Below are 56,085 nucleotides of genomic sequence, written 5' to 3'. Positions count from 1 at the left end.
TTCGGTAGGGGTCAACCAACGGCTGTCAGAGAAAGAGAATTCCATCTTGTTGCGGTAGAAGTACTGCTTTTCTGAGCCGAGAATGGGCTCTACCTCGGGTAGTTCCAGGTGACCGATTCTCACCAGGTTCTCAGTAACTTCATTCTGCTTGAATTCCAGTTGATGTTCATACCCCATATGCTGCCATTTGCAACCCCCGCATACTCCGAAATGCTTACACTCCGGGGTAGTTCGCCGTTCAGAGAGCGTATGAAAGTTGGTAGCTACCCCTTCGTAATAGGATTTTCGTTTCTTTGTGGTCTGGATATCGGCCACATCACCGGGTACGGCATTGGAAATGAAAATGACTTTCCCATCGGGAGCTTTAGCAATCGCCTTGCCTTTTGAACCTGCACGATCCACGTGAAGTTTCTCAAAGGTTTTCCTTACATTCTTTTTTCGCATGCCGCAAAAATACTAATCCCAACGCACATTATAAGGACAGTTTTTATCGAAAATGAATCAGAATAACTAATACCCGGATACCCCGAAATCGTTGAAGTTTTCGTAATTTAGCGACACTCCGATGGATGATTTCTCTCCTTAAGAAGGAATTGCCAAAGTTTTACTTAAAAATTATTACATCATGTCAGTTTTGGAAAAAATGACCTCTGCCGACGCAATCGCATTAGAGGATAAATACGGTGCTCATAACTATCATCCCTTACCTGCTGTATTAAGCAGGGGAGAAGGTGTCTTTGTCTGGGATGTTGAAGGAAGGAGATATTACGATTTCCTCTCGGCTTATTCTGCGGTGAACCAGGGGCATTGTCATCCGGACATCGTAGGAGCAATGACGGAACAAGCTAAAACACTAACGCTTACTTCAAGGGCATTTTACAACGATATGCTCGGGAAGTTCGAAAAATACGTCTCTGAAACTTTTCATTACGACAAGTTCTTACCTATGAATACCGGGGCTGAAGCCGTGGAGACTGCCCTTAAGATCTGCCGCCGGTGGGCTTATGAGAAAAAGGGAATATCCCCCAATGAAGCACAGATCGTCGTTTGTGAAAATAACTTCCATGGACGAACCACCACGATCATCTCTTTTTCCAACGATCCTGTGGCGACCAAGAATTTTGGTCCTTACACCCAGGGCTTTATTAAAGTAGAATATGATAACCTGGAAGCACTGGAAAAAGCATTTAAATCTAACGACAAAATTGCCGGTTTCCTGGTAGAACCTATACAGGGCGAGGCTGGTGTCTATGTGCCAAGTGAAGGTTACCTCGCTTCAGCCAAAGCTTTGTGTGAGAAATACAACGTCCTGTTTATTGCGGATGAAGTTCAGACTGGAATTGCCCGGACCGGTAAGTTACTGGCTACCTGTGGTAATTGCTCGTGTCCTGATCGCCACTGCAGTGGTGAACCTGAAATCAAGGCTGATATTGTAATTCTCGGGAAAGCCCTTTCGGGGGGAGCTTACCCGGTTTCCGGTGTAATGGCCAATGATGATATCATGGATGTTATTATTCCCGGAAGCCACGGGAGTACTTTTGGTGGTAACCCGGTAGCAGCAGCAGTTGGTATGGCTGCCCTGAACGTGGTCAAAGAAGAGCGACTTGCAGAAAACGCCCATGTGCTGGGCGAACTGTTCCGTTCAGAAATGCAGAAATTCATTGATAATTCAACTATCGTAAATGCGGTAAGAGGAAAAGGATTACTGAACGCTATCCTTATTAATGACTCCGAGGATAGTACTACCGCATGGGATATTTGCATGGCATTTAAAGAAAAGGGATTGCTGGCAAAACCAACGCACGGAAATATTATCCGTTTTGCCCCTCCATTGGTTATGACAGAAGATCAGCTTATGGAGTGTGTGGAGATTATCACTTCTGTCCTGAAGACATTTGAGAAATAAAGAAATATACAGCAACAAAAAAGCCCCGTTTTACAACGGGGCTTTTTTAGTTTTAATTCTCTTCGGTTATTTACGAACTTCTTTAATTCTCGCTTTTTTACCGGTAAGGCCTCTGAAGTAGAAGATACGTGCTCTACGTACTTTACCTTTCTTGTTGACCTCAATTTTCTGAAGGGCTGGCATGTTGATAGGGAAAATTCTTTCCACACCTACAGTCCCGGACATTTTACGGATAGTAAAAGTCTCGGTAGCCCCGGTACCTCTTCGTTGAATGACTACACCCCTGAAAAACTGGGTACGTGTTTTTTCACCTTCCTTGATCTCGTAGTATACTGTAATAGTGTCACCAGCTGAAAAAGAAGGAAATTCTTTTTTGGATACAAATTCGTCCTCAACGTATTTTAGTAAGGCTTCCATGATAATATTTTGTTAGAGTTTATCAAAACCAACATTCACGTACCTCGTCAGAGGTTGATTTTAACCGTGTGCAAAATTAATGATTAATTGGATACTCGCAAGTATTTCAAAAGCTTTTTTACCCTGACGGGAAATTCGTGTTTCCCCTTATTTTAAGAGGTCCGGACGTAATTGTTCTGTTCTTTCCATAGCCCTGTCTTCCCGCCATTGTTCAATCTTCGGAAAATCCCCGCTTAATAATATCTCAGGTACTGTATGTCCTTTGTAGTCTCTCGGCCTGGTATAAACCGGGGGGGCAAGCAGGTTATCCTGGAAGGTGTCTGTAAGTGCAGAAGTTTCATCATTCAGGACTCCGGGCAGTAATCGGATTACGGAATCGCACAGAACGGCTGCTCCTAATTCACCGCCAGACAAGACATAATCCCCAATAGAGATCTCCCGGGTGATCATGGTATCCCTCACTCTCTGGTCTACCCCTTTATAATGTCCGCAAAGGATTATTATATTCCCTATTAATGATAATTGGTTCGCAATTTTCTGGTTGAGTGTTTCCCCATCAGGCGTCATATAGATAACCTCGTCATAATCTCTCTCTGCCTTAAGTTTACTGATGCATTTATCTATGGGCTCTATCATTAATACCATTCCTGCACCGCCACCAAACTGGTAGTCATCAACCTGTTTGTATTTATTGGTCGAATAATCCCGAAGGTTGTGAAAATGCACCTCGACAAGTCCTTTTTCCTGGGCACGTTTCAGGATAGAGGCCTCGAACGGGCTTTTCATTAATTCTGGTAAAACGGTGATAATATCTATACGCATGATGTCCTCTTATGGTGCAAAATTACAGCTTCCAAAAGTAATGAAAACAATGGGAATCCTTTTCCCATCCCAATCGTTCATACAGCTGTTGTGCTGGATTATCCGTCGCAGTCTCCAGGGCCACCCCTTTATATTCCATTTCCCTGCATAAATCCTGCGCTTTCAGTAGGAGTGCAGCCCCGATACCCACTTTCCTGTGATCTTTATGTACATACAGGTCGTGCAGGATAAAAAGGGGTTGCAGGCTTACCGAAGAGAAACTGGTGTACAATTGAGTGAAACCGACAGGAATATCTTTATAATAGGCCAGGAAAATCACTGATTCCTGCCTGTTTATCCTGGCTTGGAGAAATTTCCTGGCTGCTACAGCGTCTGGTGCTTGCTTGTAAAAAACACGGTAGGCGTCCATCAGCGGAACCAGGTCATCCAGTTCCGCAATGCCGGCCTTGACAATTCGCAGACTTTCCATAATTAAAAAACCCCCGGTGACGGGGGTTGATATTATTTAGATTTTTTATACTTATTGATCTCATCCTGCAGTTGCCTGCTGATCCGCTGCTCCCTTTCCAGGGCTCTTCTGCGGTGATCCTCATATTCTGTTTCCAGTTCTGCCAGGTTGGCCTTGGCTTCCTGTGTCAGGTAATTGCTGCGACGGAACCTGTAGATAAATAATAACAGCATTAGTAGCAGTGCCAGTATAATTGTCCAGAGGATAAAGTTATAGGTGCCCTTGGAAACCTGTATACCTATAAAAGACATACTGTCTTTTTCTTCGGTAACAGAAGCAAGGCTTTTGGTGGTTTCTTCTAATTTTTGGTTGAGGGAAGTGATGGTAGACTCGTGGCCAGCAATGGTGGCATTCAACTGAGCAGCTTTCGTCCTGGCTGCGTTCATTGAATCCTTAACATTGTTCCTTAACTTCTCCAGGTTATTCGCGCGAACAACTTCATAGCGTTTTCCATCAGCCCTGTAATTCCCGGCATTCTTAAAGATGAACTCAAACTGGCTGTCAATGGTTCCTTGTTCCAGTGAAAGTTCCGGTTCACTGTCTTGTCCAAAGCTTATTTGGAAGGCTAACAAACCTGTGAGTAATAATAATCGGCTTAACCCTTTCATTGCAATCTAGATTAGTTTATTATACGATTCAGAGAGGCCCCTAAAGTACTTCAATTAAATTAATTAATAAAAAAAAACGCCACTAAGGTTCTAACCGCAGAACCCTTCGATTTACGGTTAGAACGCATAAAGTGGCGAAATCTTATATTAATAATAGGTATACCTGCGAACTTTGGCGATATACTTGGACAATCGGATCACCTGGTGGGCATATCCATACTCGTTATCATACCATACATACAGCACAATGTTCTTTCCGTCAGGGGATACTATGGTTGCAGTACTATCATATATAGAAGGTGCAGAAGTCCCGATAATGTCGGTAGAAACAAGTTCATTGCTGAGTGAATATTTGATCTGTTCTACCAGGTCCCCCTCTAAGGCATATTTCTTCACTATGGTATTCAGGCTCTCCTTGGTAGTCTTATTCTTTACTTCCAGGTTCAGGATAGCCAGGGAGCCATTGGGTACAGGAACCCTGATCGCATTTGAGGTCAATTTTCCTTCCAATGCCGGTAATGCCTTGGCTACTGCCTTCCCGGCCCCAGTCTCCGTAATTACCATGTTCAATGCTGCTGCACGTCCCCTGCGGTACTTACTGTGCATGTTGTCTACCAGGTTCTGGTCGTTGGTATAAGCGTGAATCGTTTCCAGGTGGCCCTTCTTGATACCAAGCGAATCGTCTACTACCTTCAGGATTGGTGTGATGGCATTGGTGGTACAGGAAGCCGCGGAATATATCTGGGTCTTATCAGGATCAAATTCCAGTTGGTTCACCCCGTGCACGATATTAGGAACATTCTTGCCTGGTGCTGTCAGCAGCACCTGTGCAGCTCCTTTACTCTTAAGATGCCTGGCCAGGGATATATCATCGCGAAATGCCCCGCTGTTATCAATGATCAATGCATCTTTGATCCCGTACTTGGTATAATCTATGGTGTCCGGATCCTGGGATGAGATCATGTGAACGGTAGTACCATTAATAAGTAAGGCATGGTTCTTAAAATCGGTATCCACAGTTCCGGAAAATTGTCCGTGCACCGAATCTGTTCTGAGTAAGGTGGCTCTTTTTTCAAGTATTTCTTCTGTAAGTGCCCCCCTGGTAACCACTGCTCTCAACCGCAGTTGATTGCCCTTCCCGGTTTTGGCCATCAGCTCGCGGGCCAGCAAACGTCCTATCCGTCCAAATCCGTACAGAACCACATCCTTAGGCTTGATCTCCTCAGTTTCATTTGCCCCTTGTAATTTATCAAGAACAAAGGATTTTACATTGTGATACTGGTTGTTATCATTGGTATGGTACTCGTAAGTGAGTTTACCGATATCCAGTTTGGAAGGAGGGAGGTTGATATCGTTGATCGCCCTCAGTAGCTCGACCGAGTCAAAGATCGAAATCGGTTTTTGAACAAATTCACCGGCATATTCATGCAGGTTAATGATCTCACTGACGTTTTTATCAATGATCTGGTTTTTGAATAACACTACTTCGATAGACCGGTCATACCATAGGTCGCTGATGATCTTAATGAATTCTGTGGTGGCTTTTCGGCGGTCAGCCTGGAAGGCCAGTTCCTTTTCATAGGATTTTGCGGTATTCATTGATGAGGTTTAAAATTTTTCAGTGCAAAAGTAGTTATTTCAAACGTTTTCGTACAAGGAATAGGCAACAAAAAAAGCACCCTGTTCAGAGTGCTTTTATTTCTGTATGAAGTCCTTATTGAAAGATCAGACGTTCCCGTTCTCCCTTTTCGTTGATCATGGTAATAACGGTCTTTCCATAGCGGGAGATGGCTCCGAACAGGGTCCGTGCATCCTGTATATCTCTTACCTCTTCATCACCAATAGCCATGATTACTTTTCCTTCGAGGTCATACCCCCGGTAGGTTTCCGGTACGCCCGTGATCTTCACCCCGTATTTGGTCTTGTACTTCTTCTTATCTTCCTCGTTCAGGTTCTTTACCTTTAATCCCATTTGGGGTACTACCAGGGATTGCCGTTCCTTGAGTTCCACTTCTACTTCCAATTCATCCCCGTTACGGTCTATAGCCAGTAAAACCTTATCTCCGGGACGTTTGGTAGCTACATACCCCGTCAGGTCAGCGAACCTTCTCACCCGGATATCGTCTACCATTTTAATAACGTCCCCGGACTTTAACTCAGCCTCTTCAGCACCGGAATCTTCTTCAATACCATCTATATATACACCTTCTATCTCATCGATACCATTTTCTACTGCGTATGGCGTATTCAATCTCGGAGAACTTATCCCCAGTATTCCCTTCTGTACATTCCCGTATTCCATAATATCCTCAACCACCTTCTTCGCTATATTACTTGGAACGGCAAAGGAATAGCCCACATAAGAACCGGTTTGCGAGGTAATGGCCGTATTGATCCCGATAAGGTCTCCATTGGTATTGACCAGTGCACCTCCACTATTTCCCGGGTTTACCGCGGCGTCTGTCTGCAGGAAGGATTGATCGGTCCTGCCCAAATCACGGGCTTTTGCACTAATGATTCCTGCTGTTACAGTAGAGGTCAGGTTAAATGGGTTTCCAACGGCAAGTACCCATTCCCCGATCCTCGTATTATCAGAATCACCAAAGGCCAGGTAAGGCAGGTTTCGGTCTGCATCAATCTTGATCAGGGCAATATCCGAATTCGGATCAGTACCAATGATCTCGGCTTTATAACTCTTATTATTATTCAGGGTCACGCTCAGCGCATCCGCTTTTGCGATCACGTGGTTGTTGGTCACTATATACCCATCCGGCGAAATAATCACCCCGGACCCGGTGCCCACCTGGGGGCGTTGGCTGCCCTGGGAACCATAGAAATATTCCCAGAAATTGTTGGGAACCTCGTTCACCGTAACATTTTTCACGTGAACCACCGCATTCACAGTCTTCTCTGCAGCTACCGTAAAGTCTACTTCGTTTATCCCCGCACCTCTCACAGAGGCGTCCAGATTACTGGTGGTGAAATATGGGGCTCCCTGGTCTTCTGTTACCACGGCGAATTTAGAGTTCTCAAAAAATAGCTTGTAAGCCCCGAGAGTGATTGCCCCCCCAAGGATGGAAACCATTAGAAGATGTGTTAATCGTTTCATAAATACTTAAAATTTTAATCGACTTCTTCGTAAAATTAATTGAAAATGGTACTGCGATTAAGGGTTTAACCCTTTTTTAACCGTTCATTTCTCCATAAATAAAGTCATATCTTTGACCCCTATATTCACTATGGACATCAATTTCTACAAATACCAGGGTACGGGAAACGACTTTATCATGATCGATAATCGTCAATCTCTTTTTAGCAAAAACGATACCAAACTCATTGCCCGGCTTTGTGACCGTCGATTTGGCATAGGAGCAGACGGATTAATATTGTTAGAATCCGATCCTGAGTATGACTTCCGGATGGTGTATTTCAATTCCGATGGGGGTGAAGGCAGTATGTGTGGTAATGGCGGAAGGTGTATAGTGGCATTTGCCAGGGACCTGGGAATCATCCGGGATAAAACCCGCTTTATTGCCGTAGACGGACCCCATGAAGCAAGTATCGAAGGAGATCTGATCAGCCTGAAAATGCAGGATGTCAACAATATAGACCGCAACTCCGGTTCTTTTTTCCTGGATACGGGTTCTCCTCACCATGTTCAGGAAATTACTGAACTTGAATCATACCCGGTAAAAGAAGAAGGTGCCAGGATCAGGTACGATCTGTATGGAGAAAAAGGGAGTAATGTGAATTTTGTCAAACCGGAAGGGGAAAACCAGTTTTTTGTGCGAACCTATGAGAGGGGAGTGGAAGATGAAACTTATTCCTGCGGCACCGGGGTAACAGCTGTTGCCTTGGCCATGCACGGAAAACGGAACGACCACCCGGAGGAATATGTGATCAGGACCCTGGGCGGAGAGCTTAAGGTGCGATTTAGATGGACAGGCGATCACTATGCTGAAATTTACCTGGTAGGCCCGGCAGACCAGGTTTTCAAAGGAAAGTTAGTATGCTGAAACTGAGGGGAAATCATATCATCCTGAGGGCTTTGGAACCCGAAGACCTGGATTTCCTATATGATTTGGAGAACGCTCATGAGGTATGGGAAGTGAGTGGTACCACTACGCCATATGCCAGGCATGTCCTGAAATTATACCTGGAAAACGCTCACCGGGATATTTACGATGTTAAACAATTACGTTTGTGTATCACTTCGGTGATGGGTGAACGCTTAGGGTTGATAGACCTGTTTGATTTTGACCCTAAACACAGGCGGGCTGGCTTAGGAATCCTTATTGCCGAAGAGAAACACCGCAATAAAGGTATTGGCAAGGAAGCAGTAGAGTTATTATGCAATTACGCCTTTGATACTTTAGACCTTCACCAGCTGTTTGCGAATGTGGGGGCGGACAATAAAAGAAGTATACACCTGTTTAAAAAATTAGGCTTTGTGCAGGCTGGCCTGAAAGAAGACTGGAACTATATCAACGGCCGTTACCAGGACGAATTATTATTTCAAAAGATCAATAAGTAAATGTATATCAAAAAGATATTATGGATTGTCGCCATCCTAGGTTTGGTGGTGATGGGTTGGTTCTCTTATCGCATTTATGATGCCTTATTCACACCAAATACACGGTTTTCTGAGGAACAGGTCTATGTTCATATTCCCACAGGAGCAGATTTCAGCCAGGTATACGAGCAAATTTCACCTTTGCTCGAAGATCCGGAGTCCTTTGCTGCAGTTGCAAGGCAAAAGAAATATAGTGTAAATATAAAACCCGGGCGGTATGCCATAGAGCGGGGTATGAATAACAATACGCTCGTGAATGTACTGAGGAGTCGCAACGCTCCTTTAATGGTTTCCTTTAACAACCAGGAGACCCTGCCTGAACTTGCGGGAAGGATAGCTGCCCAGATCGAAGCTGACAGCCTTGAACTTCTTGCCGCATTCAGAGATACTGAGTTCCTGGAGGCTCAGAACCTGGATTTGCGTAACGCCATCGTCCTGTACCTCCCCAATTCCTATGAATTCTTCTGGAATACATCTGCCGAGGAGTTCAGGGATCGTATGAAGCGGGAATACGAGAGATTCTGGACAGAAGAACGTGTAAAACAAGCGGAGTCACAAGGCTTGACACCCACAGAAGCAACTACTTTGGCTTCTATAGTTCATAAAGAGACCGCGAAAGTTGATGAAAGACCGCGTGTAGCTGGGGTTTACCTGAATCGATTGCGCCGGAATATGCTGCTGCAGGCAGATCCAACCGTCATCTATGCGATAAAAGAGCAAACCGGCGATCACGATACCATAATTAAAAGAGTCCTTTACAAAGACCTGGCGTTAGACTCACCTTATAATACATACAAATACGCCGGCCTTCCCCCGGGACCTATCGCAATGCCCGATATATCGGCGATCAAAGCTGTGTTGCAACCCGAAAAACACGACTACCTGTATTTTGTTGCGGATGTCGAGAATTTCGGGTATCATAAGTTTGCCAAAACCTTATCACAGCACAACAGGAATAAGGCACAGTACGTCCGGTGGATCAATGAGCAGAATATAAAACGATAGTAGTTTACCCCTCAAATTGCACACTTTATCCCATCGAGGCAATATTTTAATAAATTCTTACAATTTTATCAGAGAATGCAATCTATATTTGTAGGGTGAAATTTAAGTAGGCCCTCCGGGGCTGTAATTCTTAAGAAATCATCTTTAATGAGAAAGCGGATACTGTTGAGTAGTCCTCTTATCATGATCGCTATTTTCGGAAGTTTTGGGCTAAAAAGGCCGGTTAACACCACCCTGCCGGAAACTTTGAGAATAAAAGAACCTACTGCGGTATTGTATCCCCAATACGAGATCGCGCCGATGCCCCAACGAGTAGCGCCTCCTTTTTTAGGAAGTTCCTACGTCGGTTTTAAAGAAGCTCTGGCTTTCAAAGAATCCCAAGGTAATTATTTCGTGATCAATACATTAGGATACTTAGGTAAATACCAGTTTGGTATAAATACCTTACAACTGATGGGTGTTTACAATGCAAGTCAGTTCTTAAATGATCCGAGTTTGCAGGAAAAGGTCTTTATGACCAACCTTGCAAGGAATAAGTGGATTCTCAGGAAGGATATAGAGTGGTTTGTTGGCCACAAGATTCATGGAGTAGAAGTTACTGAATCAGGGATCCTGGCGGCTGCCCACCTGGCAGGTGCTGGAAACGTGAAGAAGTATCTCAGGTCTTATGGAAATTATGATACCAAAGACGCCTACGGAACAAGCATTTCTGAATATATGCGTAAGTTTTCCGGGTACGATGTCTCCAGGATCATGGCCCGTAAAAACCCCAGGATATAAATAATTTTAAAAATAAGAACCCCGGTTGTACCGGGGTTTTTTTATGCCTGGATGATAAAGATTGTCGGTCGTTTATGAAGGGATTCTTCATTATCCTTCCATTCAGATACCACCTTAGAGCGTATGTATTCTGTAGGCAGGGTAAGATCGCATGCCACGCACAGGCGGGTACCCTTATTGAGGGTCCGGATCAGTTCTGATAATAATTTATCATTCCTGTAGGGTGTTTCAATGAATACCTGTGCCTGCTGTTGTTCCCTGGAAATTTTTTCGGCTCTCTTAATGGCCGATTTTCGTTCTGATCCTTCAATGGGTAAATACCCGTTAAAAGCAAAACTCTGACCATTCATCCCGCTGGCCATCATTGCCAGTAAAATAGAAGATGGCCCGACCATAGGAACTACCCTAATGTTCTTTTCGTGTGCTAAACGAACGATTTCCGCCCCTGGGTCAGCTATCCCCGGGCAACCCGCCTCGGAGAGGATACCCACGGGTATACCTGAAAGACAAGGATCCAGGAACCCTTCAATTTCTGATGGCTCCGTAAATTTGTTCAGCAGCGACAACTGGAGGCCCGGCTGTGATTTTCGCGGGCTGATCTTTTTGATAAAATGCCTGGCAGTTTTTTCATTCTCTACGATATAGTGGTCTATTTTTTCAATAGCTCCCTTAATAGATATGGGAAGTACCTCCAAAGGCGCAGTATCGCCAAGGGTAGAAGGAATCAGGTATAGATTTCCGTAGTTATTGCTCATACATCTTTCTTTTCATTTTCCAGGCGATTCAATAAAGCTTTACAGGCCCTGGATACCAATTGGAAAACATTTTCAAAACCGTCTTGCCCCCCGTAATAAGGGTCGGGAACTTCGTCCGGTCCATCAGGCAGTTCCTCCATAAGCAGGCGTACTTTTGCATAATGATGCTCGCCATTCGCCAGTTGCAGAATGTTCCTGTAATTACTGCGGTCCATAGCAAGAATCAGGTCAAATTCCTCGAAATCAGAGGGCCCGAATTTCCGGCAACGCTGTGTGCTGATATCGATACCGTATTTAGATGCGATGGAAACTGAACGGGGATCAGGTGGATTGCCTACATGGTACCCGGCTGTTCCCGCAGATTCGACCATGATTTTTTCCGGGTCTGCCATTTCTTTCAGGATCCCTTCAGCCAGGGGAGAGCGGCAGATATTTCCCAGGCATACCATTAATATTCGGATAGGCGGTTCATTCATGATGAGCTCAGCTTTTGCTGCTACAATATAAAAAATCCTTTGGGCAAGAGTGCTGGGAGTTTCTGCAAATTGCACTTTAGAAAAAGAAAGCTGTCGATAAACGATCGGTCAACGGCCTGATCAGGAGAATTTCTTCGTGAGATCGTCGATATACTTGCGGAATTGTTTGTCTGTTTCGGCAAGGTTGTCAACGGTCTTACAGGCGTGGAGCACTGTAGCGTGGTCTCGTTTCCCGATCTGTGAACCGATACTGGCAAGGGAAGCCTTGGTAAACTTCTTAGCAAAGAACATGGCTAACTGTCTCGCCTGTACGATATGTCTTTTCCTGGTTTTGGATTGGAGCGTGGCGACATCCATCTCGAAATAATCGGAGACAACCTTCTGGATGTAATCAATAGAAACTTCCCGTTTGGTGTTCTTAACAAATTTCTCGACCACTTCCTGCGCCAGTTCTAATGTCACTTCCTTTTTATTGAAGGATGACTGGGCGATAAGTGAAATGATAGCCCCCTCCAATTCACGGATATTACTCTTGATATGTTTGGCCACATAATCAATGATCTCTTCAGACATTTCTACACCGTCCCTGTAAAGCTTATTCTTTAGTATAGAGATCCTGGTTTCGAAATCAGGACTCTGCAGTTCTGCAGAAAGGCCCCATTTGAATCGCGAAAGCAAACGCTGTTCAATATCCTGCATATCCACAGGCGCTTTATCAGAGGTAAGGATCACTTGCTTCCCATTCTGATGAAGATGGTTGAAGATATGGAAGAATACATCCTGGGTCCCGGATTTCCCTGAAAGAAACTGTACATCATCTATGATAAGTACATCTATGAGTTGATAAAAGTGAATAAAATCATTCCGGGTATTCTTTTTAACCGATTCAATATACTGTTGTGTAAACTTTTCTGCAGATATATAGAGTACGGTACGTTCCGGGTATTTATCTTTTATTTCCACACCGATGGCATGGGCTAAGTGAGTCTTACCCAGACCAACACCTCCGAAAACCAAAAGAGGATTAAAAGAAGTTCCTCCGGGCTTATTGGCTACTGCCATTCCTGCAGAACGAGCAAGCCGGTTCGAGTCCCCTTCTAGAAAATTGTCGAAATTATAACTTGGGTTGAGTTGCGATTCAATCTTTATATTCCTGATGCCGGGAATCACGAACGGGTTCTTTAATTCGGGATTCTTGGACTTGATCGGCACATCCATTTCCTGTGGAGATACCTGGCCCCTGTTGGTACTTGGAATTTGTTCCGTAAAAGGTTCCTTGTTGCCGTAAGTGTTCTCCATCTTTATGATGTAGACCAGTTTTGCTGTGTTTCCCAACTCTTTGGTCAAAGCCACTTTCAGTAATTTTACATAGTGCTCTTCCAGCCATTCGTAAAAGAATTTACTGGGTACTTGTATGCTTAAGGCGCCTTCGGATAACTTAATGGGTTTGATGGGCTCAAACCAAGTTTTGAATGCCTGCGGTTGGATGTTGTCCTGAATAAATTCCAGGCAATTATTCCAAACAGAATTGGCAGTAACACTCATTTGAAGTTAGTCTTATTAGTTGGTTAAAGATGTCTGTGCTTGTTGGTTTGGCAAGGTCTTGGCGTGACCTCCAGCGTGAGACAAAGATGTGAACAAATAACCTAAAAAAAAAACCAATCATGGGTTGATTTTTCTGTTTTTTTTTCGCATGTTCCAATGCCTTATAACTCCTCCTTTAAATATAAATGATTTTAATTAGCCAAACATGGATTTTAACAAAATATCTTTCCGGATCCGCTATGCTGAAACGGACCAAATGGGTGTGGTCTATCACGGGAATTACCCGCAATATCTGGAGATGGGAAGAGTTGAGTGGCTCAGGACATTCGGGGTTTCCTACAAAAGCATGGAAGAAAATGGCATCATGTTGCCGGTGATTTCTCTGCAGCTGAATTTCAAGAAATCTGCTGTCTATGACGACCTTATTTCAGTGTCAACCAAGCTGGTGAAGACACCTTCTGTAAGAATCGAATTTGACTATGAAATCCACAACGAGGAGGGGGAACTTCTGGCAACAGCCAACACAGTTCTTGCCTTTATGGATATGAAATCCAAACGGCCAATTAAATGCCCGGATTATCTGCTGGAAAAAATTGAAAAAGGAAATTAAAATACTGGCGTGAGCCTGCTTATACCGACTCTATCTCCATCAGTTCGACCCCAATATAAGGCTTCATCAGGGCAATAAATTTATCAGCTTCGCTCTCCCGGATAGCTACCTCGATGGTACAATCCATCTCCATTCTCTGGGAGAGGATCTCAGCGTCTACCTGGCTGATGGTTCGCATAACCTTATCCATTTCAGGGTATGCAAACCTCAACCGGAATTCTTTCATAATTGTTTTTTCTATGATCGCAGATGCTTCCAGGGCCTGCTGGGCCGCGGTTTTATATGCCTGGATCAGTCCGCCCACCCCTAGTTTCGTACCCCCGTAGACCCGTGCTACTGCCACCAATACCTGGGTCAGTTCATAGGATCGGATCTGACCGTAGATAGGCATCCCGGCCGAATTATTAGGTTCCCCATCATCATTGGCACGGTGTCTTTTTTTCCTTATTCCCAGTCGCCAGGCATAGCAAACATGACCTGCATCCTTGTGTTTCTGGCGGATATTTTCGATGATGTCTTTGATTTCTTCCTCAGTGCGTACCGGGAAGGCGTAACCGTAAAATTTGCTCTTACGATCTTTAAAGAGTACTTCTGGCGAAGCTGCGCCCAGGGTTTTATAGGTGTCTGTTGGCGAATTTTCCATCAGAACAAAGCTACCAACAATATACTGACCACCGCAAGTGCAATTCCACCCCAATTTCTCGGACTGATCTTTTCCTTAAAAAGCACAATCCCCAGCAAGGTGGAGAACATTACAATGGCAACGTTGTTAATTGTAAATATTGAAGCACTGTTCAGAGTTTCACTCTGCAGCGCTCTTAACAGGAAGAATATGGAAAAGTAATTCGGGACTCCCAGCACTATACCCCCGGCTACCGCCCTCCAGCTAAGTTCTAGCCGGCCTTGCAAAGCATGAATTGCAAGTATGATCAGACCAACACTTCCGGCTGCGGCAAACAGTGAAGTGGTGAAAAGAGGGAATTCTTCGGTAGTCACCAACCGCTCTTCCAGGTATTTTATGGTGGTATCAATTATACCGGACCCCAGGAAGACCAACATAGGCCAGAGGAGCGAATCTTTTTGTACGGTGATCTTCTTTTTTTTGACAGAGGCAAAATAAACAGCAGCCAGGGCGAGTATGATCCCCAGGATCTTTAAGGGGCCTAATTCCTCTTTATAAAGGATGACCCCGGCCATAACCGGGATGGCCAGGGACATTTTCGTGGCTACGGAAGCCACGGAGACCCCTAACTTCTGGGAAGTTGTGGCCATCAGGTTGAATACGATTATAAACATCAATCCCAGCCCCAGTGCTACAGGGAACCAGGGGGTTGAAGGCACCGCAGCGAAATCCGGAGTTCCCTTGAAAAAGAATACTCCCACCGTAGCCGCAGTGATGTAATTGAATACGATAGCATACAAGGTGTGTACCCTGTAAATGGAATATAGCTTAAAGATCACGAAAATAAGACTGGAAGACAGTATACTGAACGCTAGATCTACCATATCAGAGCCTGGATTTAAGTTCAGTTACATCTTCTTTTCCTACCTGTAAATGCCAGCCCTTGATACCCAGCCGGCGTGCAGCTTCAACATGTTCCAGGGTGTCGTCGATAAACATAGTTTCCTCGGGATTAAGCTTATTTTCTTCCAGCACATAACGGAAAACTGCCTCTTCCGGTTTCCTGAGGCCTATCTCATGGGAGAGGTAAAATTGTTCAAAGCAGTTCTTAAAACGTGAAAACCTCTCCATACCAATACTGGCTTTAACATGGGAGATGTGTAATTCATTGGTGTTACTCAGAAGGAACAAACGGTATGGTTCTTCAGCGGATAACTTTTCCAGGAATAGCAGTCGCTCTTCCGGGAGGTCCAGCAACATCGAATTCCACAATATTTCCAGCTCATGCGAAGAACGCCCGTTAAAAAGCTGTCGCATTTTTTTTATAAAGGTCGGACTGTCTAAAGTTCCGATCTCGTAGGCGGAATTGATGGCGTAAAGCTCGGGCCCGGCCTGGACCAGTTCCTGTTCAGTTAGGTCCCTGTAGGGTGCACTTTTATCAAGATTTAAAAATACATCCCCAAAATCGAATATAATGTTACTGATCATTCCGAACTATTTTTAGATGGTCCGTACCTATCTTAGATTCCCGAATTATTTTTCCTTTTATCTCCGGGGCTTTAAGCCCGGTACCAAATCTGGTGGTCCCTGTGAATACCCGGGCTTCGTCCCATAACCCGGCTTGAATAAATGCTTCGAGGGTCCTCGCTCCCCCTTCTACGATAACACTGTTAATATTTTCCCCGTACATGAGTTCACATAATTGGAGGGCAATATCCTTGTCAAAATCGATAGTCCAATGCTTTAAAAGATCAGTTTCACGGGTTGAGATGCCTTTTTTAGTAACCCTGAATGTCAAAGGGGGCGGCTGCAGTACATGGTATTCACCGTCTATTCTCAACTCCGGATCCAGGAAAATCCGGGTTGGTGAACGTCCATGCCAATCCCGGACATCCAGCCGGGGATTATCTTCAAGCACTGTATTAGTTCCCACCAGTATTGCCTGTTCCTGGCTTCTCCACTGATGTACAAGTTGCCTGGAGCTCTTGCCGGTGATCCAGTACGGACTGGGATCCTTGGTCCGCGCCTTTTTGTCCGGGGCCATAAAGCCATCAAGGGTCTGGGCCCATTTCAGTATGATATACGGCCGCTTCTCTTCATGGAAACAAAGGAACCTTTTATGGTGTTCACGGCATTCCTGCTCCAGTATACCCGAAATCACCTCAGCTCCTCCTTCTTTCAGGTGTTCAATTCCTCTTCCTGCCACCTGTTCGTAAGGATCTTTCAGCCCGATAACTACACGTGGGATCTTGAGTTTCCTGATTAGATCTGCACAAGGAGGCGTTTTCCCATAGTGGGAACATGGTTCAAGTGTCACATAAAGGGTGGATCGTGATAACACGGAGGGATCGCTAACTGTGTTAATGGCATTTACCTCGGCGTGGGGGCCCCCGTAAGGACTGGTATACCCCTCAGCAATGATCTTTCCTTCACAGACGATTACACACCCGACCATGGGGTTCGGAGCTGCCGTTCCCATGGCATTCCTGCCCAGTTCTATGGCTCGTGAAATATATTTTTCGTGTATCTTCACCTCGCAAAAATAGGATATTAAAGTAGAATATGGAGTCGGTAAAAATACGGCAGATCAGAGCAGCTGATAACGAGGCTTTAGCGGCCCTGATCCGATCTGTTCTTGTGGCACACGAGGTGCCGGCAACAGGGTCTACCATGGCCGATGAATCCCTGGACCACCTCTTTGAATTCTACAGCCAGGAGCGTTCGGTCTACCTGGTCCTGGAAATTGACGGACAGGTAGCGGGAGGTTCAGGGATCTCACAGCTACAGCAAGTGGAAGAAACCGTGTGTGAATTGCAGAAAATGTATTTTTTACCTGCTGCCAGGGGCAAGGGCCTCGGAAGTACTATGCTGGAAAAGTGCCTGGAATACGCCCGGTCTTTCGGATATGAGACCTGCTACCTGGAAACCATGCCGCAGATGAAAGCTGCATTGGCCATGTACGAGGCCAAGGGGTTTAAGTACCTCGATGCGCCAATGGGAAACACCGGGCATTGTAACTGCCAGGTCTGGATGGCCAGAAAACTATAATGCTACATGCTGTTAAAGTCAATCAAGGATATTTACCATAAAGAATTAGACGGGATCTACCCCAGGGAAGAAGTATCTGCCTTCTTTTCCCTGCTTACAGAACACTACCTGGGGTTGGAGCGCTTTACCCTGGTCATGAAGCCCGACCTGCTTATCAGTAAGGAGGAAGAAGCACCACTCTTCATGGCTTTGAGCAAATTAAAAGAAGAATTCCCGGTACAGTATATCACAGGGAAAGCACATTTTATGGACCTTGAACTTACGGTAAATGAATACACCCTTGTGCCCCGGCCGGAAACAGGGGAACTGGTTCAATGGATCCTGGAGGACAGCCATAAGGCAGAAGCCGCACTGAGAATATTGGATATCGGTACGGGTAGTGGTTGTATCGCGATTGCCCTCTCACACCGGCTACAATCTGCATCTGTGACCGCAGTAGACATTTCTGCAGTAGCACTGGAAATTGCACAGCAAAATGCCCGCGCCCACGGCTGTAATATTAATTTTGAACAACTAAATATCCTGGAAGAGCAACCGGAAGGACAGCCATGGGATGTGATCGTTTCTAACCCCCCTTATGTCAGGGAATCAGAGCAGGAAGGCATGCCTGTTAACGTCAAGAAATACGAACCGCATCACGCCCTTTTTGTTCCTGATGAGGATCCGCTTAAATTTTATCGCAAGATAACAGAACTTGCTGCTGCTCATCTGAAAGAGGGGGGCAGACTGTACTTTGAGATCAACGAGGCATTAGGAGATGCCATGACAGAACTTCTGAGAACCCACGAATTTTCGGAAATTCAGCTGCGAAAGGATATTTTTGGTAAAGACCGGTTTATAAAAGGAATTAAAAAATAGCTAGAACAAATACCGCTTTCATGACAGTCAAAGAACAGATAGAGGCGCTGCGGCAGGAACTCAGGGAACACAACCACAAATACTATGTCCTTGATGAGCCAACCATTTCGGACTACGAATTTGATATGAAGCTGAGACAATTACAGCAGTTAGAAGCCGCTAACCCCGAATTTCATGATCCTACCTCGCCAAGCCTGAGGGTTGGGGGAGCGGTTACCAAGAATTTTGAGACGGTAGTCCACGATTTCCGGATGTACTCCCTGGACAATGCCTATTCTAAAGAAGAACTGGCCGAATGGGAAGCAAGGGTACACCGGCTGCTGGGAGTGGACAATGTTTCATATACCTGCGAACTCAAATACGATGGTGCCTCCATTAACCTCACCTACGAAAACGGTAAACTATCAAGAGCAGTTACCCGTGGGGACGGGATACAGGGAGATGAGGTGACGACCAATATCAGGACCATCCGCTCTGTTCCATTGCAGCTGAAAGGAGATTACCCTGAGAAATTTGACGCTCGGGGAGAGATCGTATTACCTGTTGAAGGCTTCACCCAGATGAACAAGGAACGGGTAGAAAGGGGAGAAGACCCCTATATGAACCCAAGAAATACGGCCTCGGGCAGCCTTAAATTACAGGATAGCAGCCTGGTGGCACAAAGACCGCTGGATTGCCTGGTGTACGGGTTTGCGGCCAGGTCCCTTGGCGATATCAAGACCCAGTACGATATCCTGGAGCAGGCACGGTCCTGGGGTTTCAAGGTGCCTGCAGAAGCGAAGCTGTGCAGCTCTATTGACGAGGTGATGCAATTTATTGATCACTGGGATCAGCAGAGGCACCAGCTACCTTATGAAACAGACGGGGTGGTTGTAAAGGTCAATACCCTGGCTCAGCAGGAAGAACTGGGGTATACCGCTAAAGCACCCCGCTGGGCAATTGCATACAAGTTCAAGGCCGAACAGGCTTCTACCATGCTTCGGGAGATTACCTACCAGGTGGGGCGTACAGGGGCTATTACCCCGGTGGCTAACCTGGACCCGGTCCTCCTGGCCGGTACTACCGTTAAAAGAGCTTCTCTGCACAATGCGGACCAGATCGCCAAACTGGACATCAGGGAAGGGGATACGGTCTTTGTTGAAAAAGGAGGGGAGATCATCCCGAAGATCGTTGCAGTCGATTTTAATCAGCGAACCCAGGATTCGGAGCCAACCTCCTATATCGCTCACTGCCCGGAATGCGGTACCCAGTTGGTTCGCAACGAAGGGGAGGCCCAGCATTTCTGTCCGAATGATACCGGTTGCCCGCCGCAGATCACCGGACGTATCCAGCATTTTATTTCCCGTAAGGCCATGGATATTGAAGGCCTGGGGGGCGAGACGGTCGAATTGTTATTCAAAGAAGGACTGATCGCCAACTATGCGGATCTCTATACGCTGACCGTAAAACAATTATTGCCGTTAGACCGGATGGCTCTGAAATCAGCGGAAAACCTCGTACAGGGAGTGCAGGCTTCTAAAGAGGTGCCTTTTGAAAGAGTGCTGTTCGCTCTCGGAATACGACACGTAGGGGAAACCGTCGCCAAGAAACTGGCAAAAGCCTTCAAGAATATCGATGCTATAATGGCAGCCGAACTCGCTGCGCTAACCGCCATAGACGAGATTGGCGAGCGGATCGCTGAGAGTGTGGTTTCCTTTTTTCGTGACCCTCATAACCGGGAAATAGTAGACCGACTCAAAGATTACGGACTGCAGTTTTCGCTCTCACAGGAGCAGCTGGAAGGGCAGACAGAAGTTTTAAAGGGTAAGACCTTCGTGGTGTCCGGTGTTTTTGAAACGCTCGGGAGAACCGAATTAAAAAAGATGATAGAGGATAACGGGGGGAAGGTTGCTTCTTCCATATCATCCAAGACCTCCTTCGTTGTCGCAGGGGATAATATGGGACCCAGTAAAAAGACCAAGGCTGATAAGCTGGGGGTACCCATTATCACGGAACAAGATTTTCTAGATATGCTTTAAACTGAAAAACCCTCCGTAACGGAGGGTTTTTTATTCTGTATAATTTTGGTTATTCGCCGCTAAGCTTCTTGTTGTACACCCAGATCTCATCCCAGCTATTGGAAAAGGTCATTTGGTTGTTCTTGATAAAAGCGTCCCATGTATTTTCTCCGTGCATCTCGTTGTACGATTCCCGGAATTTATTGGGTTCATCCAATTCTGCCCATTTCTTGTGGAAGCTCACAGTAGCAAGGTGGCGACCTGCCTCTCCCTGTCGGAATTGGTTATCATAGACTCCCCATGTATTATCGCCCGGCATATTTTTAATAGTACTGCTCACGGTCTCCAGGAATTTATCCACGTTATGACCCTGACCTTTTTCAACATCCCAGTAGCGTACATAGATAATTGGATACTGCCCGGGCGTGCCATCCATCATAGACAGGTTAGACAACTTACTGTCTGCCTTCCAGTATTCTGCGGTACCTAGTTCATTTATATAGGGCATAATATTATCTCTCCAGTCTTCATCGTGACCGCCCTCGGCCGGACGCTTGTCAAGGTCAGCAAACTTCATGGGTCCCATCATCCATATCATTTTACCTGCATTTGCCCCTGTCGAAATATTGTAGACATTGGCTGAATAAGGAGCCGTGCTATGATATTTCTGGTTGTGTTTCTGCATATTTTCGCCCAGCACCTTTAACTTGGTGTTATTCGGCGTCAGGATGATACTTTCATACATCACATAATCGTTGTTCTCTTCCTGGGCCATCAGGCCATAGCCTGGAATTAATGCAATGCTCAGAACCCATAACAGGTAAAAATTTAGTTTTTTCATGGTTGATCAATTTAAAGGGTTAAACGCCATCATTTGGCCAATAAATCAATTTTCGTCCTAATCGGCTGCAGATTTTGGGACGAGGCCATGGTATCTTTGTCCGTAGGACTGTAAATATTTATCAAAGATGATGAGCGTTGTACCTAAAACACTGGAAGAATTCAAAAAGTCCCTGGATAGCGACTTGCCTGTGAACTCGTGGCCGCTGGCCCTGAAAGCAATGTGGTGGGATTTTAAGAATAACTGGGAAAAGTCTCATGACATAGCCCAGGAGCTGAATACGGAAATGGGTAGCTGGATCCATGGGTATCTTCACCGGAAGGAAGGAGATCGTTTTAATGCCAACTACTGGTATGGCCGCATAGGGAAGCCCTATCCGTCAGAAAGCCTGCAGGAAGAGCAGGACCGATTGGTAAAAACTATCCTGGGAGATTACGCCTGATGTTGTTTTGCCGATGCCTGGATGCGTACAACTACAGATTTAGAGGTAGGGCAATTGCTGTATTTCGCCGTGCTGCTGTGTGGCACCAGCACATTGGCTTCCGGGAAATAAGTGGCAATCATCCTGCGTGGTATATCGTAGGCAAGGGCAATGAAATTATGTGCTATCCTGGATCTGCCCCCGTGGTTGTTATAAAGATTGACCACCGTTTTGTTTTCCAGGCCAGCCTCTTCCATATCTTCCCGGTTCATCAGAACTACCCTTCTTTCATTCCGGATACCCCTGTACCTGTCATTTAACCCGTAAATAGTAGTATTGTACTGGTCATGCGAACGTATGGTCATCATGAGGTATTCTTCTTTCTCTAAAGGGATAGGGGAAATTTCTGAAACCGTAAAATTTGCTTTCCCGCTATCTGTATCAAAATTACCTTCCCTCGCACAGTTTGGGAGGTAGAATCCCCGTCCCCGCCGTACCCTCCGGTTATAATCATCAAACCCGGGAACGCACTTTTCTATAGCATCCCTGATATGGTCGTAGTTTACATTGAAATGGGCCCAATTGATCTTGCTGCCCGGGAGTACCGCCTGGGCCATCCGGCATATGATCTCGGGTTCACTGAGCAATTTATCGGATACAGGTTTTAATTTCCCCTGGGAACTGTGAACCACACCGGTCGAATTTTCCACGCTGACAAATTGCTGCTGCCCGTTCTTATAGTCCACGTCTGATCTTCCCAGGGTAGGGAGGATCAGTGCTTTCTTACCATGTACCAGGTGACTTCGATTCAGTTTTGTGCTTACGTGAACGGTGAGGTTACACTTCCTCATGGCTTCTGCCGTATGATGTGTATCCGGCGTAGCCGAAAGAAAATTACCCCCCATCCCCATAAAGAACTTCGCTTTACCCTGGTGCATGGCCTCTATACTTTTCACGGTATCGTAACCGTATTCCCGGGGTGGGGATATTCCAAATACCTTCTCCAAGTTATCGAGAAGTGTGTCTGAAGGTTTTTCGTATATACCCATGGTCCGGTCTCCCTGTACATTACTATGTCCTCTTACAGGACAGGTGCCTGCCCCCGACTTTCCTATGCTTCCTTTTAAAAGGAGCAGGTTGACAACCTCTTTGATGGTGTCCACCGAATTCTTATGCTGTGTAAGCCCCATAGCCCAGCATATGATCATTTTATTCTTGAAACGGATGGCTTTTACAACTTCCCGGATCTTTTCTTCAGCTATGCCGCAGTTCTCGACCAGTGCATCCATAGATAAAGTGTTGAGGTGCTGCAGGTATTTCGCAGAACCCTCTGTTTTTTCCCTGATGAACTGGTGGTCCAGAACTTTTCCGGGATGTGCTTCTTCCTCTTCGAGCAGCACTTTGGCTATTGCCTGCAGAAGCGCCATATCTCCGTTGATACGAACCTGCAGGTAATGATCAGTCAGGTCTGTCGACATTCCAAGCAATCCCCTGATTTCCTGGGGATTTTTAAATGCCCGGAGCCCTGTTTCAAAGAGGGGATTGACGGATATTATTATCGCGCCGTTTCGTTTGGCTTTCTGAAGCGCCGTTAACATACGCGGGTGGTTAGTACCCGGGTTCTGGCCCATGATCACAATGACCTCGGTTTCGTAGAAATCTTCGAGCTTGACCGATCCTTTCCCGATACCAAGGGTTTCTGACAACGCTACCCCTGTGCTTTCGTGACACATATTACTGCAATCCGGCATATTGTTAGTGCCGTATTCGCGTACGAAAAGCTGGTAGAGGAAAGCAGCTTCATTACTGGTTCGCCCCGAAGTATAAAAGATTGCTTCATCAGGAGAAGCCAGACCCCGCAATTCTTCGGCGATAACTTTAAAAGCATCGTCCCAACTGATCTCTTCGTAATGTTGCTTGCCTTCGGGTAAATACATGGGCTGGGCGATGCGGCCGCTTTTGCCCAGTTCGTGATCATAAAGCTGTGCCAGTTCGGAAATGCTGTTAGATGAGAAAAACTCGGGTCCTGCTTTCCTGGTGGTCGACTCCTCTGCGATGGCTTTTGCGCCGTTCTCGCAGTATTCAGCCACCGGGCTGCGTTTGTCATCCGGATCAGGCCAGGCACAACCCGGGCAATCGATGCCACCCTTCTGGTTGAGGTTCAGCAGGGCTTTCATACCCCGTTGCAATCCCATAACACTGAAAACGTGTTTTGCCGACATAAGCACAGCCGGGAGTCCCGCCGCTGAGCCGGATTCTCCGCCTGTTTTGAGGCCTGTAAACTCTTCCGGGCTAATTTCTTCCGGGGTCTCCTGGTCGGGTCGCTCACTCATGAATAGTGGCTTTTGGATTGGGATAGTTGTCCGATTCGTCCTCGCTGCGTTCGTCTAAACAAACAAAGTCCTTTTCCAGCAATAACAGCAATGGCTTCCCGCTATTCAGGGTATAGCTGTTCGCAAGACCTACTTTGTCTGTATTCGCCCATTCTTCTGCAAGATTAATTGGCACATACAAGGTTATGGTGTTATCAGTGAACCCGGCCTGTAATTCGCTGATCCCGTCCTGAACCTGCAGGGCATATCCAAACTTTGAACCGTTGAATTCTGTATGCGAAGCGTAGTGCCCCGTGTTTCCAAACTCCTCAACTTCAGACCTGGTGAGTCTGAAACGAACCGAATTATCTTTTATCCTGATTTTCATAACCTGAATTTAATCAAATTTTATCCTGTTCTCCCCGTGATAGATGTTAAAGCCGTTCGATTTTAAAAAGCCTGCAAGTGTAATGTCGTACTCCCTGGCCAGCTGCAGGGCCTTGCTGGATGGTGCACCGACGGATACCACCATCCGGATTCCCCCCATGGCTGCTTTCTGGACAAGCTCAAAGCTGGTCCTGCCACTCAGCAGGAGGACCTGGTGCGACAGGGGAAGCATCCCGGCCATCAGGGCAGCGCCCAGCAATTTGTCGAGAGCATTGTGTCTGCCTACATCTTCCCGGAGCAACTGTAAGTTACCCTCAGCATCAAAAAGCGCCGCGGCATGCAGCCCTCCGGTACGTTCAAAATTGTGTTGGGCAGCCCTCAGGTTCTCGGGGAGCTCCTGGAGCACGCTAGACTCTATGGGTTCAAAAGAGGCGTTTTCCCGGTATGCAGGCTCCCGGCGAATGGCGGATGCACTCAGTTTCCCGCATACGCCACAACTGCTGCTGGTGACAGAACGTCTCTCGAGGACGCTGAGGTCTCGCTCCTGGTCAGGCTTAAGGACAAGGGTGACCAGGGCCGGTAAATCCAGCACCTGTATAATCTCATCGCGCTGCCTGATAATACCCTCGGTAAATAAATAACCGGCAGCCAGTTCCCGGTCATTCCCCGGGGTTCGCATGGTAAGCGAGATGGTCTGTGCCGGGACAGGCGGAATCTGGCCTGGGATCATTATCCCGATCTCCAGTGGGTCTTCGACAGCCAAAGCATCTTCCACAGCCTCCAGTTTCTGGTCCCGGAATCTAAAGATACCGGCCTTTAATATGCTTTTATGTGGATCCGCTTGTTTCAAGGCTTTTTAGAGCTGAGGTTATATGTATTATACACTGACAGTGGTGCCATTGGCCCGGATACCATCATTATCAAAGTAAAAATCGATCCGGCCCATGTTAACTCCGTAACACCCGGCCTGGTTAACCAGTACATCCTGCTGGTCGCGGTTTTTCTTCACTACCGGCCTGTCCAGGAAGGTGTGGGTATGCCCGCCAATGATAAGGTCGATCCCGCGGGTGGCCGCTGCCAGGTCCAGGTCACTGGGCAATTCACCTCTCTTGTATTCATACCCCAGGTGGGATAAGCAGATCACGACGTGGCACCGCTCCTCCTTTTTCAGGATGTCAGACATTTCTTGAGCCATTTCTATAGGGTCCAGGTAACGAGTTTCTCCATAGAGCGCATCGTTCACTATTCCTTTTAACATGATCCCTAATCCAAACACCCCGATCTTCAGTCCATCGCGTTCAAAGACCTTGTAGGGCCTTACCATCCCGTCAAGGATGGTGTCCGTGAAATCATAATTAGCGGAAAGGAATGGGAAATTGGCATGGGGTAATTGTGCAAGGAAACCTTCCAGTCCATTGTCAAAATCATGGTTTCCTATGGTGGCGGCATCATATCGCATCATGCTCATCAGCTTGAATTCCAATTCTCCCCCGTAAAAATTAAAATACGGAGTTCCCTGGAAAATGTCACCGGCATCAAACAACAAGGTATTTGGATTTTCACGCCGGATCTCTTCGATCAGGGCAGCCCGCCTGGCGATTCCTCCTTTCAGCGGAAAAGCGCTGTGGTCTGCCGGGAATGGATCTATATGGCTGTGAACATCATTGGTATGCAATATGGTCAGGTGTTTTACTTCCGGGCCGGAACAGGCCGACAAGCCAAGGCCTCCCAAGCCTATAAATGCAGAAGATGCGCCGGTGCGCTTTATAAAGGACCTTCTTTCCATATTAATTAATTTGAATAAAGCGGTCATCAACTGATGCCCGCAAAGTGTCAACGCGTTTAAAGTGGTCTATCATGGCATTCCTCAGGTAATATCCGGTGTCGATCAGTGTGTCCCGGGATTTGAAAAAGTCCATATAATCTCCTCCCTTAGCCAGGTAATCAGACGTGGCCACATAATAGGTCTTATCTTCGTCAAATGGGGCTCCCTGAATCAGGAACGACTTTAGTTCCCGGTCTCGCCCGATGCGGACCTGCATACCTGAAAGAGGGTGGGGCTCCCCGGAGGAAACCAGGTAATCTACGAGGTCGCGGACCGCCTGTCCTTTCATAGCAAGGATCACGATGACATTTTCAAAGGGCATAACCTCGTAAGCGGTTCTTGCTGTAACCTCGCCCTGGGAAATCAGGCTGCGGATCCCACCGTGGTTCAGCATCACAAAGTCGATCTTCCGCCCGGTGCGCGCCTCCACTATAGGATTCGCTTCCTGCATGACAATATCGGCCAGCAGGTTGCCTTCTGAACTATTAAGCGTACCATCAGTCCTGGTGATGGGATGAGGGGCATAGGCCAGGGCACTGTCCAGCACCGAGTTCAGGTGTTCCCGGTAAGGTCTTACAAAGGCCTCGACTGTCTCTGATGCGGGAAGTTCTTCGTGTATCAGCAGCTGTTTACCACTGATCGCCTTTATGCTCTGCGGTTGCTGCCTGCAAGAGTAAACACCCAATAATGTTATAATTATAACAAAATGTTTTATTTTTAAACTCATTATGCGACGTATCTTAGCGGCGTATTTGGAAGGATATTATTTACATTTGTAGAAATGTAAATGTACATGTTTTTAAAGGGACTTAAAGATAAATTCAAACACAAATCAGGGCTGAAATACCTGAAAGCAGAGATGCAAAGTCCCTCTAAAGTGGTCTCCAGGGGCAGGGGGATAAAGCAGATCGGGGTTATCGTCAACCTGGATCAGTTTGACAAGGCCGAACGCTTTTCGGAATTCGTTTCGGACTTTAACTTGCAGCCCAATGCGATCAAGGTGATCGGTTACAAGGGGTTCTACGATAAGAACTCTCCCTACGCCACCCCGGTTTTTTCAGATAAGGACCTGGGATGGAAAGGGGCGATAGAGAACAGTTACGTACTCGAGTTCCTCAGCAGGGAATACGATCTGCTGGTGAATTATTACGACCAGGAGAACCTGATGTTGCAATTGATGACCATTAAGACCAGGGCAAGGATCAATGCCGGTTTTTCTGGCGTAGATAAGAACCTGAACGATCTTATCCTGGAAGTACCGCTTGATGATTTTAAATTGTTTAAACAGGAATTACACAAATATTTAAAAGTACTGAACGAATTAGACTGATGGAAGCATTATACGGAACAGGAGTTGCATTGATTACCCCTTTTAACGCTGATTTTACCATAGATGTAGAGGCTTTAAAACAGGTGGTGGAGCATTGCATTGCGGGAGGAGTAGATTACCTGGTGGTCCTTGGTACCACTGGAGAATCAGTTACGCTTGCCAAAAGTGAAAAGCAGCTGGTTATCAAGACCGTGATCGAGCAGAATTCCGGCCGGCTTCCCCTGGTACTTGGTGTTGGAGGTAATAATACCTTTCAGCTGGTCGATGAGCTTAAATCTACCAACCTGGAGCCATTTAAAGCAGTTCTTTCCGTTTCTCCATACTATAACAAGCCAACACAGGAGGGTATCTACCGGCATTACAAAATGCTGGCTGAAGCTTCGGCCATACCTATCATTCTGTATAACGTGCCCTCAAGGACAGGGAGCAATGTTCTGCCCGAAACCGTGCTCCGGCTGGCTGAACTGCCTAACATCGTGGCGGTCAAGGAAGCATCCGGGAATATGGAGCAGGTAAACAAGATCATCGGAAAGAAACCGGAAGACTTTATGGTTATTTCCGGGGATGATATCACCGCACTGGAAACAGTGCTTTCAGGAGGCTCGGGGGTTATATCCGTAATCGCGCAGGGATTGCCTTCTGAGTTCAGCAAAATGATCCGCCTGGGGCTGGAACATGTCGAAGACGAGGCGTTTGCCATGCACGAGGAAATGAAGGAAGGGATGGAGCTTATTTTTAAGGAAGGGAACCCTGCCGGGATAAAAGCCATGATGGCGGCACAGGGACTGTGCAACCCTGAGGTCAGGCTGCCCCTTGTACCGGCAACCCGTGAACTTACGGCCCAGATCGCCGGATTTATGAAATCATTTAAGACCATCCAGGCCTGAATGCTAATCTGACTTATTCGGCTTGCAGCCCGAAGAGAGATTATGTTAAATCTTCCCCAATCGCGGATTGGAATAGAACTGGCTGTTTAAATTAGTCTCCTGCTTTGTCATCTCTTTGATAAAGAAATTTTATATTCCACCAATATTCCGTAATTTTGCAAAATATTTTTTAGCATGAGGCGAATCCTATTCCTACTTTTTGTAACCGGCTTTCTTTTTTCTTGCAGTGATTACCAAAAGGTACTCAAGAACGAAGATGTAAAAGCCAAGTACGAAATGGCGGAGAAACTGTATGATGAAGGTGATTTTAAGCGTGCCAACCGTTTGCTGGCACAAATAGCACCCCAGTATGTAGGGAAGCCACAAGGAGAACGGGTGATGTTCTTTCTTGCGGATTCATATTACCAGATAGGAGATTACAATTTTGCAGGTTACCAGTTTGAGCGTTTCCTGAAGTCTTATCCTAAAAGTGATAAGGCATCACAGGCGGCATTCTTAGGAGCTAAGAGTTATTACGAATTGTCCCCGGCTTATTCCCTGGACCAGACTGATACCGACAAGGCCCTTGTAAAGCTGCAGTCGTTTATCAATACGTATCCGGAATCTGAATACCTGGAAGAAGCGAATGCTATGGCCAGGGAACTTACGACCAAAAAAGAGCGTAAAGAATTCGAGATAGCCAAACAATTCACTAAGTTAGGAAAGTCTTACATCCTGGAATACAACATTTCCGCGATCGCGGCGCTTGATAATTTTGTGTCCGATAACCCCGGTTCAGTATTCAGGGAAGAAGCTATGTACCTGAAAGTAGTGGCTAGTACAAACCTGGCGATGAACAGTACTGTTCAGAAAAAGAAGGAAAGGTTGCTTGCGGCCAAAGCTGCTTACCAGAACCTGATAAAGAATTACCCTGATACCAGGTTTGCAAAAGAAGCGAACAAGCTGGCAGAAGATATTGAAAGTGAATTAGCGCAAGTACAAAAACAAGAAAATCTCTCAAAATGAATATGAACGATTTAAAGAATTCTAAAGCTCCCGTTTCTACGGTTACAGTGAACCGTAACGAGTTTGATAAGCCAACGGAGAACATCTACGAGGCTATCTCTATAACGGCCAAAAGAGCTATCCAGATCAATTCTGAGATCAAGAAAGAGCTGCTAGAAAAACTGGAAGAGTTTGCTACTTACAGTGACAGCCTTGAAGAAGTTTTTGAGAACAAGGAACAGATCGAAGTGTCCAAATTCTACGAAAAACTACCAAAACCACATGCACTGGCCATCCAGGAGTGGTTAGAAGACAAGATCTATTACAGGAATACCGAGAAAGATTCAGAGTAGAATGCTGAGCGGTAAGAATATACTCTTGGGAGTCACCGGAGGTATTGCTGCTTACAAATCTGCATTTCTCGTACGATTACTCGTTAAAGAGGGCGCCAACGTCAAAGTAATTCTGACGAAGGACGCCCTTTCTTTCGTTACCCCCCTGACCATGGCTACACTATCCAAGAACCCGGCTTTGGTCGATTTTATCCGGGAGGAAGACGGAAGTGTAGACTGGAATAACCACGTGGAACTGGGCTTGTGGGCTGATCTTATGCTGATTGCTCCGGCCACGGCCAATACACTTTCTAAGATGGCTTCCGGGACCTGTGATAACCTGTTGCTGGCTACTTATCTCTCGGCTAAATGCCCGGTCTTCTTTGCCCCGGCAATGGACCTTGATATGTATAAACACCCATCCTCCAAAGCTTCTTTCAGTACCCTGGAGTCTTATGGGAACGTTATGATCCCCGCAGGGGCAGGAGAGCTGGCCAGCGGCCTGCACGGAGAAGGCAGGATGGCTGAGCCCGAAGACATAGTATCAAAACTCAGGGAATATTATACGGAGCGCATGCCGCTTCGCGGTAAAAAAGTACTGATCACTGCCGGGCCTACATATGAACCTATAGATCCTGTCCGCTTCATCGGAAATTATTCCAGCGGGCGAATGGGATTTGCGCTGGCTGACGAAGCCGCTGCCCTGGGGGCAGAAGTGGTCCTGGTATCAGGACCTACAGATCTGCAGGCAGGATTTCCGGGAATAAAACTGCTGAGGGTTACTACGGCAAATGAAATGTACAAGGCAGTTCATGACGAGTTCGGCGATAGCCATATCGTGATCTGTGCTGCTGCGGTAGCCGATTACAGGCCACGGGAGACAGCAGACCAGAAGATCAAAAAACAGGAAGATCAAATGCAGATCGAGCTTGTAAAAAACCCCGACATCCTTAAATCCCTTGGGGAAAAGAAGCAAAAACAATTCCTGGTAGGTTTTGCCCTGGAAACCGAGAACGAGGTGGTACATGCCCGGGAGAAACTGGCCAGGAAGAACCTCGATGCCATCGTCCTGAACTCGCTGAGAGACGAGGGGGCCGGATTCGGGGGAAATACCAATAAAATATCATTCCTGGACAAGAATTCAGGGATTAAGGCGTTTGCATTAAAAAGCAAGGCCGAGGTGGCCAAAGATATCTTCAATGAAATCATCCAAAGGATTCAGAATTAAGGTAGTTGCTCTAATTTCAGGGCTTTTTTGTTTTATGCAGATCGGTGCCCAGGAGTTGAACTGCACTGTTACCGTAAATTCTGAGCAGGTTAGCCAGACCAACCAGCAGATCTTCAGAACCCTTGAACGATCACTCAGTGATTTTGTTAATAAGAGCAAATGGACCAATAAGGTCTACCAGGAGAATGAAAGGGTCAATTGCAGGATGTTCATCACGGTACAGGAGTACGAGAACAACCGCTTTAAGGCCAACATACAACTGCAGTCTTCCAGGCCGGTTTTCAATACCTCGTATGAGAGCCCGGTATTCAATTACAAGGACAATGATTTCAATTTTGAATATATAGAATTCCAGCCCCTGGTCTATAACGAGAATGTATTTGGATCTAACCTGGTGGGGGTAGTGGCGTACTATGCCTATATTATGCTGGGCCTGGATGCCGATACCTTTGCGCTGGAAGGCGGAACCGAATTCTACGAAAGAGCCCAACAGATCGTCACCCAGGCCCAGGGAAGTGGTTTCTCCGGCTGGGGGCAGACAGCGGCAGAGAACAGGAGCAGGTTCCAGTTAGTCGATAACCTGATGTCTAATACTTTCCGTGAATACCGTATCGCCCTCTATAATTACCACAGGAAAGGATTAGATGTACTGGCAGATAACAATACTACGGGGAAACAGGTGGTTGCGGGGACCCTCCGGTTGTTCGAAACCATGATCAGCCGCCGCCCGAATGCCCTGCTGATACAGACCTTCTTTGATGCCAAATCAGAGGAGATCAAGAATATCTTTTCAGATGGCCCTAAAGTGGACATTGTGCAGTTGAAGGAAACACTGAACAGGGTAGCTCCGTTTTATTCGGGAACCTGGAATGAAATTAATTATTAGCCCCTTTTTTTTACATCACTTTATCATTTACCTTTATCGTCTTAAAAATACAGACGATTGCTCACCCATCTTTCCATAAAGAACTTTGCCTTAATCGATGACCTGAATGTCAGTTTTTCCAGGGGATTCACTACGATAACCGGGGAAACCGGGGCGGGGAAATCAATTCTGCTGGATGGACTTTCCATGGTCCTGGGAAAACGCGCCGATCTGTCTTCGCTGCGCGATACTGAACGTAAGTGTATCATCGAGGCAGGATTCGAGGTAGGTAGTTTTGAACTGCAGCCCTTGTTTGAGAAACTGGACCTGGATTACGAACTGCATACCATTATCCGCCGTGAGATCCTACCGAGCGGGAAATCCAGAGCATTTGTCAACGATGTGCCCGTGACACTGGATATCCTGACACAGCTGGGACGTCGTCTGATCGACATCCATTCGCAACACCAGACACTGCAGTTAACAGAGCAGGACTTCCAGTTGAAGGTGATCGATGCCATTGCTGATAACCGTAAATTATTGTCGGCTTACAGCGATAAGCTGAAACGATTCCGGAAACTACAGGCCGAGCTTGAAGACCTGAAGGAACAACAACAGGCAGCGCTGAAAGAGCAGGACTATAACGGTTTTCTCCTGCAGGAGTTACGCGAAGCGCGCTTAGAGCCCGGGATACAGGAGGAACTGGAATCTGAATACGAAGCCCTGAATAACGTGGAGGTAATCATGGAACAGCTTGGGGCAGGGGACCAGCTGCTGAATGATGAGCAGGTGGGGGTGCTGACCCTTCTCCGCGAATTGCGCAATGCTTCCCAGAAACTGACGGGATTCGGCCCAAAATACCAAAGCCTGAACGAACGTATACAAGCGCTTATCATCGAGGCAGATGATATTGCGGATGAGTTCAGTGCGCTGGAGCGATCTGTGGAATCCGATCCCCGGCAACTGGAATTGGTGGGAAACCAGCTGAGAACATTATACGACCTCCAAAAGAAACATGGCGTAACAGGGATCGATGACCTGCTCGCTATACGGGAAGAGCTGGAGAAGAAGGTGTCTTCTTCAGAAGACCTGGAAGAGAAGATCAATTCCAGGGAAAAGGAGTTATCTGCCCTGGTGTTATCGCTGGATTCCCTGAGTGATGAATTGCACAGCAGGCGATTGAAGGTATTACCCGAATTTGCTGAGCGGATGGAAAAAAGACTGCACCCGCTGGGGATGCCCAATGCCAGTTTTAAACTGGAGCTCGTGCCTAGCCGGGAATATAAGTCGAGCGGTAAGGAAACCCTTTCCTTACTTTTCTCTGCCAATAAAGGTACGGGCTACGGAGACCTGAAGAAAATTGCTTCCGGGGGAGAACTTTCCAGGATCATGCTGACCATCAAATCCATACTGGCCGAATATGAACCCCTGCCAACCATGATGTTTGACGAGATAGATACCGGGGTTTCCGGGGAGATCTCCAGCAGGATGGGGGATATCATGATGGGAATGAGTAAGTCCATGCAGATATTCACCATCACGCACTTACCCCAGGTGGCATCCAAAGGGGACCAGCATTTCAAGGTTTACAAGATTGATGAAGATGGGGTAACCCATACCAAGATGAAAGCGCTGGACACGGAAGAACGAATCCTTGAACTTGCCCAGATGCTCGGGGGGAACGATGTGTCAGATTCTGCCGTCGCCCACGCCCGCCAATTGCTGAATTAATGCTTTGATATCTCGTATAGTGCCCTGAGACGGCGGTAATTCCACCCCCTCCATTACCTAAATTTATCTCGTTACAACTCCAGGCGTAATTCGCGCTAATATGCGGGCCTATTTATCTTTTTTGGATATCTTTGACCAACTAACGATATCAAAGACATTTTAATATGGCCAACGACTTACTAAAGGGAAAAAGAGGGATAATTTTTGGCGCCCTGGATGAGAATTCTATCGCCTGGAAAACCGCGGAACGCGTTCATGAAGAAGGAGGTACTTTCGTCCTTACCAACGCACCTATCGCTATGCGTATGGGAAAGATAAAGGAACTTGCCGAAAAGACAGGATCAGAGATCATTCCGGCAGACGCCACAAGTGAAGAAGACCTTAATGAACTGGTTACTAAAGCCACTGAAGTGCTTGGTGGGAAGCTCGACTTTGTACTGCACTCGATCGGGATGTCAGTCAATGTTCGGAAAGGACGTCACTATACCGATGAGAACTACGATTTCACGACCAAGGGATGGGATGTATCAGCTCTTTCCTTCCACAAGGTCTTACAGACCTTATACAAGAACGACGCCATGAACGAGTGGGGTAGTATCGTGGCACTGACCTATATGGCAGCCCAGAGAACCTTCCCTGATTACAACGATATGGCCGATAATAAGGCTTACCTGGAATCTGTAGCCCGTAGCTTTGGATATTTCTTCGGGAAAGACAAGAAAGTTCGGGTAAATACAATCTCTCAATCTCCGACACCTACAACAGCAGGGCAGGGGGTGAAAGGTTTTGACGGGTTTATCAGTTATGCGGAGAAAATGTCTCCCCTTGGCAATGCCACTGCCCAGGAATGCGCAGACTATACCATTTCCCTGTTTTCCGACCTGACCAGGAAGGTGACAATGCAGAACCTGTTCCATGACGGAGGATTCTCTAACATGGGTGTGAGCCAGGAGGTTATGGAAGCATTCTCAAAATAAAAAAGTTCAAAAACAGTTAAGCCATCCCAGCAGTGGATGGCTTTTCTGTTTAAACACCTATTGTATGGAGCTGAGATATTCCTTTATTGTCCCGGTATATAACCGGCCCGGGGAGCTGAGCGAGCTGCTCCAGAGCATGAGCGCTCTTGAGGGTGATCTGGCTTTCGAAGTGGTGGTGGTAGAGGACGGATCCTCGGAAACCTCGGAGTCAGTGATCAGGGATTTTAAAGATAAACTCAACATACAATATTTTTATAAGAAGAATACGGGGCCCGGGGATTCCCGGAATTTCGGAATGAGGGTGGCTTCCGGGAATTATTTTATCATCCTGGATTCAGATTGCTTATTACCGCGGGAATACCTGCAGGTGGTTGATGACAGCCTGGAAAAAGAATTCCTGGATTGTTTCGGAGGTCCGGATACTGCTCATCCTTCTTTCAGCCCGGTGCAGAAAGCCATCAATTATGCAATGACCTCTATCCTTACCACCGGCGGTATTCGTGGAAAAGGGGCCGCAAAGGATAAATTTGAACCCAGGAGCTTCAATATGGGGCTCTCTAAAAAAGCTTTTGAAGCGACCGGGGGGTTTGGGAACATTCATCCCGGAGAAGATCCGGACCTGAGTATCCGCTTAAAGCAAATGGGCTTCAGAACCGGTCTGTTACCGGGAGCTTACGTGTTTCATAAACGCAGGGTGGATTTCAGCAAATTTCACCAACAGATCAGGAAATTTGGGATGGTACGCCCCATTCTCAGTTCCTGGCATCCTCATACCAGGAGAATTACCTACTGGTTTCCCAGCCTGTTCTTATTGGGTCTGATTGCAGCGATCATCCTTGCTTTAATTTTTCCCGGACCATTAAGATGGGTACTCCCCGGTCTGTACGGAGGTTATATCATTCTGCTGACCGCAGATGCTTATTTCCGAACCAAAAGTCTGCAGGTGGCTTTGCTGGGAGTTATCGCGGTATTTATTCAATTCATTGGATACGGATATGGTTTTCTGAAGTCAACTATCTTGGTTAATTTTAGCAGAAAGCAACCAGAAGCATTATTTCCGCATTTGTTTTTTCAAAGAACCACAGATACATGAACCAGACAGAGAATCGTTTCCCGAGGAGAAAGGTAAATACCTTCCTGTTATTCCTGCTGGCATCTTTCATGGCATGGCTGATCAGTAAACTATCTGATACCCATACGGACCAGGCAACCTTTGAACTGGAGTATATCAATGTGCCGGACAGTCTTATCCTGGCCGGGGCCTCTAAACAGGAGGTTGGAGTCCGACTGGAGGCAACTGGCTTCCAGTTCCTGGGGTTTAACTTCAATAAACACAAGGTCGCTATAGATCTTACAGAGCTTACCCATGACGGTAATCGCTTCCTTATACCTGCAGCTGTTTACCGCGAACAGGTAGAAAAACAACTTCCTGCATCCATGGAGATCCGGGGAATGGACCGGGAAAATATTTACCTTGATTTTAATGAAATATCTGAGAAGCCGCTGCCGGTGGTCTCCAGACTAAGTATCAGCCTCGGGAAGAACCACATGATGGACAGCATCCCGGTCATAGATCCGGATACCGTGATGATCAGGGGACCGATCAATGAAATAGATACCATAAAACATATCTATACCCGGAAGAAGAAGCTTACAGATATCACTGAAGATTTTACGGAGGAGGTAGCCCTTAAAATGCCTGATGGACTAAGGAATACCCGCCTGGACAGGGAAAAGGTGCAAGTAAGTGCTAAAGTGTTCCGTTTTTCGGAACTGATCCTGGAAGTTCCTGTGGAAGTACAAAACCTGCCCGAAGGAACAGAGATCAAAACTTTTCCGCCAAACTTACCGCTGTTAATAAAGGCAGATGTGGAAAGGCTAAAGTCGTTGTCTCCTAATGATTTCCGGTTAATCGCCGATTTCAGCGCCCCGAGGGAAAATGAAAACTTCCTGTCGGTCTCCCTGCGTAAAAAACCCTCCGATCTCCATTCGGTGGAAATAGAGGACAGGGAGGTAGAATTTATACTTAAGCGGCAATGAGGATCATAGGACTCACAGGGGGTATAGGAAGTGGTAAATCGACCGTGGCATCCATGTTCCGTGATCTTGGTGTCCCGGTATATAATTCTGATCTCAGGGCGAAAGAACTGATGACGGAATCGGCTGAATTAAGAGCTGCCGTTATAGATCTGTTAGGGCCGCAGGCCTATGCAGGATCAAAGTTAAACAGGTCATATATCTCCCAAAAGGTATTCAACGACCGGGATTTGCTGGAAAAGCTCAACCAGCTGGTACACCCGGCGGTGCGGAAAGATGCCGGGATGTGGGCCCGGGCCCAGCAGAATGTGCCCTATGTTTTACAGGAGGCCGCCATTCTTATCGAGAATGGCAGTTATAAAGACTTTTATGCTATAATACTGGTCACGGCCCCGATAGATACCAAGTTGGAACGATTATTGAAACGAGATGGCAGTAAGCAGGAAGAGATACTGGAGCGGATGAAGAACCAATGGTCTGATGCAGAAAAAATTCCTTTTGCCGATTTCGTCATTGAGAATAACGAGCTGGAAACTACCCGCCGGAAAGTCTTGGAAATTCACAGGAAACTCCTTGAAAATTAGGGGAGGCCGAATTTTAACATTTTTGTTAAGGTTAGGTTAAACAGGCAATTCCCTAAATGTTAAATTTTTAATTTTACCCTAGATGAATAAGCGATTATTTGTTCTTCTTGTCATATTGATGAGTCTGTCCCTGGTTGGAATTATTTCTGTCCAGCTTTATTGGATCAAAAGTTCGGTAGAGGATAAAGAAGAGCAATTTACCAACACGATCTCCGAAGTCCTTATCAAGGTTACCGATAAGATCGAAAACAGGGAAATGAAGGAGTATTCCGACCGTTTCCTGAATCTTAAGGATAGTATCGGGGAGCTTAAAGGGTCGCAGCTCAGCAATATATTTTTCATCGATAGAGACTTAAATTCCAACGAGATACTGTTCTATTCTCACGGTATCCTGGAGGAAGATTACAATATAGCTTCCACGTTCTTTGACAGTGGTACAGGATCTGATACAACCACCATAAAAAATTACACCAGCAAACGCACCAAAGCTGTTTTCCGGGAAGAATACGGCCTAGATGGTAAAAGCTATAAGTTGAACCCCATCCAGAAGCTCGAGAAGATCGGCGGGATGTCTTCTATAGACAAGGCTATTTTTGACGATGTGTACCGCGAATATGCAGAGCGGGTGGCCATCCATAAAAGGGTAAGCCGCCAGGAGATCGAGCTGATGCTGGAGAATGAACTTCGTAACCGGGGTATTGATATCGAATATGAATACGGGGTTTACAGCAGGGGACTGCCAACCAAGGTACGCTCCAGGGGATTCCAGTTCAGCAAGGATAATATCTATAAGGCGCCTTTATTTAAGAACAGTGAGGGTGAAAGTAATTTCAGCCTGATGCTGACCTTTCCCAAACAGAAAAAGTTCCTGCTGCAATCTGTGATCGGGATGGCGATCCTGTCGCTCTTGTTTACCCTGATCATCGTTGTGGCTTATGCAGGTGCTATCTACCAGCTCATCCGTCAAAAGCAGATCTCCGAGATCAAATCGGATTTCATCAATAATATGACCCACGAATTCAAAACGCCTATCGCTACGATCAACCTGGCGGTTGAAGCCATAAAGAATCCAAAGATCATCGCTGACCACGAAAAGGTGAACAGGTACCTGCAGATGATCCGTGATGAAAATAAAAGAATGCATGCACAGGTTGAGAATGTACTGCGGATCTCAAAGCTGGAAAAGAACCAGCTGGATATCAGTAAAGACCGCGTGGATGCCCATCAGATCATTGAGGATGCCATCGCACACGTAGACCTCATCGTCGCTGATCGCGGGGGATATGTTAATACACACCTGGATGCTGAAAGGTCCGAGGTGCTGGCTAACGATATGCACTTTGAGAATGTGATCGTCAATATTTTGGACAACGCGGTGAAGTATTCGCCAGAAGCGCCCAAGATTGATGTGTATACCGAAGTGGCTAACAATTATATTATCATCAAGGTCCAGGATCAGGGGGCCGGGATGAGCAAAGCAGTTTTGAAAAAGGTTTTCGAGAAGTTCTACAGGGAACATACCGGGGACATACATAATGTAAAAGGACACGGGCTTGGACTGGCCTATGTGAAAAAAATAATTGATGACCATCAAGGCGAAGTATATGCTGAAAGTGAGAAAGGAAAAGGAAGCACTTTCTACATTAAACTGCCTTTAATTTAGAATTCTATGGAAACAGCAGAAAAGAAGATATTACTAGTTGAAGACGATCCCAATTTTGGAATCGTACTCAAGGATTACCTCTCTATGAACGAATTTGACGTCACCCTGGCGAAGAACGGGATGGAGGGTTTTGAAAAATTCAAGAAAGATAATTTTGACGTCTGTATCCTGGACGTAATGATGCCCTATAAAGATGGTTTCACGCTGGCTAAGGAGATTCGGGAAAAGAATGAGAATGTACCGATCATATTCCTTACCGCAAAAACCATGAAAGAGGATGTGTTAAAAGGTTATAAGGCAGGAGCAGACGACTACCTGAATAAACCTTTTGATTCTGAGGTACTGCTGATGAAACTTAAAGCAATACTTCAGAGGAAAGCATCTAACACACTGGTAGATAGTAATCAATTTGAATTTGAAATTGGTAATTTTCATCTGAATTCCAAACTGAGATTCCTGAAATACAAAGAGGAAGAGGCTATCAAGCTTTCTCCAAAAGAGAACGAACTGCTCAGGCTCCTCGCATTGCATAAGAATGACCTGATGCCCAGGGAACTGGCCTTAACCAAAATATGGAGAGACGATAACTATTTTACATCCAGGAGTATGGATGTCTACATCGCGAAACTCCGTAAATACCTGAAACGCGATGATACCGTAGAAATCCTGAATATACATGGAGAAGGTTTCCGACTTGTTGAAAAGACAGCGGATAGCTAGAACCCGGTAGCTTCAGGATAAATGAAATAAGACTTGGTATCAGCTGATACCAAGTTTTTTTTTGAGTTCCTGCAGGATTTCTGCCGGAGGCGGACTTATGCTTACCGTGATGGCATCTGTGGGTATTTCCAGGGTGTCAAACTGCGAACGCAGTAATCCGGCCGGCATAAAATGGCCTTTCCTGGACCTCAGGCGATCGTGGATCTCCTGGAAACTGCCCTGGAGGAAAATAAAATGTGCCTGGTCTTCAAGTCCCCGGGATAAGATGGCCCGGTATTTTTCCTTAAGGGAAGAACAGACGATAACCACTCCGTTTTCCCGGTGTGACCTGGCTATTTCATTAAGGGCCTGTAACCAGCCTTTTCTGTCATGGTCATCCAGGGGATGACCGGCAGCCATTTTCTCAACGTTTGCCGCTGGATGGTAATCATCGCCGTCATAAAAAGGGAGTCCCAAGGCTTCCGCAAGCATTTTTCCAATGGTAGATTTTCCGCTGCCGGAAACCCCCATGACATAATAGATGTTTCCTCTTTTATGCTTCATGCTGTTGCGTTTTAAGCTGCTCTATGATCTCAACGACTCGTTCGGGGTTCGCATCATACGGAATCCAGGTGATCTCCTTGTTCTTCCTGAACCAGGTGAGTTGCCTTTTGGCAAACCGCCGGGTATTCTTCTTGATCTCCGAAATTGCTGTGTCCAGGTCCCATTCCCCTTCAAAGTACCTGAAAAGTTCTCGGTAACCAACGGTCTGAAGTGCATTGAGATGTTTGAGCCCATGTAATTTACGGGCCTCTTCCACCAAACCCTCTTTTATCATCAGGTCTACCCGTTCTTCAATTCTCCGGTAAATGAGGTCCCGTGGTGCATCTAAGCCTAAATAGATAGTTTTAAAATCCCTTCTGGCTTTCCTGCGTTTCCTGAAGTCGGAATATGGCCGTCCACTGGCCTGGCATACTTCGAGCGCCCGGATCACCCTGTGTGGATTCTCCAGGTCTACTTCCTGGTAATAAACGGGATCCAGTGATCTTAATTCGTCCTGTAAAACTTCCAGGCCTTCCTCCTCCAGTCTCTTGTTCAGCTTCTCCCTGGTATGCGGAGGTACTTCGGGGAATTGATCCAGGCCTTGAGTTACTGCGTCGACATATAAACCGCTGCCTCCTACAAGCATTACCTCTGTATGATGTGAAAAGAGTTGATCCAGAAGTTCCAGGGTCTCCTTTTCAAAATCTCCCACGCTATAGTGGTCATGGATACTCTTGTGCTGTATCAGGTGATGCCTGGCCGCTGACAGTTCCTCTTCACTCGGTACCGCGGTGCCTATGCGCATTTCACGGTAAAATTGCCGGCTGTCTGCGGAGATTATCTCTGTCCCGTAGTGGCGGGCCAGGGTGATACCCCAGCGTGTCTTTCCTAATGCGGTAGGGCCCACTACAGCGATAAGCCATTTCTCAGCCATCAGTCTTCTCTTAATTGGGTACCGCATTTCCGGCAATACCTCGCATCGATCATCACAATATGGGCATGACAGTTAGGGCAATGCTGTTCCGCGTCGTCTTCTTTCTGATCTTTCTTCTGGAGTTGAGTACTGTACTCTGCCGTTACAATTCCCGTTGGCACTGCAATAATTCCATAACCGATGATCATGATCACTGTGGCAATGACTTGTCCAAGTCCAGTCTGGGGAGATATATCCCCGTAGCCCACAGTGGTCAGGGTAACTATGGTCCAGTAAACACTGTGCGGAATACTGTTAAAGCCATGCTGGGGTCCTTCAACCATGTACATTATGGTGCCCAGCAGGATGGAAATGATAAGGATAAAGAAGATAAAAACGAAGATCTTGGTCCTGCTTGCTTTTAGTGCCCTGAGCAGGTTGTTAGATTCCCCTACGAACCGGACCAGCTTCAGGATCCGGAATACGCGCAGGAGGCGCAGCGCCCGGAATGCAGTGATATATTGGGAGCCAACTACGAAGAAGGATAGGTATTTGGGGATGGTGGATAACAGATCAACTATTCCGAAAAAACTGAAAATGTACCGGCTGGGTCTTTTGATACAAATTATCCGTAATATGTATTCGATGGTGAAGAGAATGGTCACTACCCATTCTGAAACATTCAGGAAAGAATGGTATTTGCTGTCTATGGCCGGGATGCTTTCCAGCATTACGATGATCACACTATACAGGATCACGACCAGCAGGATGATGTCGAACATTTTACCGGCAGGCGTATGTGTTCCGTAGATCACCTCGTGCAGTTTGGCCTTCCAATGTTTTTTGGGTGCTTTGACTTCCAATAGTTAAGGATTGAGTTCTATAATTTTCATGACCTTTTTCTTATCGAGGTACTCCCGGATCAACCGGCTGCTTTCCTCCCCGGCTTCCATGGGGGTAATAATAGATTCCAGGATGTTCATATTATTGATCTGGTGATTAAGGTCGTAAAAGCCCAATCCCTGGAACTGTCCCTCTTTGATCAGGATGGCGCTGTATTCACCTACTTCTCTTCCTTTATCAACGATGAGGACATTCTTTCCATCGAGAAGGGTTCTATCCGTAATTGGTTTTCTCCGCTTGCCTCGCCGGTTGTTAAACTTGGGATTGTTCCGTCTTAATTCCTCTGCTTCCTTCAACAGGGCCACAAGCTCGCTCCCGGTACGTTCAAAAGTAACTTTTTTGGTTTCTTTCTGCAGTTCCCTGGCCCTGCTGGCATTATTTGTAAAATGTTGGTTCACCCTTTTTTTTATGTTGCGGCTCTTACCGAGGTAAATGATATCCCCATCTTTATTGTGCATGTAATACACGCCAGTTTCTGAGGGCATCTGTTCAACTATGTCCAGCTGCCTGGGAGATAGTTCTCCCTGGGTTTCTTCCCTGATAATTTCCCGGATGATGGTCTTGTCAGAATCTTTACTCAGTAAGAGTTTAAAGAGTTTCAGCGTAGCAAGGGCGTCCCCATTAGCCCTGTGCCTGTCGCTGACAGCAATTCCCAGGGACCTGACAAGTTTTCCCAGGCTGTGAGACTCGGCTTCGGGAATCAGCTTCTTTGAAAGGTCTACCGTGCAAAGGGTCTTTCTTTCAAAATTATATCCCAGCCTTCTGAATTCTGTTCTCAGGATACGGTAATCAAACTGTGCGTTATGAGCAACGATCACGGTGTTCTCAGTAATTTCCACGATCCGCTTGGCAACCTCGTGAAATTTCGGTGCTGTACGCAGCATTTTGCTGTTGATACCGGTAAGGTTTACAACGAAAGGCTGTATTTCCCTCTCGGGGTTCACAAGGCTTATAAATTGGTCAACTACCTTATGACCGTCAAACTTATGAATGGCGATCTCGGTAATCCCTTCTTCGTTGAATTTCCCTCCTGTGGTCTCTATGTCGAGTATGGCGTACATATATTCTAATTCCTCGCACCAAAGATACTACTTCCTATGCGTACCATAGTGCTGCCTTCCTCGATACCGATCTGGTAATCGCCACTCATACCCATGGATAGCTCCCTGAAATCCGGCAGTCGCTCTTTAAGACGATCGTAAAGTTTTTTCAGGCCACGGAATTCCCGCCTCACTTGCTCACTGTCCTCGGTGAACGTGGCCATTCCCATAAGCCCCAGCAGTCGGACGTTCTTCAGTGATTCTAATTTCCCGGAATCAAGAAGGTCGATGATCTCCGCTTCGTCAAACCCAAACTTTGATTCTTCTTCCGCGATATGCACCTGTAACAGGCAGTCGATAATGCGCTCGGAATTCCGGGCACGCTTATCAATTTCTACCAGTAACCTGTGGCTGTCTACTCCGTGAATGAGAGAAACGAAATCTGACATATATTTAACCTTGTTCCGTTGTACATGCCCTATCATATGCCAGCGGATATCCTTTGGCAACTCTTCCCATTTAGCAGTCATTTCCTGTACCTTGTTCTCCCCGAAATCACGTTGTCCTGCATTATAAGCTTCCATGATCATGGATGTAGATTTGGTCTTGGAAACGGCCACAAGGGTAACCTCGGCAGGCAGGTCTTCTTTTATGGATTTCAGGTTCTTTTCAATATTCATAGTTTGTTTCAGCTGTAAATTGTTCCTGTATTATAGTTCATACACTGTAAACCCACTCCTTAACTTAGGTTCAATATACGTACTTTTCGGGGGCATTACCAGCCCGGCATCGGCAACTGCCTTGAGCTCATCCACGGTTATAGGCAGCATTCCAAACCCCAGTGAAAAGTTACCTTTATCAACCTCCTGCTTCATCAGGGCGGTGTTTTCTTTCCCATAACCATACTGGATCCTCTTATCGTTCCTCAGGTCCCGGATCCCAAGGATCGGGTCGAGGACAAGTGTTTTCAGGATATGTGAATCCAAGCTACTCAAAGGGTCACTGAAGTTGTATTTGTCTTCCCTGAGGGTGAGCAGGTAAAAATTACCTTGCAGGTACATACTGAACTGGTGTTTCTGTCCTGGTTTGATTACAGCAGTTCCTTTGTTTTCAACTTTAAAGTGCTCATCCAGTAATTCGAGAACAGCCCCTGCAGAATGACCATTCAGCCCCCTGACCATCCGGTTGAACTCGTAGATCCGGACCTCTGACTCGGGCACCAGGTAACTCATAAAATAATTATAAGCTTCGTTGCCTTTATGCTCAGGATTCAATTCGCTAAGTTCCCTCGCCAGCCTGCAGGAAGAAGCACTCCTGTGATGGCCGTCAGCGATGTAAAGGGACTTAATCTCCTTAGCGGCTTCCTGCAGCTGCCTGATCTTGCCAGGGTCATCTACCACCCATAAGAGGTGTTGCACCCCATCAGGGCTTTTAAAATCGCATTGGGGCTTATCCTCAGACGTTTCCTGCAGGATCCCTGCTATTTCCATGTTGTCCGGATAGGTCATGAGGACAGGTTCCGCGTTAAAACGTACTACCTTCAGGTAGCTGGCGAACAGGGTCTCTCTTCTCAACAGGGTGTCCTCGTGTTTACGGATGATGTTATTTTCATAATCCTCCGTACTGGTGGCGCAGAAAAAACCGAGGCAGCTGAAGTTTTCTTTGATCATCCGGTATACGTAGAACGAAGGCTTCTCATCCCGGATCAGGATCTCACGGTCCAGGAATTCGCGGTATTGCTCCCTGACCAGGTCAAACCGATGTTGCCCGGTTACCTTTTCCGGTAATTTGAACCCGGGTTGAATGATGTGCAGGAAAGACATGGGATTGCCGGTCAGGGTAGCCTCCAGTTCATGCTTGGTATAGCGTTCGTAGGAGCGGGAGGTAACCTGGGCCTCCTTATCCCTGGCCGGGCGTACAGCTCGGAAAGGTCTAATTTTGGCCATTTGCCCGTGTACTGAACTGTGCCGCCACTGTTTCGGCCTTCCTGGAAGCTGAGTAATCGTAAAATCCTTCGCCAGACTTTATACCTTTCTTACCTGCCATGACCATATTCACCAACAGGGGAGAAGGGGCGTACTTAGGATTCTTGAACCCGTCGTACATCACGTTCAGGATAGACAGGCATACATCCAGCCCGATAAAATCGGCCAGCTGCAGCGGCCCCATAGGATGAGCCATACCCAGTTTCATTACTGTATCTATTTCTTCCACCCCCGCAACTCCGTGATGCAGGGTTTCGATGGCCTCGTTGATCATAGGCATTAATATTCGGTTGGCTACGAACCCCGGGTAGTCGTGGACCTCTGTAGGAACTTTTCCCAGCTTCTCAGATACCTGCATGATGGTTTGAGTCACCTCGTCAGAAGTACTGTAACCCCTGATGATCTCCACCAGCTTCATAATGGGTACAGGGTTCATAAAATGCATCCCGATTACCTGCTCCGGGCGCTGGGTTACTGCAGCGATCTGGGTGATCGATATGGAAGAGGTATTCGTTGCCAGTATAGTTTCGGGGCCACAGGCCTTGTCCAGTTCCCTGAAGATATTAAGCTTAAGTTCCACATTCTCGGTGGCCGCCTCAACCACGAGTTCAGCATCCTTTACCCCCTCTGCCAGGACGGTAAAGGTGCTAATGTTTTTTAGGGTATCTTCTTTAACACTTTCATCTATACTTCCCTTGCTCACCATACGATCCAGGTTCTTGGTTATGGTGGCAATTCCTTTATCAAGAGCTTCCTGTGAAATATCAACCAGGTGTACTGTGTGTCCGTGTTGTGCAAAAACATGGGCTATTCCATTTCCCATGGTTCCCGAGCCAATCACTGCAACTGTATTCATATGTATATGTTTCTTTGGTTTATGTTCTTTAATTGTCGTTTACTCAAAAGGCGTCGATGACCTGCAGGGCTACCCTCAGGGCCCTGGTGCCCTGTTCCAGCGTCACCACCGGTTCTGTGTCTCCTGTGATGGCATCTGCGAAGGTCTCCAGCTCGTCAAGAATAGCATTATTGGGCAGAATTTCAGGGTTCTCAAAATAGATCTGCTTCTTAACCCCTTCCGCATTCTGTAGGATCATATCAAATTCGCCTGCCTGTTTCGGGGCATCCTTCATTTTGACCACCTCTACTTTCTTTTCAAGGAAATCCACCGATATATAAGCATCCCGTTGAAAAAACCTTGATTTCCTCATATTCTTCAAAGAGATGCGGCTGGCAGTCAGGTTGGCTACACAGCCGTTTTCAAATTCGATTCGGGCATTGGCGATATCCGGGGAATTACTGATTACCGAGACCCCGCTGGCACTGATATTGGCAACCTCGGATTTCACCACACTGAGGATAGCATCAATATCGTGTATCATAAGGTCAAGGACTACCGGGACATCAGTTCCCCTGGGGTTGAATTCCGCCAGGCGGTGTGTCTCAATGAACATAGGATTGTCAATACTGTCCTTTACGGCGCTGAATGCCGGGTTAAAGCGCTCCACATGGCCTACCTGGCCCTTTACCTTCTTTTCCCTGGCCAGTTTTAAGAGGCTTTCGGCTTCCTCCAGGGTATTGGTGATCGGCTTCTCTATGAACACGTGTTTCCCGTGGTTCATCGCCATGCTGGCGCAATCAAAGTGAGAAAGTGTGGGGGTTACAATATCCACAACATCTACGGATTTGATCAGGGTCTCCAGGTCATCAAAGTAAGTGTAGCCAAACTCTTCCGCTACTTTTTTACCTGTTTTTGTATCTGGATCGTAAAACCCTACCAGCTTGTATTTCTTAGATTCCTTGAGTAGCCGTAAATGAATTTTACCCAAATGACCGGCTCCAAGTACTCCAACGTTCAGCATTATATCTATTTTCCCCCAAAAATAAACATAGTTTGGCAGTTAAGAAGCCTGCTGGCATAAAAGTTTGCCGTGGTGCACGGAGTGCTGTTATGATTGTCAGAACGGGAGCTGCACTCCGCTATTTTCTCCTTCCATCTTCTTCTAAACTTCATTAACTTCGTACTCCAAAACCAAACTGATGAAAGATACGCTGAAACACCGTGGCATGCGCAATCAACTTGCCGAAGTGGTTGCCGCCAAAGGGATAGAGGATCCCCGTGTGCTTCAGGCCATTAGGGCCATTCCCAGGCACCTGTTTATGGACAGCAGCTTTGAAGGGCATGCTTACCAGGACAAAGCCTTCCCGATTGCAGCAGACCAGACCATATCCCAACCTTATACGGTGGCGTTTCAAACCGAATTGCTCGAAATTCAGGCGGGAGATAAAGTACTGGAGATCGGTACGGGCAGCGGGTACCAGACTGCGGTTTTGCTACATCTTAAGGCCAAAGTATTCACAATTGAACGTCAGTTAGAGCTCTTCAAAAAGACAAACCTGTTTTTTAAAAAGATGGGATACCGTCCTAAAAAATATGTCTTTGGGGATGGATATAAAGGTCTGCCGGAAGAGGCGCCATTTGATGGGGTTATCGTCACGGCGGGTGCACCGGAAGTGCCTAAAGCGCTGTTATCCCAGCTGAAAATAGGTGGCAGGCTTGTGATCCCGGTGGGTACAGATAACCAGGTGATGATGCGGATCACCCGGAAATCTGAGAAAGAGTTTGAAAGGGAATCCTTTGGGACCTTCCGTTTTGTTCCCCTGTTGGAAGATAAGAACTGATCAGTTGTTAAAACTTTTTTTAATGCGGGCCAGGTTACGCTTGTTATCCCTGTCTTTAATGGCATCGCGCTTATCGTAAAGTTTTTTACCCTTAGCCAGGGCTATTTTGATCTTAGCCAGCCCCCGGTCATTGATAAAAAGGTTCAGGGGTACAATGGTCAGCCCGGATGTCTTCACTTCCTTTTCCAGCTTTTTCAGTTCCTGGCGCTGCAGCAGTAATTTCCGTTCGGCTTTAGGCTTATGATTAAAATGGTAGGCATGAGTGTACTCATCTACCTGCATATTAATAATGAATAGCTCCCCCTTTTCATTGAATTCACAGAAACTTTCCGCGATAGAGGCTTTACCAAGCCGGATCGACTTGATCTCGGTTCCCGAAAGAACAATTCCCGCAACATAGGTGTCCAGGAGTTCGTATTCAAACCGGGCTTTTTTATTCTTTATATTGATATTCTTCTGCATACCTCACAAAAATAACAAGATTTACCACACTCTAAGGGTAATAATTCGCGCTAAAAAGAACGCTTATACAATTGGTATTGGTATTTTGCACAGTAAATAACTGATTTCCATGAAAAGATTAAGCCTGATAACCTGCCTTTTACTCATATTTGCCTGTAATGACGGGCCTGATAAACCTAAAACGGCCCAGGAGATCGTTGATAAAGCTATAGAGAATGCAGGAGGAGATCTGTATGACCAGAGTTTCATCTCTTTTCACTTCAGGGATAAGAACTACGTCCTGGAGAAACAGGATGGACGTAGAATCATGAAGCGAATTTTGGTTACTGACAGTGCTGTGATCGTCGATGCCATAACACCCCGGGGACTTGTCCGGGAGATCAATGACAGCGTGGTGGCACTACCAGATTCCCTGAAAAACACCTATACGGAATCGATCAACTCTGTACATTATTTCGCCTACCTGCCCCATGGTCTCAACGATAAGGCAGTGAATAAAGAGCTGATCGGGGATATCCGTATCGCGGACAAGGATTATTACAAGATCAAGGTGACCTTTGACCAGGAGGGTGGCGGTAAAGATTTTGAGGACACTTATGTCTACTGGATCAACAAGGAAACCTTTGAGCCCGATTACCTGGCATATGAATACCATGTTAATGGCGGGGGTATGCGCTTCAGGGAAGCTTATAACCCGAGAAGGGTAGGAGGTATACGGTTCGTGGATTATAATAACTACAAGCCCGAAACCGGCACTTCTCCGGAATTACGGAAACTGGATAGTCTGTATATGAATGATAAACTGGAGCTGCTCTCTAAAATAGAGATCAGTGAGATCATCGTTAATCAGGACAATTACAATTAAACTGTAATACCTGCGAGGTGATTTTGTTCCCTACTCTCTGGACGATGTACAGGCTGCCGTTGTCATAATCTTTCATATCCGGGTATTTCTTTTCCCCGATCATCTGGTTCACCATTTTCGGGGTCGTATTACTGTGGCCAACGATCAAAACATTCATCCCTTCTGTTTGCTGCTTGAATTCCTCCATATTTAAGGTAGAAGGGTCGTAATACTGAACGGTGATATCCTGTTTAACTGCAGCAGGGGCAGCAGTCATGGAGGTTCTTTCAAAATCTGTACTGTAAATGGCATCCAGGGACACTTCTTTCAGGATTTCTGCCCAATGCATAGCTCTTCCCAGCCCTTTCTGGGTCAGCTCCGGGTCAGAATTCTGGGGATTAGATCGATCTTTTTCGGCATGCCGGATCAGGTAATAGGTAGAAACCGTAGGCTCTTTTTCTACCTGGGGTGTTGTTTTTTCATCTGCACAACTGCTGTTTAAAACCAGTAATAAAAGAGAGAAGCTGAGTAGTTTTAAGGATTTCATATTAGATTTGTATAAATTTACCTACATACTATTTAACACGTTAGCTGTAAAAATAGTATAAATAACTTTGTGATTCCCCGGATATGTTGAGACCTTGGCTATGGATTTCCGTGTTTTTTGCCCCGCTGGCTGTTGTGGCCCAGGTTACAGGTTTGCCTGAGGACCTGAGGCAGCACAACCTTACCCAGTACAACGAAAGCCTGCTTAATCCTACCTCGTCCCTGGATACAGAAAGTGAACATTCGCTGGCCTTGTGGACCCGGTGGCAGTGGCAGACCATAGATGGGGATCCCACCACCCTTTTCTTTAACTATTCTACCAGGCTCAATAAGGCTTCCGCAGCAGGATTGGGGTTTTTTCAACATAACACCGGATCTTTTATACAAACAGGGGCGGTGCTGAATTACGCTGTATCTGTGATACCGTCTCCGGGTTCCACCTTGGCTATTGGGGTAAACCTGTTCGGATTCCGGCAGGAGGTTGGGGATGCCCGGTTCCAGCAGAACCCGGATATGCCTCTACCACAGTTCGATGTTCCCAACGAGACACTTGTCCGGTTAGCACCCAGCCTGCGATACACAATTAACGATTTTAGCCTGGGATTGGTGGCAGAGAATTTTATTGATATCAACCTGACCAATAATGGACAGGAGTCCGGTTCCAATAACGTATACACGGGGCTGGCAAGTTATAAAATACCCCTGGCCATGGGCATTGATGGTGATTCATACCTGAGACCGCTGGTGTATATGCGTTCGCTTCCCAATACAGAAAACCAGGTGGGATTTACCACCCTGCTTTCCACTACACGCTTTTGGGGTCAGTTGGGCTATAATAATTTCTATGGTCTGTCTGCAGGTGCCGGTGGGCGTTTCCTGAAAAATTTTTCAATCGGGGCCCTGGTCGAGTTTGGAGGGGACCAGCAATTGCAGGGTAGTTCCACGACCTTCGAATTTGTCACCGCCTATTCTTTTGGCCCTAATGATCTGCGCAGGAAAGTTGTCGGTTTTGAAGAGGATGACGAAGACCAGGTTTTGTTAAGTCTTGAATCCTCAACAGAGGTAACGGATGAAAAAGCAGTAGCCGAGTCACAGGATGAACAAGAGGCTGAACCAGGAGATGATGAACTCAGCCGGCTGGAAAAAGAGCGGCAGGCGTTTATCGAAATGGCGCGGATTGCGGAAGAGACTGCCAGGGCGGATGCGGAAACCCGGAAGAAACGAAGACAAAGAGAACGCGATTCCATAGCGGATGCAGAAACCACCAGGAGGGTTGTACAGCAACAAAAAGTAAGGCAGGAACAAATTAAGGATTCCCTGGCCCAGGTGAGAAGAGAAGCGGCCCTTGCCGAAGCTCAGAGACGAGAACAGGAGACAGAAACGGCAAAACAGGAAACTGCCCAGGCAGCTGCCAGTACTCCCGAGGTAGTTTCGCGAAGGCCCGGTGAACGCTACGAGGAAGTTGAAAGAGCTGGAGGACTTCTTCCCGGCTTTTACCTGATTGCGAATGTCTTCGGAACAAAGAAATACCACGATATCTTTGTGAATAAACTGAACGAGATGGGATTGGACCCGAAGTCGTTCTACCGTTCTGAAAATAAGTATAATTACGTCTACCTGGGTCGATTCCGAACCATTGACGAAGCACGCTCTCAACGCGATAGTAAGATGAATGGAAAATACCCGGACAAACTCTGGATCTTCAGGGTGGTAGGGGAGTAGGGCAATAGTTGCCGTGGATACTTATTTACCGATCTCTTTCCGGATCAGAATTTCAAGGTAAGCTATGGTATTTAATAAATATTTCCGGTCCCTGCTGATGGTAGCCACGGAGACCGCACCCAGGATCATGGTGTAGAGCTGTTTGGCAAATTGCAGCGGAGGTACAGGCAGCTTGATCTCGTTATTCTTGACCCCGTTTTCCAATACCAAGGCGATCTTCCCCTCGATGGTAGACAGGGTCTCTCGCGCAGCTGCGGCTAACAGCCTGTTGTTGTGTTCTGCATCTACCCCGGTATTCAGGATAGGGCAACCACCCATTTCACGGGTAAAGTCATCGTAATGCCTGAAAAATGAAGTGAGGGAATACAGCTTGTCCATCGCAGTACCGGGGACCTGCAGTTTTTCTTCCACGGCCTGCAGCAAGAGATTGCTGTTGTGCTGAAAGGCCGCTAATGCCAAGGCTTCCTTGTTTTCGAAATTCCCGTAGATAGCTCCTTTGGTAAGACCTGTGGCTTCGGTAAGATCACTCATACTCGTGCCAACGTACCCCTGTTTATTAAAGATGGGTGCTACGGTCTCTATGATAAATTGGGTGGTCCTTTCGGCCTTTGTGGTCATACCCGGCTATTTCTTACGAATATAAAAAATCTATATACTGCATGGTATATAATCTAAAAAAAAATACCCCTGTTTTATGAACAACAGGGGTACTTAACATTCTACGGATATTTCACTATTCAGGAGATCATCTCCGTCTGGTTTCGGAATACTAATCCGTCGTCAAAAGAATCCAGTAGGATTATGCTTTCCGCGGTTATCGCACCACTGAGCAATTCTTTAGAAAGCTTATTGAGCACTTCTTTCTGTATGACCCTTTTTATCGGTCTTGCACCATACTGCGGATCAAATCCTGTCTTGGCGAGGTATTCAATTGCATCCTCGGTGGCATCCATCGTTATGTGCTGATTTTCCAGCATCTTCTTTAACTGGTTCAGCTGCAGCCTGACAATCTTGGTGATGTCTTTCATGTTCAATGGAGTGAACATGATGATATCATCGATCCTGTTTATAAATTCAGGCCTGATCGTCTTCCTCAGTAATCCCAGCACTTCTACACGTGCAGATTCTGTCGCACTGAAGAAATCCGGGTTATCCTCGAAATTTTCCTGTATAATATGACTTCCCAGGTTGCTGGTCATGATGATAATGGTATTCTTGAAATCCGCAACCCGGCCTTTATTATCGGTCAGGCGCCCTTCATCAAGGACCTGCAGAAGGATGTTGAAGGTATCCGGGTGAGCCTTTTCAATCTCGTCCAGCAATACCACGGAATAAGGACGGCGTCTTACGGCTTCGGTCAACTGACCTCCCTCGTCGTACCCTACATAACCCGGAGGCGCACCCACAAGCCTGCTGACGGAATGCCGCTCCTGGTATTCGCTCATATCGATACGCGTAATGGCGTTTTCATCATTGAACAAATAAGCCGCGAGTGTCTTGGCCAGCTCTGTTTTACCTACCCCGGTTGGCCCGAGGAAAAGGAAAGAACCTATAGGGCGCTTACTGTCCTGCAATCCGGCCCTGCTGCGCCTGATGGCGTCAGAGACGGCGGTGATGGCTTCTTCCTGCCCGACGACACGCTTGTGCAATACATCTTCAAGTTTCAGCAATTTATCACGCTCGCTCTGCAACATTTTTGTCACAGGGATGCCAGTCCATTTGGCGACAACTTCAGCTATGTCTTCGGTAGTTACTTCTTCTTTGATCAGGGTGCCTGCATCCTGCTGTTTATCCAGCTCTTCCTGCAGCTGCTCCAGTTTTTCCTGGGCATCTTTGATCTTCCCGTAACGAAGTTCAGCTACTTTGCCATAATCGCCGTTGCGTTCTGCACGTTCTGCTTCGAGCTTGTAATTCTCTATTTCCTGCTTGGTCTTCTGGATATTGTCGACCACGGTCTTTTCGCTTTCCCACTTGGCAAATATTTCGTTGCGTTCTTCCTTCAGGTTGGCAAGATCTACATTCAGGGCTTTTAACTTTACTTGGTCATCCTCCCGTTTGATGGCTTCGATCTCGATCTCCAGTTGCCTTACCTTCCTGTCCATGACATCCAGCTCTTCCGGTTTGGAGTTGATCTCCATCCGCAATTTGGAGGCAGCTTCATCCATCAGGTCGATCGCCTTGTCCGGCAGAAAGCGGTTGGTGATATAGCGCTGTGAAAGTTCTACCGCCGCAATGACGGCCGAGTCCTTTATGCGTACCTTGTGGTGAGCTTCATATTTTTCCTTCAGACCCCTCAGGATAGAGATTGCACTTTCGGTGTCAGGTTCATCTACCGTTACTTTCTGGAAACGACGTTCCAGGGCTTTGTCCTGTTCAAAATATTTCTGGTATTCATCCAGGGTGGTTGCACCGATGGCGCGTAATTCTCCCCTGGCAAGGGCAGGTTTAAGGATATTAGCGGCATCCATAGCGCCTTGACCGCCTCCGGCTCCTACCAAAGTATGGATCTCGTCTATAAAGAGCACGATGTTGCCGTCTGAAGTGGTCACTTCTTTGATCACTGCCTTCAGGCGTTCCTCGAATTCTCCTTTATACTTGGCTCCTGCGATCAGGGCTCCCATGTCCAGGGAGTAGATCACTTTATTCTTCAGATTCTCCGGGACATCTCCCTGGATGATCCGGTGTGCCAGGCCTTCAACGATGGCCGTCTTACCCGTACCCGGTTCCCCGACCAGCATAGGGTTATTCTTAGTACGCCTGGACAGGATCTGTAAGATCCTGCGGATCTCTTCATCACGGCCGATCACAGGATCCAGTTTACCTTTATCAGCAAGTTCATTAAGGTTCCTGGCATACTTATTCAGGGAATTGTAGGTATCCTCCGCGCTCTGGGAAGTAACTTTATCGCCTTTGCGCAGCTCCTGTATGGCCGCGTTCAGATCCTTTTCTGTAACTCCCTGGTCTTTCAAAACCTGGGCGATCTTGCTCCTGGATTTGAAAATGGCGAGTAAAAGGTGTTCCACTGAAACGTATTCATCCCCCATTTTACGGGCAACCGCACTGGCTTCATTCAGTGTCTTACCGGCCTCCTTGGAGAGCATGATGTCTGCTCCCGAAACTTTGGGCATGTGTTCCAGTTCCCTGTCCAGCACCTGTTTTACCAGTTGGAAGTTTACATTCAGTTTCTTTAAAATGAAAGGCATGACGTTCTCATCAACTTCAGAGATCGCCTTAAAAAGATGTTCGTTCTCAATCTGCTGGTGTCCCATGCCCTGGGCCAGGACCTGTGCTTGTTGCACAGCCTCCTGAGATTTGATAGTGAAATTATTTATATTCATCCCGTTATTTTATGTTCGTGTTATTGTCTATTTTTGATTTCCTAGTCAACAACCCTACCAACTATTAGGAGCAGACAAAATGTCTGCTAAACTCAGAAAACGCAAGACATAACGGCAGTCTGGCTGCACGGCTATGTCTCATATAAATTAAGAATTAAGTAGATGCTATGGGAATATTCAATCAATTATTTGGCAATAAGAATGAAGACACTGATCCATCCGGGAAAGAGCTTCCCTGGATCCCTCTCCGGTCTGTTGATATGCTCGAAGAGATCAAGGAGAAATCAGGATCAAGAACACAGGTTATCTTTAAACATTCTACCCGTTGTGGTATCAGCCGGATGGCTTTAAGGATGTTCGAATCCGAGAAACTAAGTGCCGGGCTTCCTGCAGATTTTTATTTCCTGGATCTTCTGGCTCACAGAAATATATCCGATGAAATTGCACGCAAGTTTGGTGTGACCCACCAGTCACCACAACTTATCGTGATCAGGAACGGGGAAGTTGTAGCTCATACCTCCCACGGGGCTATCGCGGAATTGTCCCTGGAAAAATACGTATAAAAAAACCCCGGCAAGTGCCGGGGTTTGTGTTTAATTGAATTGCTGCCTGCTGATGATGTCTTTGAGGCGGAGTTTAAGATCTTCCCCGGCATCATACACCATCTGTTCATTAGTGGGGAAGGGCACCGCCCTGACGTTGATCAGGGGTAGCAGATCTGTCCCCAGTGCTCTTTTATCGCCATCGTAATCCGCATAGATATGCTCAAAGATAAACTCGGTCGTCAGCGGGTAACTGTTGACTGCTTGGCGGGTGTTCAGGTCAATATATGATACCTGCCCGGTTACTTGTGCGGCTTTGTGCTGCGTAAATTGGTAGAACCTGCACTGCACGGTTTTCATGCGATCTATCTTGATCTCGTTACCCAGGCTGTCTTTCACTAGCTCACCGTTCTCATCCTCCAGGTAGGTATACCCGTCTTTTATCTGTTTTTCTTTGACGAATTCCTTTTCCCGGATCTGCTCAGGAGTGACCAGGATATCCCGGAAAGCCACTTGCATCTCGTAATTGTAGTCTACGTCTTCCAGGGGATTGGTATGGTACTGTGTCCAGAAATCATTGATCCCGTAGGTGTTGAAATTCAATAACTCCTCTTCCAGGCGTTCAGGTATGATCTGCTGGCTTTCGTTGGCGATCTGTACTTTTACGTAATTGATACCAAGGGCATGGGCTTCATCCATTTTCAGCCTGCAGTCCCGGTATCCCGGGTTGATCTCTTCCAAATAGGCAAAGTCGTCGTAAGCTACCCTGAAGTCCATCTTATGAGTTGCTTCCTCCATCAGCCTGGATGCATTCGCATACAGATACTCGGATAATTTATCCTTGGAAGCAAGGATGCGTTCGTCATAGTTCCTGAACTGAAACTCGGCATCCCTGCCTTCATCCTGTATATATAAGGGTAACAGAGGTCTGATCC

General features: G+C 46.5%; 60 protein-coding genes (2 of these 60 only partly in view). 27 read left to right on the top strand and 33 right to left on the bottom strand.

Features of this window, described 5'->3' with window-relative positions; translation table 11 throughout:
• Nucleotides 1-444, bottom strand: partial view of a 23S rRNA (uracil(1939)-C(5))-methyltransferase RlmD gene (gene rlmD / locus CLV82_RS11640; RefSeq protein WP_133644465.1) — the start only. It extends 972 nt beyond the left edge of the window; 444 of the gene's 1,416 nt are visible here — the first part of the coding sequence; the start codon lies at nucleotides 442-444; its stop codon lies off the left edge, out of view.
• Between the two features lie 181 nt (nucleotides 445-625).
• Between rlmD and rocD the strand changes: the two genes are divergently transcribed.
• On the top strand, nucleotides 626-1,906 hold the full coding sequence (gene rocD / locus CLV82_RS11635) for an ornithine--oxo-acid transaminase (protein ID WP_133644464.1): 1,281 nt from the start codon (nucleotides 626-628) through the stop codon (nucleotides 1,904-1,906).
• Between the two features lie 66 nt (nucleotides 1,907-1,972).
• Here the strand turns inward: rocD and rplS are convergent, their stop codons facing one another.
• The 6 genes from rplS to CLV82_RS11605 all read right to left on the bottom strand — a co-directional run bounded on the left by rplS (nucleotide 1,973) and on the right by CLV82_RS11605 (nucleotide 7,370).
• A complete protein-coding gene (gene rplS, locus CLV82_RS11630) occupies nucleotides 1,973-2,323 on the bottom strand; it encodes a 50S ribosomal protein L19 (protein WP_133644463.1) in 351 nt (116 codons plus the stop codon).
• A 147-nt stretch (nucleotides 2,324-2,470) separates the two neighbouring features.
• Nucleotides 2,471-3,145, bottom strand: coding sequence for a tRNA (guanosine(37)-N1)-methyltransferase TrmD (gene trmD / locus CLV82_RS11625; RefSeq protein ID WP_133644462.1), 675 nt, complete (start codon nucleotides 3,143-3,145; stop codon nucleotides 2,471-2,473).
• Between the two features lie 22 nt (nucleotides 3,146-3,167).
• Nucleotides 3,168-3,614: a GNAT family N-acetyltransferase gene (locus CLV82_RS11620; protein ID WP_133644461.1), complete on the bottom strand. Its 447-nt coding sequence runs from the start codon at nucleotides 3,612-3,614 to the stop codon at nucleotides 3,168-3,170.
• Between the two features lie 32 nt (nucleotides 3,615-3,646).
• Nucleotides 3,647-4,261 (bottom strand): tRNA (guanine-N1)-methyltransferase, encoded by a 615-nt coding sequence (locus CLV82_RS11615; RefSeq protein ID WP_133644460.1) that lies wholly within the window; start codon nucleotides 4,259-4,261, stop codon nucleotides 3,647-3,649.
• A 147-nt stretch (nucleotides 4,262-4,408) separates the two neighbouring features.
• Nucleotides 4,409-5,860, bottom strand: coding sequence for a glyceraldehyde-3-phosphate dehydrogenase (locus tag CLV82_RS11610; RefSeq protein ID WP_133644459.1), 1,452 nt, complete (start codon nucleotides 5,858-5,860; stop codon nucleotides 4,409-4,411).
• 115 nt (nucleotides 5,861-5,975) lie between these two features.
• Entirely contained in the window at nucleotides 5,976-7,370 is a 1,395-nt protein-coding gene (locus tag CLV82_RS11605; protein ID WP_133644458.1) for a trypsin-like peptidase domain-containing protein, read from the bottom strand.
• A gap of 130 nt (nucleotides 7,371-7,500) precedes the next feature.
• Here CLV82_RS11605 and dapF point away from each other — a divergent pair, with 130 nt between their 5' ends.
• From dapF to CLV82_RS11585, 4 genes are all read left to right on the top strand, one after another.
• A complete protein-coding gene (dapF, locus tag CLV82_RS11600) occupies nucleotides 7,501-8,277 on the top strand; it encodes a diaminopimelate epimerase (RefSeq protein ID WP_133644537.1) in 777 nt (258 codons plus the stop codon).
• A complete protein-coding gene (locus CLV82_RS11595; protein ID WP_133644457.1) occupies nucleotides 8,271-8,795 on the top strand; it encodes a GNAT family N-acetyltransferase in 525 nt (174 codons plus the stop codon). Before dapF ends, CLV82_RS11595 begins: the two co-directional genes overlap by 7 nt.
• On the top strand, nucleotides 8,796-9,839 hold the full coding sequence (gene mltG / locus CLV82_RS11590; RefSeq protein WP_133644456.1) for an endolytic transglycosylase MltG: 1,044 nt from the start codon (nucleotides 8,796-8,798) through the stop codon (nucleotides 9,837-9,839). It begins immediately after the preceding gene.
• Between the two features lie 147 nt (nucleotides 9,840-9,986).
• Nucleotides 9,987-10,619, top strand: a complete 633-nt coding sequence (locus CLV82_RS11585; RefSeq protein ID WP_243744197.1) for a hypothetical protein — start codon at nucleotides 9,987-9,989, stop codon at nucleotides 10,617-10,619.
• 41 nt (nucleotides 10,620-10,660) lie between these two features.
• On the opposite strand, the gene CLV82_RS11580 is transcribed toward CLV82_RS11585, so the two are convergent.
• The 3 genes from CLV82_RS11580 to dnaA form a co-directional block, all read right to left on the bottom strand.
• Complete coding sequence (locus CLV82_RS11580; RefSeq protein ID WP_133644455.1) at nucleotides 10,661-11,374, bottom strand: SAM-dependent methyltransferase; 714 nt, start codon at nucleotides 11,372-11,374, stop codon at nucleotides 10,661-10,663.
• A complete protein-coding gene (locus CLV82_RS11575) occupies nucleotides 11,371-11,850 on the bottom strand; it encodes a low molecular weight protein-tyrosine-phosphatase (protein WP_133644454.1) in 480 nt (159 codons plus the stop codon). Before CLV82_RS11575 ends, CLV82_RS11580 begins: the two co-directional genes overlap by 4 nt.
• Before the next feature lie 120 nt (nucleotides 11,851-11,970).
• Nucleotides 11,971-13,395, bottom strand: coding sequence for a chromosomal replication initiator protein DnaA (gene dnaA / locus CLV82_RS11570; RefSeq protein ID WP_133644453.1), 1,425 nt, complete (start codon nucleotides 13,393-13,395; stop codon nucleotides 11,971-11,973).
• Between the two features lie 205 nt (nucleotides 13,396-13,600).
• Here dnaA and CLV82_RS11565 point away from each other — a divergent pair, with 205 nt between their 5' ends.
• Nucleotides 13,601-14,005 (top strand): acyl-CoA thioesterase, encoded by a 405-nt coding sequence (locus CLV82_RS11565; protein WP_133644452.1) that lies wholly within the window; start codon nucleotides 13,601-13,603, stop codon nucleotides 14,003-14,005.
• 19 nt (nucleotides 14,006-14,024) lie between these two features.
• Here CLV82_RS11565 and CLV82_RS11560 read toward each other — a convergent pair whose 3' ends face one another.
• Genes CLV82_RS11560 through ribD form a run of 4 tightly spaced genes read right to left on the bottom strand, consistent with a single transcriptional unit; the run spans nucleotide 14,025 to nucleotide 17,160 of the window.
• Nucleotides 14,025-14,648 carry an IMPACT family protein gene (locus tag CLV82_RS11560; protein ID WP_133644451.1) on the bottom strand — a complete coding sequence of 208 codons (624 nt, stop codon included), beginning with the start codon at nucleotides 14,646-14,648 and terminating at the stop codon, nucleotides 14,025-14,027.
• Nucleotides 14,648-15,511, bottom strand: coding sequence for a DMT family transporter (locus CLV82_RS11555; RefSeq protein WP_133644450.1), 864 nt, complete (start codon nucleotides 15,509-15,511; stop codon nucleotides 14,648-14,650). Before CLV82_RS11555 ends, CLV82_RS11560 begins: the two co-directional genes overlap by 1 nt.
• Before the next feature lies 1 nt (nucleotide 15,512).
• Entirely contained in the window at nucleotides 15,513-16,115 is a 603-nt protein-coding gene (locus tag CLV82_RS11550) for an HAD family hydrolase (RefSeq protein WP_133644449.1), read from the bottom strand.
• Nucleotides 16,105-17,160: a bifunctional diaminohydroxyphosphoribosylaminopyrimidine deaminase/5-amino-6-(5-phosphoribosylamino)uracil reductase RibD gene (gene ribD / locus CLV82_RS11545; protein ID WP_133644448.1), complete on the bottom strand. Its 1,056-nt coding sequence runs from the start codon at nucleotides 17,158-17,160 to the stop codon at nucleotides 16,105-16,107. Before ribD ends, CLV82_RS11550 begins: the two co-directional genes overlap by 11 nt.
• Nucleotides 17,161-17,189: 29 nt before the next feature.
• On the opposite strand from ribD, the gene CLV82_RS11540 reads away from it, so the two are divergent.
• From CLV82_RS11540 to ligA, 3 genes are read left to right on the top strand one after another with little or no spacing between them, the layout of a single operon-like run.
• On the top strand, nucleotides 17,190-17,675 hold the full coding sequence (locus CLV82_RS11540; protein WP_133644447.1) for a GNAT family N-acetyltransferase: 486 nt from the start codon (nucleotides 17,190-17,192) through the stop codon (nucleotides 17,673-17,675).
• A gap of 6 nt (nucleotides 17,676-17,681) precedes the next feature.
• Nucleotides 17,682-18,533, top strand: coding sequence for a peptide chain release factor N(5)-glutamine methyltransferase (gene prmC, locus CLV82_RS11535; protein ID WP_133644446.1), 852 nt, complete (start codon nucleotides 17,682-17,684; stop codon nucleotides 18,531-18,533).
• 20 nt (nucleotides 18,534-18,553) lie between these two features.
• Nucleotides 18,554-20,551 carry an NAD-dependent DNA ligase LigA gene (gene ligA / locus CLV82_RS11530; RefSeq protein ID WP_133644445.1) on the top strand — a complete coding sequence of 666 codons (1,998 nt, stop codon included), beginning with the start codon at nucleotides 18,554-18,556 and terminating at the stop codon, nucleotides 20,549-20,551.
• Between the two features lie 49 nt (nucleotides 20,552-20,600).
• Here the strand turns inward: ligA and CLV82_RS11525 are convergent, their stop codons facing one another.
• Nucleotides 20,601-21,371, bottom strand: a complete 771-nt coding sequence (locus CLV82_RS11525; protein WP_133644444.1) for a hypothetical protein — start codon at nucleotides 21,369-21,371, stop codon at nucleotides 20,601-20,603.
• Between the two features lie 127 nt (nucleotides 21,372-21,498).
• On the opposite strand from CLV82_RS11525, the gene CLV82_RS11520 reads away from it, so the two are divergent.
• Nucleotides 21,499-21,813 carry a hypothetical protein gene (locus CLV82_RS11520; RefSeq protein WP_243744196.1) on the top strand — a complete coding sequence of 105 codons (315 nt, stop codon included), beginning with the start codon at nucleotides 21,499-21,501 and terminating at the stop codon, nucleotides 21,811-21,813.
• Here the strand turns inward: CLV82_RS11520 and CLV82_RS11515 are convergent.
• The 5 genes from CLV82_RS11515 to CLV82_RS11495 are packed head-to-tail and all read right to left on the bottom strand — an operon-like array spanning nucleotide 21,804 to nucleotide 27,001.
• The gene (locus CLV82_RS11515; protein ID WP_133644443.1) at nucleotides 21,804-24,125 is read right to left on the bottom strand and encodes an FdhF/YdeP family oxidoreductase; all 2,322 of its coding nucleotides are present in this window, start codon (nucleotides 24,123-24,125) and stop codon (nucleotides 21,804-21,806) included. The genes CLV82_RS11520 and CLV82_RS11515 overlap by 10 nt on opposite strands.
• Complete coding sequence (locus CLV82_RS11510) at nucleotides 24,118-24,492, bottom strand: DUF7009 family protein (RefSeq protein WP_133644442.1); 375 nt, start codon at nucleotides 24,490-24,492, stop codon at nucleotides 24,118-24,120. The genes CLV82_RS11515 and CLV82_RS11510 overlap by 8 nt, the downstream gene beginning before the upstream one ends.
• Nucleotides 24,493-24,501: 9 nt before the next feature.
• Nucleotides 24,502-25,341, bottom strand: a complete 840-nt coding sequence (gene fdhD, locus CLV82_RS11505; protein WP_208107979.1) for a formate dehydrogenase accessory sulfurtransferase FdhD — start codon at nucleotides 25,339-25,341, stop codon at nucleotides 24,502-24,504.
• Nucleotides 25,342-25,368: 27 nt separating this feature from the next.
• Complete coding sequence (locus tag CLV82_RS11500) at nucleotides 25,369-26,277, bottom strand: bifunctional metallophosphatase/5'-nucleotidase (protein WP_133644441.1); 909 nt, start codon at nucleotides 26,275-26,277, stop codon at nucleotides 25,369-25,371.
• 1 nt (nucleotide 26,278) lies between these two features.
• Nucleotides 26,279-27,001: a 5'-nucleotidase C-terminal domain-containing protein gene (locus tag CLV82_RS11495; protein WP_243744195.1), complete on the bottom strand. Its 723-nt coding sequence runs from the start codon at nucleotides 26,999-27,001 to the stop codon at nucleotides 26,279-26,281.
• A gap of 108 nt (nucleotides 27,002-27,109) precedes the next feature.
• On the opposite strand from CLV82_RS11495, the gene CLV82_RS11490 reads away from it, so the two are divergent.
• The 13 genes from CLV82_RS11490 to CLV82_RS11430 all read left to right on the top strand — a co-directional run bounded on the left by CLV82_RS11490 (nucleotide 27,110) and on the right by CLV82_RS11430 (nucleotide 39,654).
• Nucleotides 27,110-27,646, top strand: a complete 537-nt coding sequence (locus CLV82_RS11490) for a DUF6913 domain-containing protein (protein WP_133644439.1) — start codon at nucleotides 27,110-27,112, stop codon at nucleotides 27,644-27,646.
• The gene (gene dapA / locus CLV82_RS11485; RefSeq protein WP_133644438.1) at nucleotides 27,646-28,533 is read left to right on the top strand and encodes a 4-hydroxy-tetrahydrodipicolinate synthase; all 888 of its coding nucleotides are present in this window, start codon (nucleotides 27,646-27,648) and stop codon (nucleotides 28,531-28,533) included. Before CLV82_RS11490 ends, dapA begins: the two co-directional genes overlap by 1 nt.
• A gap of 174 nt (nucleotides 28,534-28,707) precedes the next feature.
• On the top strand, nucleotides 28,708-29,538 hold the full coding sequence (locus CLV82_RS11480; RefSeq protein ID WP_133644437.1) for an outer membrane protein assembly factor BamD: 831 nt from the start codon (nucleotides 28,708-28,710) through the stop codon (nucleotides 29,536-29,538).
• A gap of 2 nt (nucleotides 29,539-29,540) precedes the next feature.
• Complete coding sequence (locus CLV82_RS11475) at nucleotides 29,541-29,870, top strand: DNA-directed RNA polymerase subunit omega (RefSeq protein ID WP_133644533.1); 330 nt, start codon at nucleotides 29,541-29,543, stop codon at nucleotides 29,868-29,870.
• 1 nt (nucleotide 29,871) lies between these two features.
• A complete protein-coding gene (coaBC, locus tag CLV82_RS11470; RefSeq protein WP_133644436.1) occupies nucleotides 29,872-31,077 on the top strand; it encodes a bifunctional phosphopantothenoylcysteine decarboxylase/phosphopantothenate--cysteine ligase CoaBC in 1,206 nt (401 codons plus the stop codon).
• Nucleotides 31,049-31,963, top strand: a complete 915-nt coding sequence (gene porD, locus CLV82_RS11465) for a type IX secretion system protein PorD (RefSeq protein WP_449489488.1) — start codon at nucleotides 31,049-31,051, stop codon at nucleotides 31,961-31,963. Before coaBC ends, porD begins: the two co-directional genes overlap by 29 nt.
• A 57-nt stretch (nucleotides 31,964-32,020) precedes the next feature.
• Nucleotides 32,021-33,673 carry a DNA repair protein RecN gene (recN, locus tag CLV82_RS11460; protein ID WP_133644435.1) on the top strand — a complete coding sequence of 551 codons (1,653 nt, stop codon included), beginning with the start codon at nucleotides 32,021-32,023 and terminating at the stop codon, nucleotides 33,671-33,673.
• A gap of 164 nt (nucleotides 33,674-33,837) precedes the next feature.
• Complete coding sequence (locus tag CLV82_RS11455; protein ID WP_133644434.1) at nucleotides 33,838-34,650, top strand: enoyl-ACP reductase FabI; 813 nt, start codon at nucleotides 33,838-33,840, stop codon at nucleotides 34,648-34,650.
• A gap of 64 nt (nucleotides 34,651-34,714) precedes the next feature.
• Entirely contained in the window at nucleotides 34,715-35,743 is a 1,029-nt protein-coding gene (locus CLV82_RS11450; protein WP_133644433.1) for a glycosyltransferase, read from the top strand.
• The gene (locus CLV82_RS11445) at nucleotides 35,740-36,690 is read left to right on the top strand and encodes a CdaR family protein (protein WP_133644432.1); all 951 of its coding nucleotides are present in this window, start codon (nucleotides 35,740-35,742) and stop codon (nucleotides 36,688-36,690) included. The genes CLV82_RS11450 and CLV82_RS11445 overlap by 4 nt, the downstream gene beginning before the upstream one ends.
• Nucleotides 36,687-37,271 (top strand): dephospho-CoA kinase, encoded by a 585-nt coding sequence (gene coaE, locus CLV82_RS11440; protein WP_133644431.1) that lies wholly within the window; start codon nucleotides 36,687-36,689, stop codon nucleotides 37,269-37,271. The genes CLV82_RS11445 and coaE overlap by 4 nt, the downstream gene beginning before the upstream one ends.
• A gap of 82 nt (nucleotides 37,272-37,353) precedes the next feature.
• Entirely contained in the window at nucleotides 37,354-38,934 is a 1,581-nt protein-coding gene (locus CLV82_RS11435; protein ID WP_166636710.1) for a sensor histidine kinase, read from the top strand.
• A gap of 6 nt (nucleotides 38,935-38,940) precedes the next feature.
• Nucleotides 38,941-39,654, top strand: coding sequence for a response regulator transcription factor (locus CLV82_RS11430; protein WP_133644430.1), 714 nt, complete (start codon nucleotides 38,941-38,943; stop codon nucleotides 39,652-39,654).
• Nucleotides 39,655-39,693: 39 nt separating this feature from the next.
• Here the strand turns inward: CLV82_RS11430 and CLV82_RS11425 are convergent, their stop codons facing one another.
• The 8 genes from CLV82_RS11425 to CLV82_RS11390 are packed head-to-tail and all read right to left on the bottom strand — an operon-like array spanning nucleotide 39,694 to nucleotide 46,876.
• A complete protein-coding gene (locus CLV82_RS11425; RefSeq protein ID WP_133644429.1) occupies nucleotides 39,694-40,197 on the bottom strand; it encodes a gluconokinase in 504 nt (167 codons plus the stop codon).
• Nucleotides 40,187-41,110 (bottom strand): tRNA (adenosine(37)-N6)-dimethylallyltransferase MiaA, encoded by a 924-nt coding sequence (gene miaA, locus CLV82_RS11420; RefSeq protein WP_133644428.1) that lies wholly within the window; start codon nucleotides 41,108-41,110, stop codon nucleotides 40,187-40,189. The genes CLV82_RS11425 and miaA overlap by 11 nt, the downstream gene beginning before the upstream one ends.
• Nucleotides 41,110-41,952: an ion transporter gene (locus CLV82_RS11415; protein ID WP_133644427.1), complete on the bottom strand. Its 843-nt coding sequence runs from the start codon at nucleotides 41,950-41,952 to the stop codon at nucleotides 41,110-41,112. The genes miaA and CLV82_RS11415 overlap by 1 nt, the downstream gene beginning before the upstream one ends.
• Nucleotides 41,953-41,955: 3 nt before the next feature.
• The gene (locus CLV82_RS11410) at nucleotides 41,956-43,053 is read right to left on the bottom strand and encodes an exonuclease domain-containing protein (RefSeq protein WP_133644426.1); all 1,098 of its coding nucleotides are present in this window, start codon (nucleotides 43,051-43,053) and stop codon (nucleotides 41,956-41,958) included.
• Between the two features lie 5 nt (nucleotides 43,054-43,058).
• Nucleotides 43,059-43,712: a YggS family pyridoxal phosphate-dependent enzyme gene (locus tag CLV82_RS11405; RefSeq protein WP_133644425.1), complete on the bottom strand. Its 654-nt coding sequence runs from the start codon at nucleotides 43,710-43,712 to the stop codon at nucleotides 43,059-43,061.
• A 30-nt stretch (nucleotides 43,713-43,742) separates the two neighbouring features.
• On the bottom strand, nucleotides 43,743-44,978 hold the full coding sequence (locus CLV82_RS11400) for a DUF1015 domain-containing protein (RefSeq protein WP_133644424.1): 1,236 nt from the start codon (nucleotides 44,976-44,978) through the stop codon (nucleotides 43,743-43,745).
• Complete coding sequence (locus tag CLV82_RS11395) at nucleotides 44,965-45,873, bottom strand: 3-hydroxyacyl-CoA dehydrogenase family protein (RefSeq protein ID WP_133644423.1); 909 nt, start codon at nucleotides 45,871-45,873, stop codon at nucleotides 44,965-44,967. The genes CLV82_RS11400 and CLV82_RS11395 overlap by 14 nt, the downstream gene beginning before the upstream one ends.
• 43 nt (nucleotides 45,874-45,916) lie before the next feature.
• Nucleotides 45,917-46,876 (bottom strand): Gfo/Idh/MocA family protein, encoded by a 960-nt coding sequence (locus CLV82_RS11390; RefSeq protein ID WP_133644422.1) that lies wholly within the window; start codon nucleotides 46,874-46,876, stop codon nucleotides 45,917-45,919.
• Nucleotides 46,877-47,054: 178 nt separating this feature from the next.
• Here CLV82_RS11390 and CLV82_RS11385 point away from each other — a divergent pair, with 178 nt between their 5' ends.
• Nucleotides 47,055-47,696 carry a protein-L-isoaspartate(D-aspartate) O-methyltransferase gene (locus CLV82_RS11385; protein WP_133644421.1) on the top strand — a complete coding sequence of 214 codons (642 nt, stop codon included), beginning with the start codon at nucleotides 47,055-47,057 and terminating at the stop codon, nucleotides 47,694-47,696.
• Here the strand turns inward: CLV82_RS11385 and smpB are convergent, their stop codons facing one another.
• Nucleotides 47,697-48,158 carry an SsrA-binding protein SmpB gene (gene smpB, locus CLV82_RS11380; RefSeq protein ID WP_133644420.1) on the bottom strand — a complete coding sequence of 154 codons (462 nt, stop codon included), beginning with the start codon at nucleotides 48,156-48,158 and terminating at the stop codon, nucleotides 47,697-47,699. It lies immediately after the preceding gene.
• Between the two features lie 109 nt (nucleotides 48,159-48,267).
• On the opposite strand from smpB, the gene CLV82_RS11375 reads away from it, so the two are divergent.
• A complete protein-coding gene (locus CLV82_RS11375; protein ID WP_133644419.1) occupies nucleotides 48,268-49,023 on the top strand; it encodes a DUF6503 family protein in 756 nt (251 codons plus the stop codon).
• Here CLV82_RS11375 and CLV82_RS11370 read toward each other — a convergent pair.
• Nucleotides 49,001-49,549 (bottom strand): SixA phosphatase family protein, encoded by a 549-nt coding sequence (locus tag CLV82_RS11370; RefSeq protein WP_133644418.1) that lies wholly within the window; start codon nucleotides 49,547-49,549, stop codon nucleotides 49,001-49,003. The two genes, CLV82_RS11375 and CLV82_RS11370, sit on opposite strands and share 23 nt — an antisense overlap.
• A gap of 83 nt (nucleotides 49,550-49,632) precedes the next feature.
• Here CLV82_RS11370 and CLV82_RS11365 point away from each other — a divergent pair, with 83 nt between their 5' ends.
• Nucleotides 49,633-51,270 (top strand): PorP/SprF family type IX secretion system membrane protein, encoded by a 1,638-nt coding sequence (locus CLV82_RS11365; protein ID WP_133644417.1) that lies wholly within the window; start codon nucleotides 49,633-49,635, stop codon nucleotides 51,268-51,270.
• 21 nt (nucleotides 51,271-51,291) lie between these two features.
• Here CLV82_RS11365 and CLV82_RS11360 read toward each other — a convergent pair whose 3' ends face one another.
• The gene (locus CLV82_RS11360) at nucleotides 51,292-51,888 is read right to left on the bottom strand and encodes a TetR/AcrR family transcriptional regulator (RefSeq protein ID WP_133644416.1); all 597 of its coding nucleotides are present in this window, start codon (nucleotides 51,886-51,888) and stop codon (nucleotides 51,292-51,294) included.
• A 119-nt stretch (nucleotides 51,889-52,007) separates the two neighbouring features.
• The gene (gene clpB / locus CLV82_RS11355; protein WP_133644415.1) at nucleotides 52,008-54,608 is read right to left on the bottom strand and encodes an ATP-dependent chaperone ClpB; all 2,601 of its coding nucleotides are present in this window, start codon (nucleotides 54,606-54,608) and stop codon (nucleotides 52,008-52,010) included.
• A gap of 167 nt (nucleotides 54,609-54,775) precedes the next feature.
• Between clpB and ytxJ the strand changes: the two genes are divergently transcribed.
• Nucleotides 54,776-55,171 (top strand): bacillithiol system redox-active protein YtxJ, encoded by a 396-nt coding sequence (gene ytxJ / locus CLV82_RS11350; protein ID WP_133644414.1) that lies wholly within the window; start codon nucleotides 54,776-54,778, stop codon nucleotides 55,169-55,171.
• Between the two features lie 30 nt (nucleotides 55,172-55,201).
• On the opposite strand, the gene CLV82_RS11345 is transcribed toward ytxJ, so the two are convergent.
• Nucleotides 55,202-56,085, bottom strand: partial view of a hypothetical protein gene (locus CLV82_RS11345; protein ID WP_133644413.1) — the 3' portion only. Its footprint extends 304 nt past the window's final position; the window shows 884 of its 1,188 coding nt (coding positions 305-1,188); the start codon falls outside the window, past its right edge; its stop codon occupies nucleotides 55,202-55,204.

The sequence above is a fragment of the Zeaxanthinibacter enoshimensis genome (genome assembly GCF_004362865.1).
GTDB lineage: Bacteria > Bacteroidota > Bacteroidia > Flavobacteriales > Flavobacteriaceae > Zeaxanthinibacter > Zeaxanthinibacter enoshimensis.
The sequence above is the reverse complement of the archived record's forward strand: the minus strand, read 5'-3'. Positions and strand labels throughout refer to the sequence as shown.

Bases quoted from the DNA above. Each gene is read 5' to 3' on its own strand.
- rocD (WP_133644464.1), top strand. From the start codon at position 626: ATGTCAGTTTTGGAAAAAATGACCTCTGCCGACGCAATCGCATTAGAG.
- rplS (WP_133644463.1), bottom strand. From the start codon at position 2,323: ATGGAAGCCTTACTAAAATACGTTGAGGACGAATTTGTATCCAAAAAA.
- trmD (WP_133644462.1), bottom strand. From the start codon at position 3,145: ATGCGTATAGATATTATCACCGTTTTACCAGAATTAATGAAAAGCCCG.
- CLV82_RS11620 (WP_133644461.1), bottom strand. From the start codon at position 3,614: ATGGAAAGTCTGCGAATTGTCAAGGCCGGCATTGCGGAACTGGATGAC.
- CLV82_RS11615 (WP_133644460.1), bottom strand. From the start codon at position 4,261: ATGAAAGGGTTAAGCCGATTATTATTACTCACAGGTTTGTTAGCCTTC.
- CLV82_RS11610 (WP_133644459.1), bottom strand. From the start codon at position 5,860: ATGAATACCGCAAAATCCTATGAAAAGGAACTGGCCTTCCAGGCTGAC.
- CLV82_RS11605 (WP_133644458.1), bottom strand. From the start codon at position 7,370: ATGAAACGATTAACACATCTTCTAATGGTTTCCATCCTTGGGGGGGCA.
- dapF (WP_133644537.1), top strand. From the start codon at position 7,501: ATGGACATCAATTTCTACAAATACCAGGGTACGGGAAACGACTTTATC.
- CLV82_RS11595 (WP_133644457.1), top strand. From the start codon at position 8,271: ATGCTGAAACTGAGGGGAAATCATATCATCCTGAGGGCTTTGGAACCC.
- mltG (WP_133644456.1), top strand. From the start codon at position 8,796: ATGTATATCAAAAAGATATTATGGATTGTCGCCATCCTAGGTTTGGTG.
- CLV82_RS11585 (WP_243744197.1), top strand. From the start codon at position 9,987: ATGAGAAAGCGGATACTGTTGAGTAGTCCTCTTATCATGATCGCTATT.
- CLV82_RS11580 (WP_133644455.1), bottom strand. From the start codon at position 11,374: ATGAGCAATAACTACGGAAATCTATACCTGATTCCTTCTACCCTTGGC.
- CLV82_RS11575 (WP_133644454.1), bottom strand. From the start codon at position 11,850: ATGAATGAACCGCCTATCCGAATATTAATGGTATGCCTGGGAAATATC.
- dnaA (WP_133644453.1), bottom strand. From the start codon at position 13,395: ATGAGTGTTACTGCCAATTCTGTTTGGAATAATTGCCTGGAATTTATT.
- CLV82_RS11565 (WP_133644452.1), top strand. From the start codon at position 13,601: ATGGATTTTAACAAAATATCTTTCCGGATCCGCTATGCTGAAACGGAC.
- CLV82_RS11560 (WP_133644451.1), bottom strand. From the start codon at position 14,648: ATGGAAAATTCGCCAACAGACACCTATAAAACCCTGGGCGCAGCTTCG.
- CLV82_RS11555 (WP_133644450.1), bottom strand. From the start codon at position 15,511: ATGGTAGATCTAGCGTTCAGTATACTGTCTTCCAGTCTTATTTTCGTG.
- CLV82_RS11550 (WP_133644449.1), bottom strand. From the start codon at position 16,115: ATGATCAGTAACATTATATTCGATTTTGGGGATGTATTTTTAAATCTT.
- CLV82_RS11540 (WP_133644447.1), top strand. From the start codon at position 17,190: ATGGAGTCGGTAAAAATACGGCAGATCAGAGCAGCTGATAACGAGGCT.
- prmC (WP_133644446.1), top strand. From the start codon at position 17,682: ATGCTGTTAAAGTCAATCAAGGATATTTACCATAAAGAATTAGACGGG.
- ligA (WP_133644445.1), top strand. From the start codon at position 18,554: ATGACAGTCAAAGAACAGATAGAGGCGCTGCGGCAGGAACTCAGGGAA.
- CLV82_RS11525 (WP_133644444.1), bottom strand. From the start codon at position 21,371: ATGAAAAAACTAAATTTTTACCTGTTATGGGTTCTGAGCATTGCATTA.
- CLV82_RS11520 (WP_243744196.1), top strand. From the start codon at position 21,499: ATGATGAGCGTTGTACCTAAAACACTGGAAGAATTCAAAAAGTCCCTG.
- CLV82_RS11515 (WP_133644443.1), bottom strand. From the start codon at position 24,125: ATGAGTGAGCGACCCGACCAGGAGACCCCGGAAGAAATTAGCCCGGAA.
- CLV82_RS11510 (WP_133644442.1), bottom strand. From the start codon at position 24,492: ATGAAAATCAGGATAAAAGATAATTCGGTTCGTTTCAGACTCACCAGG.
- CLV82_RS11500 (WP_133644441.1), bottom strand. From the start codon at position 26,277: ATGGAAAGAAGGTCCTTTATAAAGCGCACCGGCGCATCTTCTGCATTT.
- CLV82_RS11490 (WP_133644439.1), top strand. From the start codon at position 27,110: ATGTTTTTAAAGGGACTTAAAGATAAATTCAAACACAAATCAGGGCTG.
- dapA (WP_133644438.1), top strand. From the start codon at position 27,646: ATGGAAGCATTATACGGAACAGGAGTTGCATTGATTACCCCTTTTAAC.
- CLV82_RS11480 (WP_133644437.1), top strand. From the start codon at position 28,708: ATGAGGCGAATCCTATTCCTACTTTTTGTAACCGGCTTTCTTTTTTCT.
- CLV82_RS11475 (WP_133644533.1), top strand. From the start codon at position 29,541: ATGAACGATTTAAAGAATTCTAAAGCTCCCGTTTCTACGGTTACAGTG.
- coaBC (WP_133644436.1), top strand. From the start codon at position 29,872: ATGCTGAGCGGTAAGAATATACTCTTGGGAGTCACCGGAGGTATTGCT.
- porD (WP_449489488.1), top strand. From the start codon at position 31,049: ATGAAATCATCCAAAGGATTCAGAATTAAGGTAGTTGCTCTAATTTCA.
- CLV82_RS11455 (WP_133644434.1), top strand. From the start codon at position 33,838: ATGGCCAACGACTTACTAAAGGGAAAAAGAGGGATAATTTTTGGCGCC.
- CLV82_RS11450 (WP_133644433.1), top strand. From the start codon at position 34,715: ATGGAGCTGAGATATTCCTTTATTGTCCCGGTATATAACCGGCCCGGG.
- CLV82_RS11445 (WP_133644432.1), top strand. From the start codon at position 35,740: ATGAACCAGACAGAGAATCGTTTCCCGAGGAGAAAGGTAAATACCTTC.
- coaE (WP_133644431.1), top strand. From the start codon at position 36,687: ATGAGGATCATAGGACTCACAGGGGGTATAGGAAGTGGTAAATCGACC.
- CLV82_RS11435 (WP_166636710.1), top strand. From the start codon at position 37,354: ATGAATAAGCGATTATTTGTTCTTCTTGTCATATTGATGAGTCTGTCC.
- CLV82_RS11430 (WP_133644430.1), top strand. From the start codon at position 38,941: ATGGAAACAGCAGAAAAGAAGATATTACTAGTTGAAGACGATCCCAAT.
- CLV82_RS11425 (WP_133644429.1), bottom strand. From the start codon at position 40,197: ATGAAGCATAAAAGAGGAAACATCTATTATGTCATGGGGGTTTCCGGC.
- miaA (WP_133644428.1), bottom strand. From the start codon at position 41,110: ATGGCTGAGAAATGGCTTATCGCTGTAGTGGGCCCTACCGCATTAGGA.
- CLV82_RS11410 (WP_133644426.1), bottom strand. From the start codon at position 43,053: ATGTACGCCATACTCGACATAGAGACCACAGGAGGGAAATTCAACGAA.
- CLV82_RS11405 (WP_133644425.1), bottom strand. From the start codon at position 43,712: ATGAATATTGAAAAGAACCTGAAATCCATAAAAGAAGACCTGCCTGCC.
- CLV82_RS11400 (WP_133644424.1), bottom strand. From the start codon at position 44,978: ATGGCCAAAATTAGACCTTTCCGAGCTGTACGCCCGGCCAGGGATAAG.
- CLV82_RS11395 (WP_133644423.1), bottom strand. From the start codon at position 45,873: ATGAATACAGTTGCAGTGATTGGCTCGGGAACCATGGGAAATGGAATA.
- CLV82_RS11390 (WP_133644422.1), bottom strand. From the start codon at position 46,876: ATGCTGAACGTTGGAGTACTTGGAGCCGGTCATTTGGGTAAAATTCAT.
- CLV82_RS11385 (WP_133644421.1), top strand. From the start codon at position 47,055: ATGAAAGATACGCTGAAACACCGTGGCATGCGCAATCAACTTGCCGAA.
- smpB (WP_133644420.1), bottom strand. From the start codon at position 48,158: ATGCAGAAGAATATCAATATAAAGAATAAAAAAGCCCGGTTTGAATAC.
- CLV82_RS11375 (WP_133644419.1), top strand. From the start codon at position 48,268: ATGAAAAGATTAAGCCTGATAACCTGCCTTTTACTCATATTTGCCTGT.
- CLV82_RS11370 (WP_133644418.1), bottom strand. From the start codon at position 49,549: ATGAAATCCTTAAAACTACTCAGCTTCTCTCTTTTATTACTGGTTTTA.
- CLV82_RS11365 (WP_133644417.1), top strand. From the start codon at position 49,633: ATGTTGAGACCTTGGCTATGGATTTCCGTGTTTTTTGCCCCGCTGGCT.
- CLV82_RS11360 (WP_133644416.1), bottom strand. From the start codon at position 51,888: ATGACCACAAAGGCCGAAAGGACCACCCAATTTATCATAGAGACCGTA.
- clpB (WP_133644415.1), bottom strand. From the start codon at position 54,608: ATGAATATAAATAATTTCACTATCAAATCTCAGGAGGCTGTGCAACAA.
- ytxJ (WP_133644414.1), top strand. From the start codon at position 54,776: ATGGGAATATTCAATCAATTATTTGGCAATAAGAATGAAGACACTGAT.